This window comes from Saezia sanguinis (assembly GCF_003991585.1).
Classification (GTDB): Bacteria; Pseudomonadota; Gammaproteobacteria; order Burkholderiales; family Burkholderiaceae_C; genus Saezia; species Saezia sanguinis.
Map to the genome: position 1 here is coordinate 1 of NZ_PQSP01000008.1, position 55855 is coordinate 55855.

58 protein-coding genes, 1 tRNA gene and 1 pseudogene are annotated in these 55855 nt (G+C 52.5%); 32 read left to right on the plus strand and 28 right to left on the minus strand.

Going from position 1 to position 55855, the window contains the following annotated elements; all coding sequences use genetic code 11:
- Window positions 1–511 precede the first annotated feature (511 nt).
- Window positions 512–1999: a PAS domain-containing sensor histidine kinase gene (locus tag CUZ56_RS11890; protein WP_126980624.1), complete on the plus strand. Its 1488-nt coding sequence runs from the start codon at window positions 512–514 to the stop codon at window positions 1997–1999.
- Between the two features lie 11 nt (window positions 2000–2010).
- On the opposite strand, the gene CUZ56_RS11895 is transcribed toward CUZ56_RS11890, so the two are convergent.
- From CUZ56_RS11895 to CUZ56_RS11910, 5 genes are all read right to left on the minus strand, one after another.
- Complete coding sequence (locus CUZ56_RS11895) at window positions 2011–3699, minus strand: GspE/PulE family protein (protein WP_126980625.1); 1689 nt, start codon at window positions 3697–3699, stop codon at window positions 2011–2013.
- Window positions 3696–3869 (minus strand): hypothetical protein, encoded by a 174-nt coding sequence (locus tag CUZ56_RS15815; protein WP_162615339.1) that lies wholly within the window; start codon window positions 3867–3869, stop codon window positions 3696–3698. The genes CUZ56_RS11895 and CUZ56_RS15815 overlap by 4 nt, the downstream gene beginning before the upstream one ends.
- 24 nt (window positions 3870–3893) lie before the next feature.
- Entirely contained in the window at window positions 3894–4286 is a 393-nt protein-coding gene (locus tag CUZ56_RS11900) for a response regulator transcription factor (protein WP_126980626.1), read from the minus strand.
- A gap of 709 nt (window positions 4287–4995) precedes the next feature.
- A tRNA-Arg gene (locus tag CUZ56_RS11905) sits at window positions 4996–5067 on the minus strand.
- A 257-nt stretch (window positions 5068–5324) separates the two neighbouring features.
- The gene (locus CUZ56_RS11910; protein ID WP_126980627.1) at window positions 5325–5585 is read right to left on the minus strand and encodes a hypothetical protein; all 261 of its coding nucleotides are present in this window, start codon (window positions 5583–5585) and stop codon (window positions 5325–5327) included.
- A gap of 30 nt (window positions 5586–5615) precedes the next feature.
- Between CUZ56_RS11910 and CUZ56_RS11915 the strand changes: the two genes are divergently transcribed.
- A complete protein-coding gene (locus tag CUZ56_RS11915) occupies window positions 5616–5924 on the plus strand; it encodes a hypothetical protein (RefSeq protein WP_126980628.1) in 309 nt (102 codons plus the stop codon).
- Here CUZ56_RS11915 and CUZ56_RS11920 read toward each other — a convergent pair.
- A complete protein-coding gene (locus tag CUZ56_RS11920) occupies window positions 5910–6560 on the minus strand; it encodes an FMN-binding negative transcriptional regulator (RefSeq protein WP_126980629.1) in 651 nt (216 codons plus the stop codon). The genes CUZ56_RS11915 and CUZ56_RS11920 overlap by 15 nt on opposite strands.
- Before the next feature lie 384 nt (window positions 6561–6944).
- Here CUZ56_RS11920 and CUZ56_RS11925 point away from each other — a divergent pair, with 384 nt between their 5' ends.
- The 6 genes and pseudogenes from CUZ56_RS11925 to adk all read left to right on the plus strand — a co-directional run bounded on the left by CUZ56_RS11925 (window position 6945) and on the right by adk (window position 11287).
- A complete protein-coding gene (locus tag CUZ56_RS11925; protein ID WP_126980630.1) occupies window positions 6945–7574 on the plus strand; it encodes a MotA/TolQ/ExbB proton channel family protein in 630 nt (209 codons plus the stop codon).
- Window positions 7571–7987, plus strand: coding sequence for an ExbD/TolR family protein (locus CUZ56_RS11930; RefSeq protein WP_126980631.1), 417 nt, complete (start codon window positions 7571–7573; stop codon window positions 7985–7987). The genes CUZ56_RS11925 and CUZ56_RS11930 overlap by 4 nt, the downstream gene beginning before the upstream one ends.
- A gap of 83 nt (window positions 7988–8070) precedes the next feature.
- Entirely contained in the window at window positions 8071–9141 is a 1071-nt protein-coding gene (gene lpxK / locus CUZ56_RS11935) for a tetraacyldisaccharide 4'-kinase (RefSeq protein WP_126980632.1), read from the plus strand.
- Window positions 9142–9185: 44 nt separating this feature from the next.
- Window positions 9186–9350: pseudogene (locus CUZ56_RS16205) on the plus strand (Trm112 family protein); the annotation flags it as partial.
- A 129-nt stretch (window positions 9351–9479) separates the two neighbouring features.
- On the plus strand, window positions 9480–10265 hold the full coding sequence (gene kdsB, locus CUZ56_RS11945; protein ID WP_126980634.1) for a 3-deoxy-manno-octulosonate cytidylyltransferase: 786 nt from the start codon (window positions 9480–9482) through the stop codon (window positions 10263–10265).
- A gap of 365 nt (window positions 10266–10630) precedes the next feature.
- On the plus strand, window positions 10631–11287 hold the full coding sequence (gene adk / locus CUZ56_RS11950) for an adenylate kinase (RefSeq protein ID WP_126980635.1): 657 nt from the start codon (window positions 10631–10633) through the stop codon (window positions 11285–11287).
- A gap of 152 nt (window positions 11288–11439) precedes the next feature.
- Here the strand turns inward: adk and CUZ56_RS11955 are convergent, their stop codons facing one another.
- A complete protein-coding gene (locus tag CUZ56_RS11955; RefSeq protein WP_126980636.1) occupies window positions 11440–12513 on the minus strand; it encodes a hypothetical protein in 1074 nt (357 codons plus the stop codon).
- A gap of 110 nt (window positions 12514–12623) precedes the next feature.
- Window positions 12624–13088: an SsrA-binding protein SmpB gene (gene smpB, locus CUZ56_RS11960; RefSeq protein ID WP_126980637.1), complete on the minus strand. Its 465-nt coding sequence runs from the start codon at window positions 13086–13088 to the stop codon at window positions 12624–12626.
- A 49-nt stretch (window positions 13089–13137) separates the two neighbouring features.
- Here smpB and CUZ56_RS11965 point away from each other — a divergent pair, with 49 nt between their 5' ends.
- From CUZ56_RS11965 to CUZ56_RS11980, 4 genes are all read left to right on the plus strand, one after another.
- The gene (locus CUZ56_RS11965) at window positions 13138–13596 is read left to right on the plus strand and encodes a type II toxin-antitoxin system RatA family toxin (protein ID WP_126980638.1); all 459 of its coding nucleotides are present in this window, start codon (window positions 13138–13140) and stop codon (window positions 13594–13596) included.
- Window positions 13586–13954, plus strand: coding sequence for an RnfH family protein (locus tag CUZ56_RS11970; RefSeq protein ID WP_126980639.1), 369 nt, complete (start codon window positions 13586–13588; stop codon window positions 13952–13954). The genes CUZ56_RS11965 and CUZ56_RS11970 overlap by 11 nt, the downstream gene beginning before the upstream one ends.
- A 156-nt stretch (window positions 13955–14110) precedes the next feature.
- Window positions 14111–16495 (plus strand): 3-hydroxyacyl-CoA dehydrogenase/enoyl-CoA hydratase family protein, encoded by a 2385-nt coding sequence (locus CUZ56_RS11975; RefSeq protein WP_126980640.1) that lies wholly within the window; start codon window positions 14111–14113, stop codon window positions 16493–16495.
- A 32-nt stretch (window positions 16496–16527) separates the two neighbouring features.
- Window positions 16528–16959 (plus strand): thioredoxin domain-containing protein, encoded by a 432-nt coding sequence (locus CUZ56_RS11980; RefSeq protein WP_126980641.1) that lies wholly within the window; start codon window positions 16528–16530, stop codon window positions 16957–16959.
- 470 nt (window positions 16960–17429) lie between these two features.
- Here the strand turns inward: CUZ56_RS11980 and mdoH are convergent, their stop codons facing one another.
- From mdoH to CUZ56_RS12000, 4 genes are all read right to left on the minus strand, one after another.
- Window positions 17430–19373: a glucans biosynthesis glucosyltransferase MdoH gene (gene mdoH / locus CUZ56_RS11985; protein ID WP_126980642.1), complete on the minus strand. Its 1944-nt coding sequence runs from the start codon at window positions 19371–19373 to the stop codon at window positions 17430–17432.
- A gap of 595 nt (window positions 19374–19968) precedes the next feature.
- Entirely contained in the window at window positions 19969–21366 is a 1398-nt protein-coding gene (locus CUZ56_RS11990; protein WP_126980643.1) for a sigma 54-interacting transcriptional regulator, read from the minus strand.
- A gap of 188 nt (window positions 21367–21554) precedes the next feature.
- Window positions 21555–22160, minus strand: a complete 606-nt coding sequence (locus CUZ56_RS11995) for a hypothetical protein (RefSeq protein ID WP_126980644.1) — start codon at window positions 22158–22160, stop codon at window positions 21555–21557.
- Between the two features lies 1 nt (window position 22161).
- On the minus strand, window positions 22162–23604 hold the full coding sequence (locus tag CUZ56_RS12000) for a sensor histidine kinase (RefSeq protein ID WP_126980645.1): 1443 nt from the start codon (window positions 23602–23604) through the stop codon (window positions 22162–22164).
- 135 nt (window positions 23605–23739) lie between these two features.
- Here CUZ56_RS12000 and CUZ56_RS12005 point away from each other — a divergent pair, with 135 nt between their 5' ends.
- Window positions 23740–23946: a hypothetical protein gene (locus CUZ56_RS12005; protein ID WP_126980646.1), complete on the plus strand. Its 207-nt coding sequence runs from the start codon at window positions 23740–23742 to the stop codon at window positions 23944–23946.
- Here CUZ56_RS12005 and tolA read toward each other — a convergent pair.
- The 6 genes from tolA to ribH all read right to left on the minus strand — a co-directional run bounded on the left by tolA (window position 23930) and on the right by ribH (window position 27627).
- Entirely contained in the window at window positions 23930–24946 is a 1017-nt protein-coding gene (tolA, locus tag CUZ56_RS12010) for a cell envelope integrity protein TolA (RefSeq protein ID WP_126980647.1), read from the minus strand. The genes CUZ56_RS12005 and tolA overlap by 17 nt on opposite strands.
- 46 nt (window positions 24947–24992) lie before the next feature.
- Window positions 24993–25412, minus strand: a complete 420-nt coding sequence (gene tolR / locus CUZ56_RS12015) for a protein TolR (protein ID WP_126980648.1) — start codon at window positions 25410–25412, stop codon at window positions 24993–24995.
- Window positions 25413–25453: 41 nt separating this feature from the next.
- Complete coding sequence (gene tolQ, locus CUZ56_RS12020) at window positions 25454–26143, minus strand: protein TolQ (protein WP_126980649.1); 690 nt, start codon at window positions 26141–26143, stop codon at window positions 25454–25456.
- Complete coding sequence (gene ybgC / locus CUZ56_RS12025; protein ID WP_126980650.1) at window positions 26140–26550, minus strand: tol-pal system-associated acyl-CoA thioesterase; 411 nt, start codon at window positions 26548–26550, stop codon at window positions 26140–26142. Before ybgC ends, tolQ begins: the two co-directional genes overlap by 4 nt.
- A 115-nt stretch (window positions 26551–26665) precedes the next feature.
- A complete protein-coding gene (gene nusB / locus CUZ56_RS12030; protein ID WP_126980651.1) occupies window positions 26666–27151 on the minus strand; it encodes a transcription antitermination factor NusB in 486 nt (161 codons plus the stop codon).
- Window positions 27148–27627, minus strand: a complete 480-nt coding sequence (ribH, locus tag CUZ56_RS12035) for a 6,7-dimethyl-8-ribityllumazine synthase (RefSeq protein ID WP_126980652.1) — start codon at window positions 27625–27627, stop codon at window positions 27148–27150. Before ribH ends, nusB begins: the two co-directional genes overlap by 4 nt.
- 248 nt (window positions 27628–27875) lie before the next feature.
- Here ribH and CUZ56_RS12040 point away from each other — a divergent pair, with 248 nt between their 5' ends.
- The 9 genes from CUZ56_RS12040 to CUZ56_RS12080 all read left to right on the plus strand — a co-directional run bounded on the left by CUZ56_RS12040 (window position 27876) and on the right by CUZ56_RS12080 (window position 35963).
- Entirely contained in the window at window positions 27876–28310 is a 435-nt protein-coding gene (locus tag CUZ56_RS12040; protein WP_126980653.1) for a universal stress protein, read from the plus strand.
- A 247-nt stretch (window positions 28311–28557) separates the two neighbouring features.
- Complete coding sequence (locus CUZ56_RS12045; protein ID WP_162615340.1) at window positions 28558–28962, plus strand: universal stress protein; 405 nt, start codon at window positions 28558–28560, stop codon at window positions 28960–28962.
- A 203-nt stretch (window positions 28963–29165) separates the two neighbouring features.
- A complete protein-coding gene (locus CUZ56_RS12050; protein ID WP_126980655.1) occupies window positions 29166–30458 on the plus strand; it encodes a pyridoxal phosphate-dependent aminotransferase in 1293 nt (430 codons plus the stop codon).
- A 66-nt stretch (window positions 30459–30524) separates the two neighbouring features.
- On the plus strand, window positions 30525–31859 hold the full coding sequence (locus CUZ56_RS12055; RefSeq protein ID WP_126980656.1) for a homoserine dehydrogenase: 1335 nt from the start codon (window positions 30525–30527) through the stop codon (window positions 31857–31859).
- A gap of 95 nt (window positions 31860–31954) precedes the next feature.
- Window positions 31955–33364, plus strand: coding sequence for a threonine synthase (gene thrC / locus CUZ56_RS12060; RefSeq protein ID WP_126980657.1), 1410 nt, complete (start codon window positions 31955–31957; stop codon window positions 33362–33364).
- Window positions 33365–33373: 9 nt separating this feature from the next.
- A complete protein-coding gene (gene mobB, locus CUZ56_RS12065) occupies window positions 33374–33901 on the plus strand; it encodes a molybdopterin-guanine dinucleotide biosynthesis protein B (RefSeq protein WP_239442456.1) in 528 nt (175 codons plus the stop codon).
- A 77-nt stretch (window positions 33902–33978) separates the two neighbouring features.
- Window positions 33979–35220, plus strand: coding sequence for a molybdopterin molybdotransferase MoeA (locus CUZ56_RS12070; protein WP_126980658.1), 1242 nt, complete (start codon window positions 33979–33981; stop codon window positions 35218–35220).
- A gap of 2 nt (window positions 35221–35222) precedes the next feature.
- Window positions 35223–35480, plus strand: coding sequence for a molybdopterin converting factor subunit 1 (moaD, locus tag CUZ56_RS12075; RefSeq protein ID WP_239442457.1), 258 nt, complete (start codon window positions 35223–35225; stop codon window positions 35478–35480).
- 3 nt (window positions 35481–35483) lie between these two features.
- Window positions 35484–35963: a molybdenum cofactor biosynthesis protein MoaE gene (locus CUZ56_RS12080; RefSeq protein WP_126980660.1), complete on the plus strand. Its 480-nt coding sequence runs from the start codon at window positions 35484–35486 to the stop codon at window positions 35961–35963.
- 117 nt (window positions 35964–36080) lie between these two features.
- Here the strand turns inward: CUZ56_RS12080 and CUZ56_RS12085 are convergent, their stop codons facing one another.
- Entirely contained in the window at window positions 36081–36911 is an 831-nt protein-coding gene (locus CUZ56_RS12085; protein WP_126980661.1) for an alpha/beta fold hydrolase, read from the minus strand.
- Window positions 36912–37264: 353 nt separating this feature from the next.
- Here CUZ56_RS12085 and CUZ56_RS12090 point away from each other — a divergent pair, with 353 nt between their 5' ends.
- The 4 genes from CUZ56_RS12090 to CUZ56_RS12105 all read left to right on the plus strand — a co-directional run bounded on the left by CUZ56_RS12090 (window position 37265) and on the right by CUZ56_RS12105 (window position 42027).
- Window positions 37265–38470 carry an ABC transporter substrate-binding protein gene (locus CUZ56_RS12090; RefSeq protein ID WP_126980736.1) on the plus strand — a complete coding sequence of 402 codons (1206 nt, stop codon included), beginning with the start codon at window positions 37265–37267 and terminating at the stop codon, window positions 38468–38470.
- A 90-nt stretch (window positions 38471–38560) separates the two neighbouring features.
- Window positions 38561–40483, plus strand: coding sequence for an ABC transporter permease (locus CUZ56_RS12095; protein ID WP_126980662.1), 1923 nt, complete (start codon window positions 38561–38563; stop codon window positions 40481–40483).
- Between the two features lie 3 nt (window positions 40484–40486).
- A complete protein-coding gene (locus CUZ56_RS12100; protein WP_126980663.1) occupies window positions 40487–41287 on the plus strand; it encodes an ABC transporter ATP-binding protein in 801 nt (266 codons plus the stop codon).
- On the plus strand, window positions 41284–42027 hold the full coding sequence (locus CUZ56_RS12105; protein ID WP_126980664.1) for an ABC transporter ATP-binding protein: 744 nt from the start codon (window positions 41284–41286) through the stop codon (window positions 42025–42027). Before CUZ56_RS12100 ends, CUZ56_RS12105 begins: the two co-directional genes overlap by 4 nt.
- A 136-nt stretch (window positions 42028–42163) precedes the next feature.
- Here CUZ56_RS12105 and CUZ56_RS12110 read toward each other — a convergent pair whose 3' ends face one another.
- The gene (locus CUZ56_RS12110; RefSeq protein WP_126980665.1) at window positions 42164–43828 is read right to left on the minus strand and encodes a Na+/H+ antiporter; all 1665 of its coding nucleotides are present in this window, start codon (window positions 43826–43828) and stop codon (window positions 42164–42166) included.
- A gap of 275 nt (window positions 43829–44103) precedes the next feature.
- Window positions 44104–44385 (minus strand): oxidative damage protection protein, encoded by a 282-nt coding sequence (locus CUZ56_RS12115; RefSeq protein ID WP_126980666.1) that lies wholly within the window; start codon window positions 44383–44385, stop codon window positions 44104–44106.
- A gap of 376 nt (window positions 44386–44761) precedes the next feature.
- Between CUZ56_RS12115 and CUZ56_RS12120 the strand changes: the two genes are divergently transcribed.
- From CUZ56_RS12120 to CUZ56_RS12140, 5 genes are all read left to right on the plus strand, one after another.
- Window positions 44762–45832, plus strand: a complete 1071-nt coding sequence (locus CUZ56_RS12120; protein ID WP_126980667.1) for a methionine ABC transporter ATP-binding protein — start codon at window positions 44762–44764, stop codon at window positions 45830–45832.
- Window positions 45822–46517 carry a methionine ABC transporter permease gene (locus CUZ56_RS12125; protein ID WP_126980668.1) on the plus strand — a complete coding sequence of 232 codons (696 nt, stop codon included), beginning with the start codon at window positions 45822–45824 and terminating at the stop codon, window positions 46515–46517. The genes CUZ56_RS12120 and CUZ56_RS12125 overlap by 11 nt, the downstream gene beginning before the upstream one ends.
- Window positions 46518–46548: 31 nt before the next feature.
- Window positions 46549–47346, plus strand: a complete 798-nt coding sequence (locus CUZ56_RS12130; protein ID WP_126980669.1) for a MetQ/NlpA family ABC transporter substrate-binding protein — start codon at window positions 46549–46551, stop codon at window positions 47344–47346.
- 55 nt (window positions 47347–47401) lie between these two features.
- Window positions 47402–48205 (plus strand): MetQ/NlpA family ABC transporter substrate-binding protein, encoded by an 804-nt coding sequence (locus tag CUZ56_RS12135; RefSeq protein ID WP_126980670.1) that lies wholly within the window; start codon window positions 47402–47404, stop codon window positions 48203–48205.
- Between the two features lie 73 nt (window positions 48206–48278).
- Entirely contained in the window at window positions 48279–48680 is a 402-nt protein-coding gene (locus CUZ56_RS12140) for a LysR substrate-binding domain-containing protein (RefSeq protein ID WP_126980671.1), read from the plus strand.
- A 15-nt stretch (window positions 48681–48695) separates the two neighbouring features.
- Here CUZ56_RS12140 and CUZ56_RS12145 read toward each other — a convergent pair whose 3' ends face one another.
- The 4 genes from CUZ56_RS12145 to CUZ56_RS12160 form a co-directional block, all read right to left on the minus strand.
- Window positions 48696–49259: a DUF4189 domain-containing protein gene (locus CUZ56_RS12145; protein WP_126980672.1), complete on the minus strand. Its 564-nt coding sequence runs from the start codon at window positions 49257–49259 to the stop codon at window positions 48696–48698.
- Between the two features lie 116 nt (window positions 49260–49375).
- Window positions 49376–49843, minus strand: a complete 468-nt coding sequence (locus tag CUZ56_RS12150) for a hypothetical protein (RefSeq protein ID WP_126980673.1) — start codon at window positions 49841–49843, stop codon at window positions 49376–49378.
- 120 nt (window positions 49844–49963) lie between these two features.
- On the minus strand, window positions 49964–50731 hold the full coding sequence (locus CUZ56_RS12155) for a hypothetical protein (RefSeq protein ID WP_126980674.1): 768 nt from the start codon (window positions 50729–50731) through the stop codon (window positions 49964–49966).
- A gap of 151 nt (window positions 50732–50882) precedes the next feature.
- Window positions 50883–51692 (minus strand): class I SAM-dependent methyltransferase, encoded by an 810-nt coding sequence (locus tag CUZ56_RS12160; protein ID WP_162615341.1) that lies wholly within the window; start codon window positions 51690–51692, stop codon window positions 50883–50885.
- 263 nt (window positions 51693–51955) lie between these two features.
- Between CUZ56_RS12160 and CUZ56_RS12165 the strand changes: the two genes are divergently transcribed.
- On the plus strand, window positions 51956–52303 hold the full coding sequence (locus CUZ56_RS12165) for a hypothetical protein (RefSeq protein ID WP_126980676.1): 348 nt from the start codon (window positions 51956–51958) through the stop codon (window positions 52301–52303).
- A gap of 121 nt (window positions 52304–52424) precedes the next feature.
- Here the strand turns inward: CUZ56_RS12165 and yiaY are convergent, their stop codons facing one another.
- From yiaY to CUZ56_RS12180, 3 genes are all read right to left on the minus strand, one after another.
- A complete protein-coding gene (gene yiaY / locus CUZ56_RS12170; RefSeq protein ID WP_126980677.1) occupies window positions 52425–53573 on the minus strand; it encodes an L-threonine dehydrogenase in 1149 nt (382 codons plus the stop codon).
- Between the two features lie 487 nt (window positions 53574–54060).
- A complete protein-coding gene (locus CUZ56_RS12175; RefSeq protein WP_126980678.1) occupies window positions 54061–54477 on the minus strand; it encodes a hypothetical protein in 417 nt (138 codons plus the stop codon).
- Between the two features lie 258 nt (window positions 54478–54735).
- Window positions 54736–55689, minus strand: a complete 954-nt coding sequence (locus CUZ56_RS12180) for a hypothetical protein (RefSeq protein ID WP_126980679.1) — start codon at window positions 55687–55689, stop codon at window positions 54736–54738.
- Window positions 55690–55855: the final 166 nt, after the last annotated feature.

The window sequence follows — 55855 nt, forward strand, 5'->3', positions numbered from 1 at the left end:
GGCGGCACCTATCAGATCAGGCCCGATATGAGGCTGAGTGCCGGCTACGAAGGACAGTTTGGCAACCAGAGCCGGGAGCATGCGCTGAAAGTGCAGTTCCGCTACAGCTTCTGATGAGGGGAAGAGGTTTTTAGAGGCTAAAAAGAGGGAGGCCCAGTCCAAACGGCTTTGTTACCAATGGGTGACAAAGCCGTTTTTTTGCCGGGTTTAATGTTGTAAACCTGAATGATACTGAAAGGCTGGGTGGCAAAGGCACGCCGAAGTTTTCAGCAGACAGGGATGAAAAGCCGTTTCAATACAGCGTATAGATTGCCTCCGACAGGCGCTAAATTAAAAATCTGCTTTGATGAGCCATTTTTGCAAGCAATCATTAAAAGAGTGGCGGTGCTATGAATAAGCTCCAAGAAGTCATGTATGCCCTGCTGCTATGAGGGATTTTGCTTTCGGCTATCTTGGAGTATTGCGTTTAAATCATAGTTGAACCTGTTAAAACCCGCGAAAGACATTGACGATGGAGCTGAATCAAAAAAAGTTAACTGAAATCACATTTCACCTGATTGTGGATTCAGCGCCGAATGCTGTTTTATTAGTCAACCAAGAGGGCAAGATTGCCTATGTGAATAAACAGTGTGAGAGTCTTTTCGGATATAACTCTTCCGAGATGATTGGTATGGCAGTGGAGATGCTGATTCCTGAACAGTTCCGTAAAGGGCATGTTCCCTTGCGCCGCAAATACATGCATGCATCAGTCATGAGGCGTATGGGAGAAGGCCGGGAGCTTTATGGACTGCGTAAAGATGGCACGATATGCCCGCTTGAGATCGGGTTGAACCCCTTGGTGCTGGTGGATGGAACATGGGTGCTTGCTACGATCATTGATATTTCTGAACGTAAACGGGCAGAAGACCGGTTTCGCAAAATAGTCAACTCTGCTCCTAACGCCATGATTTTGGTCAATCAGGCCGGCTTTATCACGCTGGTGAATCAACAGGCACTGATCATGTTCGGGTACAGTGAGGCTGACATGGTTGGCAAAAAAATGGAGATGTTGCTGCCGGAACGGTACCGGGGGCATCATGGTGCCCTTCGGGATGGTTTTTTTGCAAATCCACAAACCCGTAATATGGGGGTTGGCCGTGATCTTTTTGCCCGCAGGAAAGATGGCTCGGAAATCCCCGTGGAGATTGGACTGAACCCGGTTCAGACCGAAGAAGGGATAGTGGCCGTGGCATCCATCATTGATATCACAGCACGCCGTGAACAAGAGGAACTGAGGGTAAAGAAAGATGCTGCCGAGGCTGCCTATAAAGCAAAAGGAGAGCTTTTGGCGATTGCCAGTCATGACCTGAAAAATCCTCTGCTTGCAATTAATGGCATTGCGCAGTTGATGCTGGACATCAAAAAAAGCTCTCCCAATATACCAGCACAGGATATTGAATTTCTCCAGAACATTTGCGACGCATCCTTGCACATGTCGAATATTGTCAAGGGCATTTTGGAGAGCGAAGGCCTGGAGCAGCAAGGCGCTATGCTTGATTTCAAGGAAGTGGATCTCAGCGCTTTGTGTACCTCACTGATTCGCATTAATGAGGCTGCTGCGATGAAAAAAGCAATCCTCATTACCTATGAGATTGAACCTGGCGTTGTTGTTCAAGGCGATAAAACGCGTCTGCAAGAGGCATTTGATAACTATGTCAGCAACGCGATTAAATACTCTCCGGGGGGCAAGAAGGTCACGGTCAGCCTTAAGAAAGTTCAGGACCTGGGACAGATTGAGTTTGGTGTGAAAGACGAAGGACCTGGATTGACCGAAGAGGATAGGTCCAAACTTTTTGGAAAATTCAAGCGGCTCAGTGCCAAGCCGACTGGAGGAGAGTCATCGACAGGGCTTGGCCTGTCGATCGTGAAAACTATTATTGAGCTTCATAAAGGGAAGGTTGGCTGTGATAGCCAACCAGGGCAGGGAGCCTACTTCTGGGCACGCCTGCCAATGCAATGATTTTGCGGCTTTTATCCGGCTGTTACCCGTTCAACTTCTTCAAGTGAAGTAATCCCAAGCATGGCCTTCATAATGCCGTCGTAACGCATAGACCGGAACCCCAGGCGCAAGGCTTCTTTGTACAGCTCGACGGATGATGCGCGGTTCATAACGAGGTCGCGCAGCCGGTTTGTCATGATAAAGATTTCGTGTATTGCGACCCGGCCTGAGTACCCGCTGTGATTGCATGCGTCGCAACCCAATCCTCGGTAAAAGTATCCCTGATATTCAGGAGGGTGGTTATAAAAAAGTTGATCGATGACTTCTTTGGGCGCTTCGTACTTTTCTTTGCAATGCTCGCATATCCGCCGTACCAGCCGTTGTGCCATAGAACCCACCAATGAAGGAGCAACCATAAATGGATCTACTCCGATTTCAATCAACCTGTTTATGGCCTGCAATGCATTGTTCGTATGCATGGTGGCCATGACCAAATGGCCGGTCTGGGCGGCTTGCATAGCGATTCGGGCGGTTTCCAGATCGCGGATTTCACCAATGAGTATGACCTGTGGGTCCTGCCGAAGGACAGCCCGAAGCACTTCTGCAAAATCCAGATCGATTGCAGCATTGGTTTGGATCTGCGTAATGCCATCTATCCGAAGTTCAACAGGATCCTCTACGGTAATCACGTTAATTTCGGGACGGTTGATTTTGGACAGTACTGAATAGAGTGTGGTCGTTTTGCCGGAACCCGTTGGTCCGGTGACAAAAAACACGCCGTTGGGCTTTTTGATGAGGTGAGTCAGCAGGCCTTGGTTTCGAGTGCTGAGGCTGAGTTGATCAATTGGTTTGCCCACTTGATCGGCTGATCCAATCACACGAATGACAGCCTTTTCTCCAAAAACGGTTGGGACCGTAGACAACCGAAAGTCGTAGGTACTGTTTTTCAGTTCGAGAGACAGCCTCCCATCCTGTGGGTGACGCTGTTCGGTGATATCCAGGCTCGCCATGATTTTTAAGCGAGACATGACTGTGGGGGTTACATTCTTATTGAGCTGCAAAACGGTTCGCAACTGTCCGTCAATGCGAAACCGGGCATTCAGTGTTTTTGCTGTGGGCTGAATATGGATGTCGCTCGCATTGTTCTGTAAGCAATACAGCAACATGCCTCTGACCAGTTCGACCACTCCGGTAGAGGATGCCAACTCCTTCAGTTGGGCTGTATCCATCTTTTCTGGGGCACGCGAGCCTGCAGCAAGCTGGTCCGAAAGCTTTTCTAGTTCATCCGTTGTTTCATATTGAATGTCGATGCTGTTTTCAATTTCCTGAGGGAAGGCAAATACTGTGCTGACAGGGCAGCCAACCAGTTTTTCCAGGCTGGCGATCGCAGCTGTATCTTCAGGATGAGCCATTGCGACTGTTAAAGTATCTCCCATCTTGTAAACAGGAATACAAAGCAGTTTCTTTGCTATCTCTGCTGGCAGTAAGGCCAGTGCTTCCCGCTGGAAGAGTGTTTTTCCCAATGGCACATGGGCTTTGCCGATACTGTCGCTGTACAGCTTGGCGAGCAAATTCCGGTCCTTGGTCAGCTCGAGAGTTTCAAACAACTGCTTGGCTATGGTGAGGTTGTCACCGCCGGATGATCTCAGAAGCGTTCGAATTTCCGTTTCATCGGCCAGACCATTCTGTATCACACTGGGAAGGAATGCAGAGGTATTCATGATTGAGGCCTTTTGTCTTTATTTTCTTTTTTCTTGAACAATTCGGTGATGTCGGCCTGCTTAACACTGCTCTGTCCGTACATGCCTGTTTCCGACTCAACCTCTTTCAACATTTGCTGCAGGTCAAATCTGGGGACATCGAAATCATCACGTTTTTCTACCATGTCCATATATCAGCTTTCTATTTTGCAGGTTTATTCTGTGGCATCGTTAAGATGCTCTTTCCATGCCTCAACAATAATTTGCTTCAGTTCCGCGACAGGCGTATCTTTTCGGATGTATTGCAGGGCGCCAAGCTCGGCAGCAGAGTGAACTGTTGCCATGTCAGAAAGTGATGTCAGCATGATTACTGCGGCATTGGGATTGGTTTTCTTGATGTCGCGAAGTGCAGCAAGCCCATCTTTTCCGGGCATATTCACGTCCATCAAGACGACATCAGGAGATGTTTCCTGATACAGCGACACGGCTTCTGATCCATTCTCGGCTTCTCCAACGACTTCGCAGCCGAGGCCCACTAGAACCGCTTTTATGTATGTACGAACGTGTTTTTCGTCGTCTGCAAGCAGTACCCGCACTTTTCTTGGCATGATTTCATTATCCTCAAACGTAGAGTGTAAATTAGAGAAATGACTTAATCTTTAACAGATATTTCATTCTCTTAAAGTCCCTTCTGAACTCTAAAAATTCAGAAACCCCCATATATTGGCAGTTCCAAATTCTCAACGCTGTATAAAAGCCAATATATGAAGAACAGTACTACAAAAATATGAAAAATAAACGCGATTGTTTGATTCTATGCGGATGTGTTATCACACTATTGCCATATAGCCTATTAATATCAGAATGGTTAAACTTTAAAGCACCTTAAAGCGAAAAATACAGACTTTATTTGGCAGAAAGAAGATTTAAACCTGATTATATAGAGCAAACAATGTGGTTTGCTTCGCAGCCATTGAAGTTACCCACTTTGGGTATAAGGGGATGCGATCAGGTTAATTTTATTTATTCTGATGACACCTTTGATTATTTCTTTTTTAAGTTGGGTCTTGCCCGTTTATGCCTGATGGCTGCTTGGACAAAACGTGTGATTTTGAAGCCTTTGGAAAAGACCAGTTGCTTGCAGACAAGGCACAGATGAGGGCAGCTTTAAACAGGATTGCGATCCGTCAGACGCAGTATCCATGAGCCGCAAAATGCGACAGCAATGGCTATGCCAATGGGCAGATGATTGATGTGCGGGAGATAGCGGGGGAATAAAAAGCGGCCTTGAAAGCCGCTTCAATACAACGTATAGAGTGCCTCCGACAGGAATCGAACCTGTATCTAGCGCTTAGGAGGCGCTCGTTCTATCCATTGAACTACGGCGGCAGGCCTGCCATTTTATGCTACATTCGCGGCGCTGTCACTTGGTGGGACTAAACTGAATGGTTGTACAAACTATCCTGGCAGGGCGGCAGATATTGAGCAGGAAAGGGCTTCACCTTCTTTTGGAAGAGGTGATTTTTTACTGATCTGGAAGGTGTTTACTTATAAGGCGCAGACGAGGTGGGGGGGATACCACTCTCGTACTTAGAAAAAAGCAGACAGCTTGACCGGCTGTCTGCCACAGTGGCATACCAAAAGCCTTATTTGCATTGATAAGGACTCTCGTCTTCGAGTTCTTCCCCTGTGTGTGCGTTTTTGATGACCACAATTGCATTCGGATATGCGGAACAGATTGCATCGCGCACGGTATAAATACCTTTTCCTTGTGCCCGTGATGAAATGCTGCTGCTTACCGGGTTACCGTTTTGATCATGTGCTGTGATGATGTATTCGCCCGACAGGGTTGTACATCCGACCAGTGCTGCGCCCAAAAAAAGACATGCGAATATAGATTTTTTCATAGTTACCTTTCTTGACAGGGCACTATCGAAATGTTCAATGCAAAAATGCCCTCAACGAATTATATCCATGGCATTAGTATGGATAAGGCCTTTTCTGGTGCTACAGCGCGTTTGTTGCACAAAATTAACGACGGCGTGATATGTTTATCTGCAAAGTGTGCAAAAGTACCTGTTTTCGGGGGTATTGAGAAAGGCGGCCCTGTGGCAGCAGTTATCCGGGCGCATCATTCAGGTGTCATATGGGGCTGGATGACGCGATGCAGCCGCTTAGCTTCTCATGGTATTGCGGATGCATCGCGGAAGATCTGGCGGATGGCATTGGTGTTACTTGGCGCGTAATTGCTGTTCCATCAAATCTGCAATTTCTTGTGCTGGCGTGTTGGGGAGCGCATGCGCGCGCAGGTTTTCTATGACGCCCTGCTGGTTCTCCATGGGCTGGTTCTGCGAAAGTTTGTTCTTGCCCTGAAGCTGTGTGATTTCAATGCGTATACCAACAATGGCGTTAAGCATGGCATTGATATAGGGTTCCGGTGCATCGTGTAAATGCCATGGGCTGGGCATGGCCTGTTCGTGCTGGTCACTGAGCTGTGTCAAATCGGCTCTGAGTTCTGCCCGGTCTGTGGTGGTGTGCATGTGACCATATGCATGCACAGCCGTGTAATTCCATGTAGGTACGGCTTTGCCATTTTGTTTTTTGGTCGGATACCAGCCGGGTGAAATGTAGCTGTGCGGGCCGTGGAAAATGGCCAGTACAGGTTGTGAAGAATCATGCTGCTGCCACAGAGGATTTTTGTGTGCCAGGTGTCCTACTAGGGTGCCGTATGGCCCTTGTTGCCGGTGTAATGAAAGCGGCAGATGGCTGGCCTGCAACCCGTGCTCCGCTGAGAAGGTGACCAGTGTGGCAAAGGGGTGCTGTTCTATATGGTGGTGCAGGGCTGCCAGATCTGAGAGCTTGAATGCGGCAGGAATGTACATGTGGAGGTTCCTTCTGGTAAGAATCGGGTTTTGTTTTTTCTGGTAGGGCTTGGAGTCTTATTGTAAAAGAGTGTACCGGATCAGAAACCGACCGGGGTCATATGCAATGCAGTGATAAACTGTTGCCGTAGCAAAATGCCATTTAAACTACCTTGAAATGCTGAAAGATCATCGTAGTATATTGATTTTATTTATGTTTTTTTTAGATTAAAAACTAGGCAATTTGTTCAAACCCGCATGAAGACAAGCATCTGGATATGTGTATACGCGTTTACGCACATACTTATCCACAGGAACAGGGGGTAACTTGGGCGGCTTCCCAAACGGGGGCGTCTCGGGTGATAATTACGGGTGTCAATTTATTTTGAGCTGAGGAGGCGTTCTTTGTTTTCCATCATTCAGGCTGCTGGCTGGCCCATCTGGTTTTTGATTCTGTGTTCGTTTGCTGCAATTGTATTCATTGTGGAGCGGTTTCTGAGTTTGCGGCGTGACAAGATCATTCCGGCAAAGACGCTGGAAGAAGCGATCAGTGCCAGCGCAAAGAAAATTCCTTCTCCTGAGACCATTAAAAAACTGGCGGCAAGCTCAGTGCTTGGCGGTGTTTTGGCTACAGGTTTGCAGACCGTGCAGCAAAACCCGGAGGTGAAAGAGGAGGAGTTGCGCAGTACGATGGAAGGCGCCGGCCGGCTGGCTATTCATGTGATGGAGCGTTTTCTCCCTGCACTGGCAACCATTGCCTATGTAGCGCCTTTGCTGGGGCTGTTTGGTACTGTGATCGGCATGATCGAGATTTTTGGTGCCCAGCAGGCTGCCGGACAAGGGGACCCGGCGCAGGTTGCACACGGTATTTCTGTCGCGCTTTATAACACGGCGTTTGGCCTGATGATTGCGATTGTGGCGTATCTGTTCTACCGTTATTTCCGTTCCCGGGTTGAAGTCTATATTCTGCTGCTCGAGCAAAGTTCTGAGCGCTTTACGCGGCATCTGTTGAGTCTGCTGGAGCGTGCCAAGTGAAATTCCGCCATCGTCCCCTGGATGAACTGGAGATCAATCTGATCCCGTTCATCGATATATTGCTGGTGATCATTATCTTTTTAATGCTGACGACCACTTATAACCGCATTGCCGCATTGCAAATCCGTTTGCCTGATGCCAATGCAGAGCAGCAGAACATGACGGTGCAAAAAGTTGATGTGGTGGTTACAGCAGATGGTACATTTGCCATCAATGGCGCGATTGTGAGTGACCCGAGTGTGTCGCATTTGGCACAGTTACTGAGAGCGGCAGCCGGGGAGCATGAACTGTCCATGGTGGTGATCAATGCCGATGGTAATTCTTCGCATCAGTCGGTTGTCAATGTGATGGATGCTGCCAGACAGGCAGGGCTTTCACGCCTGACATTTGCCACCCGCAGCGAGCAGCCCTGACCTCAATTGAAATGGCCCGATCGGGCCAAACCGTTTTGTTGTTGTATCATTCAACATTCATCTCACACGATGTGGCTGCCTATATGACAAGCTCGCCCGAACAACCCCAACCTGCTGCAAAAGAAAAGTATTGGCAGCGGCGCGGTGGTGTTGCGTGTGTTTTGTGGCCGGCAAGCCTGTTGTTCAGGGGTATCAGTGCAGTGCGCCGCTGGTGGCTGCAGCGGGTCCGGCAACCATGGAAAGCGTCTGTACCCGTGATTGTGGTCGGCAATCTGACCGCAGGTGGCGCCGGCAAAACGCCGACAGTGATTGCGCTGGTTGAGCACCTGAAGCAGGCAGGGTGGCAGCCAGGGGTGATTTCCCGCGGGTATGGCAGAAAAGACAATACCCCGTGTGTTGAAGTGCACAACAACAGTACCCCGGCGCAGACTGGTGATGAACCCTTGCTGATCAAGCGCAGCACTGGCGTGCCTGTGTTTGTAGGCGCTAAGCGTGTGCAGGTTGCACAGGTGCTGCTGGAGCGCTACCCTGCAACCACGGTGCTGCTCAGTGATGACGGGTTGCAGCATTATGCACTGGGGCGTGACATTGAAATTGCGGTGTTTGACGACCGTGGGGCCGGCAACGGCTGGCTGCTGCCCGCCGGACCTTTGCGTGAGCCGCTTTCGAGAGCCCGCTCAGTTGATCTGGTTTTGTATAACGCCGATGCGCCTTCTGTCGATCTGCCGGGGTACATGGTGACACGCGGGCTGAAAGGCTATTTGCCGCTGAGCGCCTGGGCTGGCACATGCCCTGCACAGCGGTCATGGCAGCCTGTGGCTGCGCTGGTTGCTAAGTGCCAGCTTCAAGAGGTGAGTGTTGCGGCAGCCGCTGGCATTGGGCATCCGCAGCGGTTTTTTAATATGCTGGCGCAGGCCGGGGTGAAGCTGGAACAGACGCTGCCGCTGCCGGACCATTATGACTTTGCGCAATCGCCGTTTGAGGCAATTCGCTCAGACATCATCCTGATTACCGAAAAAGATGCGGCTAAATGCCTACAATTACCTCATCAGGAAAAACTGCATGTGGTTGCGCTGGACTATGAGCCTGAAAGGGCGTTTATGCAGCGCCTGGATCAATTGCTGGCAGATGTGCCAAACACGGGGCAGCCATAGAGAGTGGCTGCTTGTGGCCGATGAACACTGGAGTGACATGAATTATGGACCGTAAATTGCTTGAACTGCTGATATGCCCGGTAACACAGGGGCCGCTTGAATATGATAAAGAGCACCAGGTGCTGATCTCGCAAGGGGCCAAGCTGGTGTTTCCGATACATGATGGTATTCCCATCATGCTTGAAACTGAAGCGGTGGTTTTGGATGAGTGGGTAGCCCAGGGCAAGCCACATGCCAACCAAATGAAAGCGCCTGTGGCAGCGTCCGCCCCGGATACACAGGAACATGCGCCGGAAAATGAAGTTGCAGAACAAGACAAATCTGAATGATCGGGTTGTATGGATTTTCATGTCATTATTCCTGCACGCCTGAAGTCGACCCGGCTGCCTGATAAGCCACTGGCCGATATCAATGGTTTGCCGATGGTGGTGTGTGTTGCCCGGTGTGCGGCACAGAGCCAGGCGAAAAGTGTCACAGTGGCTGCGGATGATGAGCGCATTGTGCAGGCGTGTGTACAGCATGGCGTGTCTGCGGTGCTGACAAGAGCAGACCATCCCAGTGGCAGTGACCGTCTGGCCGAGGCTAGCAGCCTGCTCGGACTGTCTGGCAGCGACATTGTGGTGAATGTGCAGGGCGATGAGCCTTTGATGCCGCCGCAATTGATTAATGCCTGTGCACGTGTATTAAACAACAATCCGGACTGTGCCATCAGTACCGCAGCACATGCGATAGATGATGAGGCAGAGTATGCCAACCCCAATGTGGTCAAAGTCGTTTGCGATGCGGCCGGGCGGGCGCTCTATTTTAGCCGGGCGCCGATTCCGTGGTGGCGTGATGGCAATCTGGCGCATTCGGCAGGGCAGGTCCCGCATCTGCCAGAACCGGGGGCAGATATGCCTTTGCCACTGCGGCACATTGGCATTTATGCCTATCGGGTGGTTTTTTTGCAGCGCTTCCCGACATTGCCGGCAGCACCGTTGGAGCGCCTGGAGTCACTGGAGCAATTGCGTGCCTTGTGGCACGGGGAACGCATCGCGGTACATGTGACGTCTGAGCGCCCAGGCCCTGGAGTGGATACTCCGGCCGATCTGGAGCGGGTGCGTGCAGCATTGGCTGCAAGGTGAATAACAGTCTGAAATGACAGATGTGGTATTGCCGGAGCTGCTGTCTTTGCTGGGAGCGCAGTGCTTTGTTGCAGTCTTAAGGATGTGGCATGCAAGAAAAACCGTTTTGATGCGGATAGGGGTTGTGTGTTACGCGGTGCCGTTGTGATGTAATGGATACGCGCACAGGAATGATCAACTTGCACATGCGAAGAACCGCGGGACGTTGATTTATCCTTAAAATGTATGGAATACCATAATTACATTTGGCTACCCGGACGCCATACAATCAACTGTAGACATTTCATTTATGAACACATGACGTTGATGGCTGAAGTTGGGCAGTTATTTTGACAGCTTTCAATGAATAAAAGGAGAGTATTTCAATGCGACTGATTTTATTGGGTGCACCAGGCGCCGGTAAAGGAACCCAGGCTCAATTTATTTGCGAAAAATACGGTATTCCACAAATTTCCACTGGCGATATGCTGCGTGCAGCCGTGAAAGCCGGAACGCCACTGGGGGTTGAAGCGAAAAAAGTCATGGACAGTGGTGGTTTGGTGTCTGACGACATCATCATTGGTCTGGTCAAAGAGCGTATCACACAGCCCGATTGTGCCAACGGTTTTTTGTTTGACGGTTTTCCGCGTACCATCCCGCAGGCCGATGCCTTGAAAAAGGCTGGTGTCAAGCTCGACTTTGTACTGGAAATCGATGTGCCCGATGCGCAGATTGTTGACCGCATGAGCGGCCGCCGTGTGCACCCTGCTTCAGGGCGTACCTATCATATCAAACACAATCCCCCCAAGGTACAGGGGAAGGACGACATCACCGGTGAAGACCTGATTCAGCGTGATGATGACAAAGAGGAAACCGTGCGCAAGCGTCTGGACGTATACCAGAGCCAGACACGGCCCTTGGTCGATTACTATGGGCAGTGGGCTACCAGCGGTGCAGCAGACGCGCCGAAATACCGCAAGGTGAGCGGTGTAGGCTCTGTGCAGGAAATTACACAACGTGTGACGGACGCATTAAAAGCCTGATTTTTTCTGGCAACAGCCACAACAACCCGGTACTGTGCGTTTGATGCAGTGCCGGGTTTTTTATATGTGAAACTGTCCTGCCCCTAGTAAGGGATGGGGCGCTGATTGCGAGCGCTGGCCGGAATGGCTATGGCTGCGAGACTGAGAGACCGTTAGTCGTTCTGCTGTTCCAACTGTTCGATCCTTTTCTTCAGCATGCGGATCTCAAGCATGGCTTCGCCATAAGCCGCCTGCAGCTCTTCTGGCTGGGGTGCTTGGGAATGGGCTGCTTTATGAGGCGCATGCGTCTCAGGCTCAACCGTGTTGTCCATTTGCCGTAAAGCTTCTTCTACCCAGCATTCTACAGTGGGGACAGGCAGGCTAAAAATCTGGCTGGCCTGTTGTATGGTGGTTTTGCCATGCAGGATATTATGTGCCAGTGCGGCTTGACGCTCAAGGCTCCATCTATTGCTTGCTGAATCAGGCTGTGTGGCCAGATCTGGCGCAAATGGAGTGGTATTTTCTTGTTGCTGCGTTGTGGTGTTGTGAGAAAGGGAAACGGCAGGCTCAGGAACAGGTATCGTTTGAGGTGTTGTTTGCAGCGGGGCTGCCTTTTCTGCCGTATAGGGTGTTTTTTGAAGCGGTGATGATTCTTGGGAAAATGTATTTTGCTGTGGTGTTGGAACTGGCGGATGTTCAATGTGTGAGGGAGTTTCCAGTTGTGCACGCAGGTGCATCACTTTGTCGGAAACCTGTGTGGCCTGTTTTTGCATTTCTTCGTTTAAAGGCTGGGCAAGTTCACCAATCATTTGTAATGCTTTTGTGTAGCCTTCCAAGGCAGTCTCGGGATTGTTTGTAGTTTGACTGTCTGCCATGTGGATGTAGGTATTGATGTTTTGCTGTAGCTGCTGTTGTTTCTGGTTTTCTTTTTCCTGAATACGATCCTGCGTTGACTTTTCACGCTTTTCAGGAGACGCTAAAAGGTATTTGATGCCCGCAATCACGTAAGCAACCAGACAGAAACCGGTGAACGCGGTTATAAACCACAACACGCCATTGATTCTACCTCCCAGTGGATTTTGCATGGACAGGATCAAGCACGTCATGACCAGTGCGGCCAGCAATGAAAAGCCCAATCGCGTGAGGTGCGATTTACATAAAACCCCAATAGCCAATGCAACAATGGCGTGAATAGGGTCGACAAGCGTGGCCAATACGCCAACAAAAAATAGAATGAAAGTTGTCATGGGTTTGTTGGTTGTTGATGAACGTGCCTTTTGATCATGCTGTGGCGTATGGCTTGAACTCAGGGCGCAAGAATTTTTGCTGCCTGGGCGACTATAGAACAGAGATTTGCTTATGCATCCGGGTTGCGTGTGGTTTTATGCCGCATCAGGCGCGCTTTTTCTCTGTCCCAGTCACGGTCTTTTTCGGTTTGCCGTTTGTCGTGTGTTTTTTTGCCTTTGCCTAAAGCGATATCAACTTTGACACGGCCTTTGCTGTAGTGCAGATTCAACGGGACCAGTGTGTAGCCGCGCTGCTCGACTTTGCCGATCAGGCGACTGATTTCTTCCTTGTGCAGCAGCAGTTTTTTGGTGCGGGCGGCTTCGGGCTTGACATGGGTAGATGCACTTTTAAGCGGGCTGATCTGGCAGCCGATCAGGTACAGCTCTGCATCACGAATAACCACGTAGCCATCAGTGAGTTGGGCGCGCCCTTCGCGGATGGCCTTAACCTCCCAGCCCTCGAGCACCAGGCCTGCTTCGTATTTGTCTTCCAGAATGTAATTGAATCTGGCTTTTCTGTTTTCTGCAATAGACATGGGTTGACAAGTCAGTTATTTAAGTTCTTTTACAATAGAGTGCAATTGTATGAAAAATGTTAAAAAGTCCGTTTTAATCTGGTACTCCCCCAGAGAAATGTATGATCTGGTTATTGATGTTAAGGCCTATCCTACATTTTTGCCCTGGTGCAGCAGTGCCGAAGTGGTGGAAACCTTGCCTGAGGGCATGGTGGCCCGGTTGGGCATCGGCTATGGCAGCATCAATCAGAAGTTTACCACCCGCAACCATCATGAACCGGGAAAGTCGGTGACCATGGATCTGGTGGACGGTCCTTTTTCGTCACTGAAAGGCGTCTGGACTTTTACCGAACTGCCTGCAACGCCCCCGCAAACCGAGCCTCCGCGGGCCTGCCGCATCAATTTTGAGATCAGTTACGAATTTTCCAGCAAAGCGCTGGAGTTTGTGCTGGGCCCGGTATTTGACCGCATTGTCAACTCACAGGTTGAGGCATTTATCAAGCGGGCCAATACCGTTTATGGTAAGTGATGCACTGCCAGAACCTTTGCTGGCAGATGATGTTGAGGTGATTTATTCGCCTGCAGCGCGGCAGACGGTTGCTGTCAAAGTATCCTTATCAAAAATTCAAGATGCGCATGGCGTTGCCACCGTACAAGCCGCGATCATTGCCAGCGGGCTGTGTGCCCGGTTTCCTGAAATTGATTTGCAAACGGCCCATATTGGTATCTGGGGCCGTCAGACCAGGCTGGATGCCCCGTTACGCCTGAATGACCGCATTGAAATTTACCGCCCGTTGACGGTTGACCCGAAAGAGGCACGCCGCTTGCGCTATAAGAAGCAAGGGCCGGTACGGTCGCGCCACCGTCCGGGTTATAAGGGCCCATAACCTGATTTATGTGCATCTTTTGCCGTGTTTTCTGCGCTGGTGGTTGCGCACGATCGCAGGGATGCGGGGTGGCTCCCATTTTGCAGCCAGATGCGCTATCATCAAACATTGCGTGACAATAATTCTAAGTAACAGGAAGACAAAAAGGAACTCTGCATGACCGAATTCAAGTTCAGAAAAGTGGCCGTATTGGGGGCCGGTGTGATGGGAGCGCAGATTGCGGCCCATTTGATCAATGTGCGTGTGCCGGTGGTGCTGTTTGATCTGGCGGCCAAGGAAGGCAATAAAAACGGCATTGTGTCCCAGGCGGTGGAGCGGCTGAAAAAATTGCGTCCGGCTCCGCTGGCCGTGGTTGATGAAGCGGCCCTGATTCAGCAGGCCAATTATGATGAACATCTGCCGCTGTTGTCAGAGTGTGACCTGATCATTGAGGCCATTGCCGAGCGAATGGACTGGAAAATTGACCTCTATGAGCGTATTGCGCCCCATATTGCGCCTCATGCCATTGTGGCATCCAATACTTCCGGCCTTTCGATGAACCAGTTGGCTGATGTATTGCCGCAGGCGATTCGCCCGCGTTTTTGCGGGGTTCATTTTTTTAATCCGCCACGTGCCATGCATTATCTGGAATTGATTCCCACCCGTGAGACGCGTGCCGATGTGATGGATACTGTGGAAACCTTTGCCACAACGGTGCTGGGCAAGGGTGTGGTCAGGGCGTTTGATACGCCTAATTTCATTGGCAACCGTATTGGGTTTGCGGCTTTGCTGATTGGCATGGTGGAAGCTGACAAGTTTGGTTTCTCGCCTGATCTGGTCGATGACCTGACTGGCAAGAAGCTGGCGCGCTCAGGTTCTGCAACCTACCGCACCATGGATGTAGTGGGACTGGATACGGCGATGCATGTCATTAAGACGATGGATGACCAGTTGCCTAAGGATCCGTTTCACGCAATTTACCAGTTGCCATCCAGCATGGCAGATCTGATTGCCAAGGGGCAGTTGGGACAGAAGAGCGGTGCCGGTTATTTTAAGAAAGTCGGGCGCGATATTCTGCGGTACGATGCAGCTAAAGGTGATTATGTGCCGGGCGGGCTGAAAGCCAGCGATGTGGTGTCGCAGATACTGAAAATGCCTGCATCACAGCGTTTGGATGCGTTGAGAACGTCGACAGATACCCAGGCAAAGTACCTGTGGGCAATTTTGCGCGATATTTTTCATTATTCAGCAGTTCACCTGGCAGAAGTGGCCCCGTGTGCGCGGGATATTGACTTTGCCATGCGCTGGGGTTTTGGCTGGAAGCAGGGCCCGTTTGAATTGTGGCAGGAGGCCGGCTGGCAAAAAGTGGCCAACTGGATCAAGGAAGATATTGATGCCAAGCTGACTTTGTGCGATGAGCCGCTGCCGGCATGGGTGTTTGATGGGCGCAATGGTGTTCATCTGCCTGAAGGCTCATGGTCTGCGCAGTCGGGCAGTTATCTGCCTCAGAGTGCCTTGCCGGTATACCAGCGCCAGTATTTCCGTGAGAATGTGCTGGGCGGTGCTGCGCTTGATCCGAAAAAGACCGGACAGACGATTTATGAGGATGAGGCTATCCGCCTGTGGACGCTGGATGAGCCTGTGCTCATTGCATCGCTGAAAACCAAGGTGCATGCGCTGAGCCGGGTGGCGGTGCATGGCCTGCACAAAGCCATTGATGAGGCCGAGAACGGTGGCTATCAAGGGCTGGTGATCTGGGCGCCTGATGCTCTGTTTTCAGCCGGGTTTGATCTGAAAACGGTGATGGAGTTATGTGCTTCGCAGGGGGCGGCAGCGGTCGAAAAAGATCTGGCTGATTTGCAACGCCTTTCATTGCGTTTGCGTTATGCATTGGTGCCAACCGTGGCAGCTGTGCACGGCAAGGCATTGGGCGGAGGATGCGAGATTGCATTGTATTGCGCCCGTCGGGTGATGGCACTGGAAAGTGCCATGGGTCTGGTGGAGTTCAATGTGGGCGTGATTCCGGCTGGTGGCGGGCTGACTTATCTGGCGCGGCGTGCGGCAGAAAAGGCCGGTTCGGGGCATGGCCTGGGTACAGAGCCATTTATCCTGCCGGTGTTTGACCAGGTCATGGCCGCGCAGACCAGTGGCAGCGCTTTGGATGCTGTCAAACTGGGATATGCATTGCACAGTGACATTGTGGTGCCGCATAAGGATGAGCTGCTGTATGTGGCGATTCAACAGGCCAGAGCGATGTCTGCCAGCGGCTATCGGCCTCCGTTGCAGCAGCCATTCCCTGTGGGGGGTACTGGGTTGCAGAAAGTATTGCAGCAGCGGCTGCAGGCATGGCGGCAGGCGGAAAAGTGCACTGAGTATGATGAGGTCATTGGGCAAAGCCTGGCGCGTGTGCTGTCCGGCGGCGATGTTGCCGCTGGAACGGTTGTGACCGAGGCTGATCTGATTGCGCTGGAGCGGCAGGAGTTTATTCGCCTGTTGGGCAATGAAAAAACATTGCAGCGTATTGAAGGCATGCTCAATACCGGCAAAGCGGTGCGTAATTAACCGGATCATCAAAAGAAAACAGCATCAGGAAAATGAATCAGGTTCTGCAGTTGGTTGCCGGGGATTTTCCTCAACTGAAGGAGCGTTTGCCCCAGGTATTGGCCGGTGGCAATCTGGTGCTGTTGTTATGCGCGCAATGGTGCGGCACCTGCCGCACTTTTCGTGACATGGCAGACGAGCTTGCAGGCAAATTTCCTGAAACGCTTTTTGTCTGGCTGGATGTGGAAGATGACAGTGATGTGGCGGGAGACGTTGATGTGACGAACTTTCCGTCCATTGCGGTTTTCAGGCAGGGCGTGGCGGTTCACTTTGGCGTTTCACTGCCGCAGGCGGGCGTTGTTCAGCGGTTGCTGAATGCCTTATTCCATAATGCTGTGCATGAAGCCGATGTAGCGGATGAGGTGGCCGAACTGCCTCAGTTGCTGCAGCAATGGCTGCTGGATAAAACTGAGGCTGGCTGCTGAACAGAAAGAAGCAAGAGCCTTCGCGACCATGCTGTTGTGGCGATATCGGCAGGAATGCATCAAGCCTGTACTTTGCAGCGTTGCTTTGACAAAAACAGGCTGCAGGCGGTGCGGCTACTTTCCATATTTTTTATGTCAAAGCCCTGCGTAGATGCGGCGGCAGCCTTTTATTATTTTTCGTGGTGTCTGTTGCTACTGACAAGAGTAGCCTGGTTGCTCGTGTTCAAAGAAGGCTTAAAAGGTCTGCCACACAACATAACATAACGCCTGCCAAATATAAACTATAAACGCGATGCCGGGCTTGACCCATGGCATGGCGGAAAGCATGACAAGACAGGTTATAAATTTGAAGTGTGCGGGTGAATGTCGCGCCGACATACGGCAGATAAAAAACGCCCCCCTAAGACGGGCAATCTTAGAGGGGGTGCCTAGGTTTCATTTAGGCCAAGCTTGGAATTTATTTTAAACGCTTATACCGCGAGCTGCATTTTTCCGGTCATTTCCACTTGCAATGCACGACGTATATGTTTCCATGCATTGCGTAAAACCATGGGAGAAAGCGCCTCTTCGGGGATCAGCAGCAGACGATGTTGACGAATCAACTCACCCAGAGATATCTGACTGGTTAGCACGGTAATAGGCGCGACCAGCAACAGGGGCAGCAGCACTGGAGAGAGCCAGACGACAGCTTCAGCGTCCCAGTAGCAGATGAATGTGAACAGCGCGGTCACAATCAGAATCAGCGATGCAAAATGTGAGAATGCTGTATTCCATGAAACAGAAACAGCTTCTCTGGGAGGCGATTTCCATTCCAGTTTGATACCGGTCAGCGCAGTCAGTACAAACAGGGTATGGGCAACCATACGGATAGGTGCTTGCAGCAAGGCAATTGCGGCTTCAAGTAAAGAGCTGCTGATCAGGCTCCAGGTGCCACCGTAAAAGCGTTGTTCACCTTTGATGATGACTGCCAGCACACCCAGTAAACGGGGCATGAACAAAATGGCAAGCGTCATGATCCACAGGCCGACCATTTCATGGCTGAAAACGGTTGCATGCGCTGTGGCAGGCATTGTCAGCCACAAAGCGGTGCCGAATGCCAGAAACATCATCCACAGCGGGGCAGAGAAGTACGACATGAAGCCGGTTGCCAGCATGGCACGGTGCACACTGTGCAGGCCGGGTTCTGTGATCAGGCGGCTGTTTTGAATGTTGCCCTGGCACCAGCGGCGGTCCCGCTGCAATTCAGACAGCAGGTCCGGCGGCTGTTGTTCGTAGCTGCCTTTAAGGTCTGCAACCATCCAGACATAGTAACCGGCACGACGCATGAGGGCGGCTTCAACAAAGTCATGGGACATGATGTCGCCCGACAGGCCGCCTTTGCCCTTGATCGGGGCCAGCGCACAGTGTTTCATGAACGGTTCAACACGGATAATGGCATTGTGACCAAAGTAATGTGATTCACCCAATTGCCAGAATTGCATGCCCAGCGTAAAGACGCGGCCCACGACGCGGGCGGCAAACTGTTGCACACGGGCGTGCAGGGTTACCTGGCCGACGGCCTGAGTGGCTGTTTGAATAATACCGGCCTGAGGGTTAGCTTCCATCAGTTTGGCCAATGTGACCAGGCAGTCTCCACTCATCACGCTGTCGGCATCAAGCACAATCATATAGCGGTAGTTTTTACCCCAGCGGCGGCAGAAGTCTGCAACGTTACCCGCTTTGCGGTGAACGCGGCGGGTACGCAGGCGATAATAAACCTCAACAGGTGTTTTGTGCTGATTTGCCAGCGTCCAGCGCAGTTCTTCCCATGCTTTACGTTCTGCGGCAATGATTTCAGGATCGCGGCTGTCAGACAGCACATACACGTCGAATGCTTTGGCGTTTTCAGTTGCAGCCAGTGATTCTGCAATGGCTCTGAGCCCGGCAAACACGGTTGCGGTGTCTTCATTGCAAATCGGCATGATGACGGCAGTCCGCACATCGGATGCCAGTTTATCGTGCGCAACGGATTGCGCAGTCATGGCGTAGCGGTCACCACGCAGCAATACCCAGAACCCCATGAGCGCGGTGCTAAAGCCAACGATGATCCAAGCGGACAGCACGGCAAACAATGCAACATGGCCATATTGAAGCCAGGCATTGTGATAGTCGCCCTGAACCTGTGTAAACAGCCAGGTTGCAAATGCGGTAATGGACAGTGTCAGTAAAGCCAAAGTGCTGCGGCGGAATTTGACCGCGCGCTGCCAAGGCTCCTGTTTTGTCTGTGCAGCCCGTTTAAATAAATGAATTTCGGTGAACAGTACTTTGCGGATACCTTGCCCCAGGCCTTTCCAGAAGCCTTGCCAGGGTTGCGGTACCATAGATCCCCGGTTGATCTGAGGAGCTGTGCGTTTGTTCGAATGTTGCCTGTACATAAAATTAAGTCAGTAAAAGTAGTTGTTATCTGTAATAGTTCTCTTCATTTCTATAAAGCAAATGTTGTGCCATTGCTAAAAATTTGTTTGAAAACATATAGTTATTATTTTTTCACCAGAGAAAAACTGAATTAAAGGGGAAATGGCCGGATATTTGTCGCTGCTCGACGACAGCCTGATCAGGGCTGAGCCTCTATTCTTTTAAAAACAATGGATTATGTATGTCGCTGCACAGCGACAGCATGGAAAACCGAGAACCGGCGGGAGAGCAAACGGTTCACCGCAGGCGTTGATGGGGGCGGTTTTCAGGCGACTGGATTAGAAATGTGAATCTGATACATCGGCTGATACATTGGTCGGTTTATCTCCGGCGTGGGTGAGGTATTGGGGGATGTTGGTGGGGTATCGAGGCGTGCGTGTCCGGCAGACAAAATCACGCTGATTGCAACACCAGGATGGCATTGGTGGCATTGGCGAATGCCATATCTTGCATGTTCATGCGCCATCCGTCACCACATCTGAAGGCAGGGTTGGGGGCTGCTTTGATCGTTTGTATTGCCGTAACTGCATACCGCGGCGGTCGTTTTAACACGACCTAGCCCAGGTCAGGCGGCTCCAGCAGTGTTTCTTCATTTTTATTGTGAAAGTGCCCTGGGGTCAGGCCATGTTTTTGCAGCAGACGGTAGAACTCGGTACGGTTACGGTCAGCCAGGCGTGCTGCGTCGGCAACCACACCATCGGTCATTTTCATCAGGCCAACCAAGTATTCCCTTTCAAACTTCTGTTTGGCTTGGTTGTAGGTGAGTACCTGCACGCTGGGGGTACGCAGGGCGCGCTGAACCAGAGACAACGGGATCAGCGGTGTGGTGCACAGGGCGCATACCTGTTCTACCACGTTGAGCAACTGGCGCACATTGCCCGGCCAGGGGGCCGTTGCCAGCGCCCGCAGCGCTTCTGGTGAAAAACCGGATATTTTTTTCCCGTATTTCTGGGTCAGGGCATTGAGAAAATGGCTGGCCAGCAGTGGAATGTCTTCCCGCCGTTGCGACAGCGGGGGCAGGTTCAGTGTGACGACGTTCAGCCGGTAATACAGGTCTTCGCGAAATTCGCCATTGGCCATGGCATCTTCCAGGTTCCTGTGGGTGGCTGAAATAATGCGTACATCTACCGGGATGGATTGGGTCGACCCGACAGGGCGCACCACATGCTCCTGCAGCACGCGCAGCAGCTTGACTTGCAAGGATGGCGGCATATCACCGATTTCATCCAGCATCAGCGTGCCGCCATCGGCTTCCTGAAACAGGCCTTTGTGGTTATTGACGGCATCTGTAAAAGCGCCTTTCACGTGGCCAAACAGTTCAGATTCGAGCAATGTTTCGGGAATGGCGCTGCAATTGATGGCGATGAATGGTTTTTTCGCCCGCGGGCTGGCATGGTGGATCGCGCGTGCCAGCATTTCTTTGCCGGTGCCGCTTTCTCCTAACAGCAAAATGCTGGCGTCAGATGCCGCCACCAGTTTGGCTTCGGCGAGCAGTTCTTCCATGCAACTGGCATGACTGATGATGTTGGCATGCCAGGCGCCTTTGTCTGCCGGTTCCAAAACTTTAGCCGCAGGGGCACTCAAGGACAGCGCCTGCGAAATTTTATCGAGCAGTTCTTTGCCGTCAAAAGGTTTGGTCAGGTAGGAAAATACGCCGTGTGAGGTGGCTTTCACCGCATCGGGAATGGTACCGTGCGCGGTCAGCAAAATGACCGGCAGCGAGGGATGGTTGCGCTGGATTTCGTCAAACAGTTCCAGGCCGTCTTTTCCGGGCAGGCGCACATCGCTGAGTACCAGTTGCGGGCGTTCAATGGCCAATTGGCTCAGCGCACTTTCTGCACTGTCTGCGGTGCTGACCCGGTAGCCTGCTGCAGTCAGGCGCATGGATATCAGGCGCAACATATCGGTGTCATCGTCTACAACAAGGATGCGGGCTTGAGCTGAATTAGGCATAAGGTGTTATTTATCAGAGTTGTACGGGTTCTATCGCCTGCATGGCATTGTGCATCAGACAGGAAGGCAGCAAGACAGGTCAATGACCATACGGGTTATTATATGTCTTCGCTGTATGGATGCCGGATACGGTAACCCGTTTCCCGTATATATCTGCTGCCGGATTACCGAATTACCGGCTTATCGGCTTATTGGCCCCGGCCTGCAGGAGCGGTGCGGGTGCTCAGGCTTTCTTCAATGGCCCGCAGGGCATTGAGTTTTTGTGTCAGATCCTCAATCTGGCGGGCATTGTCACGCAGAGAGCGGTTTTGCTGTGCAAGCTGGCTGTTGAGTTTGTGCTGTTCCTCAATCAATGGGTAGAGCAACTGGGCCCACAGATACCAGGCGTTGTTGCTGTCGCTTGCCTGGTTAAAAATATCTTTCAAAATATCGAGCGCACGCTGGCTGTCTGCTACCTGGTGTGTTCTGGAGAGAACCAGTGCCAGTTTGATGCGTGAGGGTTCGTCCGTGTGGCCGGATAATTGGGCGATTTCGTCAGTCAGAGCGCTGTTCTGCAGGGCGTAAATGCGGTTAATGTCTGCCAGCAGCAATTTGTTTAAATAGGGTTCCGTTGCCGATGTGGGCGGCGGGGGTGGGCATACCAGCGCCGGTGCCTGTGCAACACGGCATGTTAACGCGTCATCTGATGACGAGGTGTCACTGGCACAGCCCGCAGCAAATATGCTGAATGCAACGCTTGCCACCAAGGGGGCTAAGCGGCAGCTCTGAATCAAGCCGGAAAAATGATTTGTCATGTCAGATAACATTGGCATAAGGCAGTTCAATACGGAAGTGAGTACCATGTTCATGAGGGATCAGCTCGATACGTCCACCGTGTGCATGGATATACTCCTGCACAATGGATAAACCGATGCCGGTACCTCGTGAAACATTTTGAGGTTGTACTTTGCCCCTGTAAAAAGGTTCAAAAATGTGTTGCTGGTCTTGTGGGGTAATGCCCGGACCTTCATCAATGATATCAATGTATGCTTTTTCACCCTGAGAGCTGACCTGAATATTGATGTGTCCTTCCGGTGGCGAAAAGCGGATGGCATTGGAAAGCAGGTTACTGAGCACAGTGGCAATTTTTTCCGGGTCGACTTCGGCAACCACAGGCTCGCCATCCACCCGGAGATGCAGGTCATTGGCCTGCCATTGTAATTGCTGGGCATCAACCTGGTCTTCTGCCAGCTCCAGCAAATTGGTCGGTTTGCGCGCCAGTTTACGGGCCTCGAACGCTGCGGCGTTAAAACGCAGCAGGTCTTCAATCTGCTTTTGCAGAATGACGGCATTTTGCTGCAGGATATGCACCACGTCTTTCTGGTTGCTGCTGAGGGTGCCGGCAAGGCCTTCCTGCAACAGCGAAATGCCTTCGCGCAGGGCAGCCAAAGGTGTTTTTAGCTCGTGTGATGTATGCCTGAGAAAGCGGGCTTTATCAGCGTCTATTTCTGCTAAGCGCATGCGCAGCCAGTCCAACTGACGACCGAGTTTGCGCACGTCTGCCGGGCCATGGATATCAATAACGGTATCAAACTGGTTTTCTCCCAGCCGGACGATGGCTTTTTCAATGCGTCTGAACGGCCTGGCGAGCCAGACCCCAAAGGCCAGGGCCATCAGCAATGCCACTGCCACCAGCCCGATCATCAACTGGGTCATCCAGTGCTGGCGCCGTGCAATATCATCCTGGAGCTGTTGATTGCGTTGGTCACTGATCATTTGAACGGCTGTATTGATCAGTGTCTGCGTGGCTTCCAGATTTTGAAACTGGTCTATCAACTGATGTTGCAGTTCCGCAATGTTTTCGGGCTGGTTTTTAATGGATGTCAGTATCTCGGAGAGCTGCTGTGTCTGATCGCGCCATTGTTCAACCAGCTCGTCAGTGACTACGTTTTGTTTGCGCAGCTCTGCAATGATCTGATTGGTCCGGCTGCGGGACTCTTCATAGCTTTGCAGCAAGGGGGCATCCATCAGCACCATATACTGGCGGGCTGAGCGCTCCATCACCATGCCCACACTGCTGAGGTCTTGTGCCAGTTCATTGAGTTTGACGGCACTGGTGGCGGTTTCCTGGCTGCGTTTGCCCAGATAATCCAGTGTTTTGATGCCGATGAATGAGCTGGCAGCAAACAGCGAGGCCATCAAAAAGAAGGCAATCAGAAGGTATTGTTTAAAGGAAAGGCGGGCGCCATGTGCAGACATATCAAATTGGGATCATGGTGTTAATGGTTGTGCCTGAAGCGAAAGTTAAACGTGATACCTGAACGTTTGCCATCTGTATTGGCCGCAAGTGCCATTGTTTTCAAAAGTGCTTAATACCGCTGCAGTATTTCCTGCATGGTCGCCGCTAAATTAGATGATTCTAACCGTTTTGATATAACCGATGCCATCTGTTCGGACATAAACCGTTGTTTCCGCATTGATGCTGATCTGCCTGCAACAGATGCGGCTGTATTCACGGTGTTGCCACAGCTCTGCATAGGCGAGATGGACCGCTGTGCGGTTATGTCATTTCTGATGCAGCCGGTTAATCATTCGGTCTGAAGCGGAAGTTAAATGTGGTGGTTGGTCGTTTACCATCGATATCGGCCGGGAGTTGCGCTGTTTTCCACAGGGCTCTTTCCACGGCGGCATCCCAGGCCTGATTGCCGCTGGACTGCGTGATTCTGACGGTTTTGATATTGCCGTTGTTGTCTGTTTCGACATAAACAATGGTCATTGAATTGTCGTTTCTGTCTCCCGCATAGACAATGTTGCGCTTGACAATGCCTGCAAGACGGTTGCCATAGGCGTCAGACGCGTGACCGGTACCACCGGTCGGGCCGGAAGCCCCCGAAGTGCTGTTGCCGCTGCCGCCAGCCATACTTTGTATCCGTGCCAGTTGCTCCTGACGCAGGCGTTCGCGTTCAGCAGCTTCGCGCCGGGCTTGATCCCGGCGGGCCTGCTCCTGACGCGCCTGCTCTTCTTGGCGGCGTTGCTCCTGTCGGGCTTGTTCCTGGCGCTGTTGTTCTTCACGCTGGGCCTGTTCCTGCCGAGCCTGCTCCTGGCGTTGTTGTTCTTCGCGCTGTGCCTGCTCCCGGCGTGCTTGCTCCTGACGTTGCTGCTCTTCTCGCTGGGCTTGTTCCCTGCGGGTTTGCTCCTGGCGCTGTTGTTCTTCTCGTTGGGCCTGCTCTCTGCGTGCCTGTTCCTGGCGTTGCTGTTCCGCTGCCTGCCGTTCACGCTCGGCCGCTTGGCGGCGTGCCTGCTCCAGCGCAATCTCAGCATCGCTGGGCTGTGGCGGGGTTACGCGTGGAGGGGGCTGCACTGGCTGCTGGGGGGTAGGGGCAGGGGCCGGCGTACGCTGAACGGGCTGAGTCTGAACCGGTTCGGGCAATGCGGTCCACAACTCGGCCTGAGCCGGTGGGGGTGTTTCGCTGCGCCAGTAAAAATTCATGCTCAATGCAATGATCAGCAGCACGTGTACCGCGACAGCCAGCAAAATGTAGCGTCCTTTGAGCGTGGTGCTGGGAGGCTTTAGCGTGGAGTGGTCTAGTGGCGAAGGCATGGTGGTTTATCTGAACTGCTGATCATGTACATACTGGAGGTCATAGTTACTGCTGGGCTACCAGCAATCCGACCCTTTTGATTCCGCTTTCATTGAGTGTGTTGAGTATTTTGACGACCTGTTCATAAGGAATCTGCTTGTCCGCGGCGATGATGACCGCCGTATTTTCGTTGCCAGCCTGCATGGCGCGGACTTCCTCCACCAGTTGCGGCAGTGTCACCGGTGTAGTGGCACCGGTGTTATCGGTGACTTTGATTTCGTTGCCGGCTGAAACGGAAACCCGGACAAACTGCTCAGGCGCACGCGAAGCGGCCCCCGCACTGGGCACCTCGATTTCTCCCATGGTGAGCATGGGTGCGGTGACCATAAAGATGATCAGCAGCACCAGCATGACGTCAATGTAAGGCACCACATTCATTTGCGACATGGGCTTCACACGTTTTCTTTTCGGTAAGTCAACAGCCATGGTATCAGTTCATTCGTTGCATGAGGGCAGATATTGCCGGTTTAGGTACGGGTTGCGCCTTCGGCAGGAATTTGCCGTTGCAAAATGTTGGTAAATTCATCCATGAATGCTTCCAGCCGGGTGGCTATTTTGTCGGAATTGGCACTGAAACGGTTATAGGCCAGTACGGCTGGAATTGCTGCAAACAGGCCGATCGCGGTAGCAACCAGTGCTTCGGCAATACCCGGGGCGACGGTGGCCAGCGTTACCTGCTGCATATTGGACAGCCCGGTAAAAGCGTGCATGATGCCCCATACTGTGCCAAACAAACCGATGTAGGGTGAAACCGACCCGACAGAGGCCAGGAAAGGCAACTGGGTTTCAACCGAGTCCATTTCCCGCTGATAGCTTGCACGCATGGCACGCCGTGCGCCATCGATAGTGGTATTGGTGTCTGCGTGGCGCTCGCGCAGCTTTAAAAACTCGCGCATGCCGGCGGCGAAAATACGGCTGGTACTGCCCGATTTTTCATTTTGAAGTGCATATTGCTGCAGTTCATTGAGCGAAGCGTCTCCGGACCAGAACATGCGCTCGAAACGGCTGTTTTGCGCATGCAGGCGCCGGAAAGCGCCCCATTTGGCAAAAATGACGGCCCAACTGATGACTGAGATCAGCAGCAGCAGTACCATGATCAGTTGAACAACCAGGCTGGCGTTGAGAATGAGGTGGGCAATAGACAGATCTTGATTCATGCCGAGGGTAATACAGAGGCTAAAGTTGATGGGAAACGACAGGGTGCCAGGGTTGTGGCATCTACACACCCGATTCGAATCTCGCCATGGCACAAAAGTTCACCATGGGTTGACTGTAGGAAGGCCTGTTGTTCAACGGTAATGGATGCACGTCCGATATTTTTGACGGCTGTGGTGATGCTTAACATATCATCCAGTCTGGCCGGACGCAGGTAACGTACGTGGGTTTCGCTAACGACCAGTTGGACGCCTTCGCTTTCTTTGAGGCGCTGCTGGTTGATACCCAGCGTACGCAGCCATTCGGTGCGGGCACGTTCAAAGAATTTCAGGTAATTGGCATAAAACACAATGCCTCCGGCATCGGTGTCCTCCCAATAGATTCGCAGTGAAAACTCAAAGTTGTGCATGTGGGGTATTGTAGAGAAATGCGCGGTTTTTTGTCCGGAGCATACCGTACCTGCCATTTACTGATGGAACCATGAGCTTCAAAACGATGCCTGCTGGACTGCGCCTGACGGCAAGTCAGCCCTGAACTTCAGCGGGGCGCAGGTGGGCGGCTACTTTGTCCAGCACGCCGTTGACGTATTTGAAACCATCGGTGCCGCCATAGGTTTTAGCCAGCTCCACGGCTTCGTTAATGACCACGCGGTAAGGAATGTCTAGGCAATGCTGCAACTCATAGACGCCCAGCATCAAAATGGCATGCTCAATGGGTGACAGATCGGTGGTCTTGCGGTCAACATGCGGGGCCAATACCGCATCAATGGCCGAGGCATCTGCAATGATGCCGTGCAGCAGGGCGTCATAATGGGCTGCGTCTGATTTTTTAAACCCGTCCATTCCTCGAATCTGCGCATCAATGGCTCCGGGGTCATTGTCCGAAACCAGCCACTGATAAATGCCCTGCAATGTGAATTCGCGGGCGCGCCGCCGGGCAGATTTCTGCGGTTTTTTGGTTTTATGGCTGTCGGGCGATGTGGGCTGTGCGGTTGAATCAGTGCTGTTCATTGGCCTGCTTTCACAGAATATTGTTTCAGAAGTTGTGCCATTTCTATGGCGACCTGGGCGGCGTCAAGCCCTTTTTCCTGCATGCGTGCCCGTGCCTGGGCTTCATTTTCGGTCGTAAGAATGGCATTGGCAACCGGAATGCCATGATCCAGAGTCACGCGGGTGACGCCGGCAGCGCTTTCATTAGCCACCAGTTCAAAGTGGTAGGTTTCGCCCCGGATGACACAGCCTAATGCGATCAGCGCGTCAAAAGAGCCCTGTTTGGCCAGGGCCTGCAACATGACCGGGATTTCAAGCGCCCCGGCAACCTGAATTAACAGAATGTCTTGCGGCGATACGCCCAGGCGTACCAGCTCTGCCTGCGCGGCTTTGGCAAGCGTGCCGGTAATTTCGGTATTAAAGCGGGACTGAACGATTCCGATGCGAAGTCCCTGACCCTGAAGGTGCAGGTTGTTGCCTTTATCTGCGTTTTGCATGTCAAATGATTAAAATTCTATTTTGAAGGGTTGTAATCTTACAAGGCTTTCATGGAAATAGCTGCTTGGCTGATGCTAAGCCCAATCTGCCGGTGGGGGACCTTTTCGGGTTGTGCATGTGATGCTTAAAAAGAAGTCACCCTTAAAAAAATACTTTACTGGCGATTAGGGAGTTGGCTTACAGCAAAGGCTTATTGAGCTATATTGTAAGTGATACAACCTCAAATAAATCAGCTCAGGAGTCACATATGTTTAAAAAAGTACTGGTACCAATCGACGGTTCTGCGCCCTCCACCAAAGCGCGCCAGGCAGCAGTGGAAGTCGCCAAAATGTTTGATATTCCCATTGTAGCGTTGTATGTGATCGAACCCCTGCCTTATGTCGGGCTGGCAGAAGTGGGTGTGCCTGATCTGGCTGAGTATTCCAGTGCAGTGCGTGCCGAGGCCAGCAAAGTGCTGGAAGCGGTCGAAGCAGAGTGCAAGGACCAGGGGGTTAAATGTGAAACGGTTCTGGTGGAAGCTGCCAACGTGGACCAGGGTATTTTGGAGCAGGCCGAGTCTCGCGACTGCAACCTGATTGTCATGGGCACCCATGGCCGCCGCGGTATCAACCGCTTGCTGATGGGCAGCGTAGCCCGCAGCGTGCTGGGACAGTCCAAAGTGCCGGTGCTGGTGGTTCCCTGAATATCTGGTAAGCCACTACCGTGATGGATAATGAAGCGCCACATCTTCATGATGTGGCGTTTTTTCGTTTGAAATAGGTCGTCGGTCAAGAGGAGGTAAATAGGGGTTATCTCTCAAAAGACCACAAATTCTAAAGGAAGGTACACTTTTCATATATTTTTTGAATGAAGCTGGATTTTTAGGCTATATTGTGTTGGCTTGCTATCAAGCTGATGTGATTTGAGATAAAGGAGACACAAACATGTTCATGAAAGTATTGGTTCCGACAGACGGATCAGAAGCTTCTGCCAAAGCGCGCCAGGCAGCGTATGAGGTTGCCAAGAAATTCAATATTCCTGTGGTGGCACTGTATGTCATGGAGCCTTCGCCTTACGTGAATGTGGCCGAATATGCTAACGCGGCCCGGGCTGAGGCCGATCAGGTCATTGCAACCGTGAAGGAAGAGTGCAAAGAGCAGGGCATCAAAGGGGAGTGCGTGCTGCTGGAGTTTTCTCATGTGGACCAGGGTATTTTGGAGCAGGCCAAGGAGCATCATTGCGATCTGATCGTGATGGGTACACATGGCCGGCGCGGGCTGAACCGCCTGCTGATGGGCAGCGTGGCCAGCAATGTGCTGAGCCAGTCTAAAATTCCGGTTCTGGTCATTCCCTGAGCCGCCTAACGCTTATCTGAGATACAAGGGCAGCAGACAACTGAAACGGTTGTCTGCTGTTTTTTTTATGTAGCCAGGCATTTGCACAAGGCGTAAATGGCGCCAACTGTATGCTGGTTGCAGCATTTGCAGCAATTCTTTGTGTCAAAAAGCTTACAGTGTGGGACAATTACCACTTTAGCGTTTTGAAAAGCGGTGTCATCGTGAAGTCAGTGCAAAAGTCGAACAAATTGTCACAGGTTTTCTATGAAATCAGAGGACCGGTGCTTGATCGTTGCCGTCAGATGGAAGAAGACGGTATCAAAATCATCAAGCTCAATATCGGCAATCTGGCGGCATTCGGTTTTGAGCCACCTGATGAAGTGGTGCAGGACATGATCCATAACCTGCCCGATGCGGCAGGCTATACTGATTCCAAAGGATTGTTTGCGCCGCGCAAGGCCGTGGTGCACTACAGCCAGCAAAAACGCATTCCCCATGTGGAAGTGGAAGATATTTTTCTGGGCAATGGCGTGTCTGAGCTGATTGCGATGAGCTTAAATGCGCTGCTCAATGATGGCGACGAAGTGCTGATTCCATCACCTGACTACCCGCTGTGGACCGCCGCCACTTCACTGTCTGGCGGCAGGCCGGTGCATTATGTGTGCGACGAGCAGTCTGACTGGCTGCCGGATACCGCTGATATCCGCGCAAAGATCACACCCCGCACACGCGCCATTGTGGTGATCAACCCGAATAACCCGACGGGTGCGCTGTATCCTGACAGCGTGCTGGAAGAAATCGTGCAGATTGCACGCGAGCACGGACTGATTGTTTTTGCCGACGAGATTTACGACAAAATTCTGTATGACGGCAATGTGCATACATCAATTGCTTCACTGGCTGATGATGTGCTGTTTATCACGTTCAATGGGCTGTCAAAAGCCTACCGTGGCTGCGGCTATCGGGCTGGTTGGATGATTGTTTCCGGCGCCAAGCGGCAGGCGGCTGACTATATTGAAGGGCTCAATACGTTGGCTTCCATGCGATTGTGCGCCAACACGCCGGGGCAACTGGCCATTCAGACGGCACTGGGCGGCTACCAGAGTATTCAGGAACTGGTGGCACCGGATGGACGGCTGACACGCCAGAGAGACCTGACGCATGCCTTGTTGACCCAGATTCCGGGCGTCAGTTGTGTCAAACCGAAAGCGTCGCTGTACATGTTCCCCCGGCTGGATCCCAAAGTGTACGCGATTGAAAACGACCAGGACTTTGCGCTGGATCTGCTGGAGACGCAGCGTGTGCTGGTGGTGCAGGGCTCCGGTTTTAACTATGCCACGCCGGACCATTTCCGGGTGGTTTTCCTGCCGTATATGGATGTGCTGGCCGAGGCGTTCGGGCGCATGGCGAAGTATCTGGACGGGTACCGCAAGCGGCATCCGGTGTACATGGCGTCATCTGTCAAGCCTGTGGCGGAAAAAGCGCAGACTAAAACAGGAAAGGCAACAAGCTGAGTTGAGAAGCTGCGCTATTGCGAACTGTTCATTGTGATATTTGTTGATTAAATATGGTTGCATGAGATGAGTGATAAAGAACATCGGGTTTTGAGATTGGGTCTTTTGGGTTCAGGTGTTGTGGGCAGCGGCGTGGTGAACGTGCTGAGCCGCAACCAGGATGAAATTCGCCGCCGGACCGGGCGCACATTAAAAATTGTGCGCATTGGTACACGCGAAGTGGAAAAAGCACGCCAGGATTTTGGTGATGCCTATCAGTACACCACTGAACTTGATGAGATTACAACCGCGCCTGATGTGGATGTGGTCATTGAACTCATCGGCGGTACCACACGCGCCAGGGAAGTCATTCTGTCAGCCATTGCGGCAGGCAAACATGTGGTTACGGCCAACAAGGCGTTGCTGGCTGAGCATGGAACCGAAATTTTTGCCGCCGCTCGTGCCAAAGGTGTGATCGTGGCGTTTGAAGCGGCGATTGCCGGTGGCATTCCCATTGTCAAGGCGCTGCGTGAGGGCTTATCGGCCAACCGCATCCAGTGGGTGGCCGGTATCATCAACGGCACCACCAATTACATTCTTTCTGAGATGCGCGAAAAAGGCGTGGACTTTCAGAGCGCGCTCAAAGACGCACAGGCGCTTGGGTATGCCGAGGCCGACCCGACTTTTGACATCGAAGGGGTGGATGCTGCGCACAAGATCACATTGATCTGTTCGCTGGCGTTCGGGGTGCCGGTGCAGTTTCACAAAGCCTACATCGAAGGCATCAGCCAGCTTGAAACCGCCGATATTGCCTATGCCGAAAAACTGGGTTACCGTGTGAAACTGCTGGGCATTGCCAAAGCTGCTGAGAAAGGCATTGAACTGCGCGTGCATCCGACTCTGGTACCGATCAGTCGCCTGATTGCCAATGTACACGGCGCGATGAATGCCGTGGTGGTGCAGGGCGACGCGGTGGGCGCAACGCTGTATTATGGCAAGGGTGCGGGCAGTGAGCCGACGGCTTCAGCCGTGATTGCCGACCTGGTGGATATTGCACGCATGGAAACCGCCGATCCGGCGCACCAGGTACCCTACCTGGCGTTTATGAGCGATGCATTGAGCAACACGCCGATACTGCCGATGGAAGAGGTGGTGACCAGCTACTATCTGCGGCTGCGTGTGGCAGATGAAGCCGGTGTGCTGGCGCAGGTGACACGCATTCTGGCCGATCAGGCGATCAGCATTGATGCGGTGATTCAGCGTGAATCAGATGAAGTCAGCGATGCCAATGAAAACCAGACCGACCTGATGATTCTGACACATGAAACGACAGAACGCGCAATGAATCAGGCGATTGCACTGATTGAATCGCTGCCGTCGGTATTTGGTGTGCGCCGGATACGCAAGGAAGAGTTGCAATAACGGTACTTGTGCCCTGGAAATAGGGCACACTGCCTGCGAGCAGTGGTTTTTCGATATATGGTGCCGTTAACCCAATCAACAGGATGTGAGTGCTCATGAACTACCTCAGCACCCGCGGGGATGATACCCGCAAAAGCTTTTGCCAGATTCTGCTTGAAGGGCTGGCGCCGGATGGCGGGCTGTATATGCCCGATGAATACCCGCAGGTTGATGAAACCGTGCGGGCCAAATGGCGTACCCTGAGCTACCCTGAGCTGGCGTTTGAGATCTGCTCGCTGTTTATCAGCGATATTCCCAGCAGTGACCTGCGGCAGCTGATCAACAAAACGTATACCGCCCAGGCTTTTGGCTCCGACAAGGTTGTACCGGTGACCAGGCTGGAGGAAGGGCTGTATCTGGCGCATCTGTCTAATGGCCCGACATTTGCCTTTAAAGACATGGCAATGCAGTTGCTGGGCAACCTGTTTGAATATGAACTGGCCCGCCGTGGGCAAACGCTCAATATCCTGGGCGCAACCAGCGGCGATACCGGCAGTGCGGCTGAATACGCGATGCGTGGTAAAAAAGGCATCAATGTGTTCATGCTGAGCCCACATGGCCGTATGAGCCCGTTCCAGCAGGCGCAGATGTATACGCTGCAGGATGCCAATATCCACAATCTGGCGGTGCAGGGTGTGTTTGACGACTGCCAGGATATTGTCAAGGCGGTTTCGAATGATCTGGAGTTCAAACGTCGCTACAACATTGGCACGGTCAATTCCATCAACTGGGCACGCCTGCTGGCGCAGGTGGTGTATTACTTCTACAGTTATTTCCAGGTGGTCAGTTCAGACGACGCGCGCGTTTCGCTGGCGGTGCCTTCCGGTAATTTTGGCAATATCTGTGCCGCGCATGTGGCCCATATGATGGGATTGCCGATTTACCGCCTGGTACTGGCAACCAACGAAAATAACGTATTGCAGGAGTTTTTCTCTACCGGTACTTACCGTGTGCGCAAACCCAGTGAAACGTTTGAAACATCCAGCCCGTCGATGGATATTTCCAAGGCCAGCAATTTTGAACGTTTTATTTATGACCTGACCGGGCGCGATGCGCCGCGTACGCGGCAGTTGTTTGGTGTGGAAGTGCCAGAGCATGGCGGGTTCTCTGTCAATGAAGCCGAGTTTGACATGCTGGAGAGCTATTATGGCTTTGTTGCAGGCACCAGCACCCATGCGGATAGGCTGCACACCATTGCCGATGTCTATAAGCTGCACAAGGTATTGATCGACCCGCATACCGCCGATGGTGTGAAGGTGGCGCGTGAGCACATGAACGGCATTGTGCCCACGATTGTGATGGAAACGGCGCAGCCGATCAAATTTGCGGCGACTATCAAAGAGGCTTTAGATATTGAGCCGCCGATGCCGCAGCAGGCCAAGGGTCTGATGGGTATGCCTAAGCGTTTTGAAGTTGTGCCTGCAGATGTGAAGACGGTCAAGGACTATATCGTTAAACACGTGTAACAGGCTGCCATGATGCATGTACTGGGTATTTGCGGTGGGTCAGGTTCAGGCAAAACACGCCTGGCACAGCAGTTGATTGCTGCGTTAACCGCGCAAGGGCAGACGGTTTCCGTCATAAAACATGCGCATCACGATGTGGATGTGGATACCCCGGGCAAAGACTCATGGGTGCTGCGCAAGGCCGGGGCCAGCGAAACAGTGCTGATTACCGCTCAGCGCTGGATGCTGATCAGGGAGCTGGAGCATGAGCAGCCCGAGCCCGATATTCATGAAGTGCTGGCGCATATTCAGCCCTGCGACTGGGTGATTGTGGAAGGCTTCAAACACGCTGATTTGAACAAGATTGAGGTATGGCGCCACAGTGTGGGTAAGCCTGCCTTGTATCCGAACGATGCACATGTGAAAGCATTGATCACCGATGACGTAGACCGACTGCCTGTTGCGAGCCGGCTGCCGGTTTTTTCGCCTGACGATATCGGTGCCCTGGTGGGCTGGCTGGATGCGCATGCGGATCTGTTTGTCTATGAGCGTAGCTGAAAAACGGTAAGCTGATTTCATCTACAATTTGATTGCAGGTGCTTGCAAAGCCAGGCACAGCATAGGAATTTGGGGATATGGGTTCTGAAAAAAAACTGATTGAACTTGACGATGCGCTGAGCCGCATGCTGGCAAGTATTGCGCCCTTAACGCAAACGGAGCTGATCCCGATTCAGCAGGCTCACGGGCGTGTGCTGGCGCGAGAGGTTCGTTCAGCGCTGAACGTGCCTTCTTTTGACAACAGCGCGATGGATGGTTATGCATTGCGTTGCATGGATGTCAGCGAAGCCGATATCCAGAACAAAAAAGCATTTGCTGTTTCCCAACGCATTGCCGCAGGCGATACCGGGGAAGCGGTGCAGGCAGGTACGCTGGTACGGATTTTTACCGGTGCGCCGGTTCCGCCAGGTGCTGATGCCGTGATTCAACAGGAACATGTCACCCTGCAGGAAGGTGGTCTGGCGGTTTTGGACCGGCTGCCTCGCTTTGGCGACAACATCCGCAGGGCAGGGGAAGATATTGAAGCCGGCGCGGTTGTGATTGAAGCCGGTAAACGGTTGAGCACAGTTGATATCGGTGTGGCGGCATCCGTCGGGCAGGCAGAGCTGGAGGTGTTCCGGCGGCCGAAGGTGGCGCTGTTTGTCACAGGCGATGAACTGACCGAGCCGGGGCACCCTTTGAAACCCGGCAGTATTTATAACTCGAACCGTTATGTGCTCAACGACCTGCTGCACCAGATGGGGTGCGACGTATCGGACCTGGGTATCTTGCAGGATTCTTTGCCTGTGGTGCAGGATGCCTTGCAACAGGTGGCGCAGGAACATGACCTGATTCTGACCTCCGGCGGTGTTTCTGTGGGAGAGGAAGACCATGTGAAACAGGCCGTGACCAACCTGGGCAGGATCGAGTTGTGGAAACTGGCAGTCAAGCCCGGAAAACCGCTGGCATTCGGGCAAGTCAACTGGCCCGATGAAAAAGGCCATGCCTGGTTCATTGGCCTGCCCGGTAACCCGGTCGCGTCGTTTGTCACGTTCCTGCTGGCGGTACGGCCGTTTTTGCAAAAGCTTTCGGGGCGGCCGGTCAGCCCGCGCCATGCGGTGCAACTGCAAGCTAGTTTCAGTGTTAAAACCAAAGAGCGGCGCGAGTTTTTACGTGCGCGCATGAATGATGACGGGCTGGTGGAACTGTATCCAAACCAAAGCTCTGGCGTGCTGACCTCAATGGCCTGGGCGCAGGGGCTGGTGGATATTCCTGCGCGTACCGAAGTACACCCCGGGGACCAGGTCAGTTATATCCGGCTGAGTGAATTGAGTACATGAGCATGACAAAACATATTCAACTGCTGTATTTTGCCAGTGTGCGCGAACTGCTTGGACGTGACCGCGAGCCTTTTGAATCGGCTGCGGGTAGTGTGGCTGATCTGCGCCGTGAGCTGGCAGCGCGTGGTGGTTCTTATCAGGAAGCGTTTGAAGCCGGGCGGGTTTTGCGCTGTGCGGTGAATCAGGACATGGCGGATGAACAAACGGTTTTGAACGATGGTGATGAGGTGGCATTTTTCCCGCCCGTCACAGGTGGTTAGCTTATGAAAGTACGCGTACAGTCCGACGATTTTGACCTGAATGCAGAATGCCGGGCATTGAGTCAGCGCAATGCTGAAACAGGCGCTTTGGCAAGCTTTGTCGGGCTGGTGCGGGCGCAAGGCCAGGCAGTGCATGAATATGCGCTGGAGCTGGAACACTACCCGGGCATGACTGAAAAAGCCATTGAGAAAATTGTGCAGGAAGCCATGGAACGCTTTAAGCTGCTGGATGCCACCGTGATACACCGTGTAGGCCGCCTGGCTGCTGGCGCACAGATTGTGCTGGTGGTGACAGCTTCGCAACACCGGGCAGCGGCTTTTCAGGGCTGCGAGTTCATTATGGACTACCTTAAAACACAGGCGCCGTTCTGGAAGAAGGAAAGCGGTACGGCAGGGGCTGGCTGGGTGGACGCCAAAACCAGCGATGACCAGGCGCTTGAGCGCTGGGGCGTGGCTTCGCGCAATGCCGATCGCGGTTGTTAAACACCAGAACCGGGTAGGGCTGACGGGTTGAGGGTGGGATTATTCACAGGCCTGATTAACAGGCATAAAAACTCCCGGCCTGGTTGTAACGTCAGGCCAGAAGTTCACTTCAACTGATCAGCTTTTGATGAAAGCCAGCAGGTCTTCATTGACTTGGTCTTTGTGCGTGCTACACAGGCCATGAGAAGCGCCGGGGTATACCTTTACTTTCGCATTGGGCAGCAGTTTGGCTGCGGCTTCGCTGGATGATTTTGGTGGCACAATCTGGTCGTCATCACCATACAAGACTAATGTCGGTATGGTCATTTTCTTCAGGTCTTCTCTCTGGTCTGTTTCAGAAAACGCTTTAACGCAGTCGTACAGGGCTTTGATTGAGCCTGCCATGCCTTGTAGCCAGAAGCTCTGGCGCAAGCCGTCTGAAGGTTTGGCGTTGGGCCGGTTGAAGCCGTAAAAGGTTTCTGAAAGGTCTTTGAAGAACTGGGAACGGTCTTTGCGCACACCTTCGCGAATGCCGTTAAAGACATCAATAGGCAGACCGTTGGGGTTGAAATCTGTTTTGAGCATGATTGGCGGTACTGCGCCAATCAACGCGGCTTTGGCAACCCGTTTGGTGCCGTGGCGACCAATGTAGCGCGCTACTTCGCCCCCGCCGGTGGAGTGGCCCACGTGTACGGCATCGTGTAGATCCAGGGCGTTTGTCAGTTCTGCCAGGTCATCGGCGTATTGATCCATATTGTGGCCGCCCCATGGCTGGGATGAGCGCCCGTGCCCGCGTCGGTCATGGGCAATCACACGAAACCCTTTTGATGCGAGGAAAAGCATCTGGTCTTCAAACGCATCACTGGACAAGGGCCAGCCATGGCTGAATACGATGGGTTGTCCTGAGCCCCAGTCTTTATAGTAAAGAATAGTGCCGTCTTTAAGTTTGATGGTGTTTGCTGTTTGCATTTTGTGCCTTTCAAATGAGGATGCAAATAAGAGGCCGTTTAACTGCTAAGTGGCCGGGGATGTCTGGTTAACGGGGTTCAATGTATTCCACTCTGTGAAACCATTTAGGTGACGATGTGAATCGTTATGAAATGCTGCCAGCATGGGTATTCAGGCACATTTGCGGGTGGTTATCAGGAAAGGGTGGCTGGGATTTTTTGCGCAGCAAAATAAAAAGGACGGATTTATTTTTCTGGCCTGCGTGGCTTGCAAACCTGTATCACAATAAAGGGCCTTAGCATGGCGCTGCTCATGTCCATCAGCAGATTGGCAGTGCCTGTCAGTAGAAAAGAGATAGTGAGGAGATAAGCATGATGCAAAGACGCCGTTTTGTAGGCTGCGCTGCGGCATTGGCCGCGGCTGGTTTGTCCAGAAGTGTCTATGCCGCCACCGATGTGATTCGCATTGGTGAAATCAACAGTTACAAAGCGTTGCCCGCGTTTTTAGAACCTTATCGCAAGGGGATGGATCTGGCGGTGGAGCAGATCAATGCCGCAGGCGGTGTGCTGGGCAAAACGCTTGAAGTGGTGACGCGCGATGATAACGCCAACCCGGGCGATACCGTGCGCATGGCGCAGCAATTGCTGAGCCGTGAAAAAGTGGATGTGCTGGCTGGCAACTTTCTTTCCAATACCGGCATGGCGCTGAGTGACTTTGCCAAACAGCGGCGGGTGTTTTTTCTGGCAGGTGAACCACTGACAGACAAGCTGACCTGGGAGGGCGGTAACGAATACACATTCCGTCTGCGCCCCGGAACCTATATGCAGACTGCAATGCTGGTGCCGCAGGCTGCGGCGCTGAATAAAAAGCGCTGGGCGCTGGTGTACCCCAATTATGAATATGGACAGGCGGCAGCAACCGCGTTCAAGCGTTTGTTGCGTGAACGGCAGCCGGATGTGGAGTTTGTGGCTGAGCTGGCAACGCCTTTTGGCAAGGTGGACGCAGGCAGCACGGTGCAGGCTTTGTCAGATGCGAAGCCAGATGCGATTTTCAACGCGTTGTTTGCGGTGGATTTGATCAAGTTTGTGCGCGAAGGCAATACACGCGGATTGTTTAAAGGGCGTGAAGTAGTCAGCCTGCTCAGCGGCGAACCCGAGTATCTGGATACGCTGAAAGAGGAAACGCCCGATGGCTGGTATGTGACCGGTTATCCGTGGTATAGCATTGATACACCGGAACACCAGGCATTTCTGGATGCTTATCAGAAACGCTTTAATGATTACCCGCGCCAGGGTTCGATTGTAGGCTATGCGATGATCAAGTCTTTGGGGGCAGGTATTCAGAAGGCCGGTTCCACCAAAGCCGATGATCTGATCGGGGCGTTTAAAGGTTTGTCTTTGATGACGCCTTTTGGTGAGATCACCTACCGTCCGCAGGACCACCAGTCCACGCTGGGGGCCTATGTGGGCCGTACCAAACAGGTGGATGGCAAGGGCGTGATGGTGGATTTCACTTATTGTGACGGGGCCGATTTTCAGCCCAGCGATGCTGAGGTGGCACAGTTCCGTTCACGTGGTTGAGTGAGGCGCTGAAGTGAAGATACCTGAGGTTTCTCTCTGTGCGGTACCGGGTGTGGCCGGTACTCCCACATGTATGGGGCCTGTTGAGCCATGAGCGGCGCAGGGCTGCTGGTTCAGTTGCTTAATGGGTTGGCTTCGGCATCTTCCCTGTTTTTGACGGCAGTAGGCCTGTCGCTGATTTTTGGTGTGACCCGTGTCGTGAATTTTGCACACGGGTCGCTTTACATGCTGGGGCTGTATATTGCCTATTCGGCAGTGGGCTGGCTCATGCAGGCCAGTGGCGGCGCTGCCTGGGGCTTCTGGTTCGGGCTGCTGCTGGCTGCACTGGCCGTGGGGGCCGTGGGGGCACTGGTTGAAGTGGTGCTGCTGCGGCGCATTTATAAAGCGCCGGAACTGTTTCAACTGCTTGCAACTTTTGCACTGGTGCTGATCATTAAAGATGTTGCGCTGTCCATCTGGGGACCAGAAGATCTGCTGGGGCCGCGTGCGCCGGGGTTTTCCGGTGCAGTGCAGATTCTGGGGCACCAGTTTCCCAGTTATGATCTGTTGCTGATTGTTATCGGCCCGGCGGTGTTACTGGGGTTATGGCTGTTGCTGGCCAAAACGCGCTGGGGCACACTGGTGCGTGCAGCCACGCAAGACCGTGAAATGGTCAGCGCGTTGGGGGTGAACCAGTCCTGGCTGTTTACCAGCGTGTTTGCGCTGGGTGCTATGCTGGCCGGTCTGGGCGGCGCGCTTCAGCTCCCCAGAGAGCCTGCCAGCCTGGCGCTGGATATGACAACGATTGGCGAGGCGTTTGTCGTGGTGGTGGTGGGCGGCATGGGGTCGATTCCAGGGGCTTATGTGGCCGCATTGATCATTGCGGAAATTAAAGCCTTGTGCATGGCGCTGGGCGATATAACGCTTTTGGGGCTGACCATTTCTTTTCCCAAACTGACGCTGGTGGTGGAGTTTGCCGTGATGGCTGTGGTTCTGGTGTTGCGGCCATGGGGGCTGCTGGGTAAGCCCATGGCGGCTGCCCGTACTTTTGCGGCACAGCAGGTGCCACTGCGCCGCAGCGGTTGGGGGGGTAAGGCAGCCATGGCGTTGCTGGTGCTTGTACTGGCTGCATGGCCCTGGCTGGCTGGGCATGATGCCTACTCCGTGATTTTGTGGATGGATATTCTGGTGGCGGTGCTGTTTGCATTCAGCCTGTATTTCATCATGGGCCCTGCGGGCATGAACTCATTTGGGCATGCAGCTTATTTTGGTCTGGGGGCTTATGGCGCAGCCATTTTATTGAATACGCTTTCCATGCCGATGGCAGCGGCTTTGGCTTTTGCGCCTTTGGTGGCGGGTATCGGGGCGGTATTGTTTGGCTGGTTTTGCGTGCGCCTTTCCGGCGTGTATCTGGCGATGCTGACGCTGGCTTTTTCGCAGATTGTATGGTCTGTGGTGTACCAGTGGGACAGCTTTACCGGCGGTAGCAATGGCATGTGGGGCATCTGGCCGGCAGAGTGGTTATCGGGCATTGGCTTTTATTACGTGGTGCTCATCTGTTGCGTGGCCGGTATCTGGCTGATGCGGCGCATGTTGTTTTCGCCACTGGGTTATGCGATGCGTGCCACACGTGATTCACCATGGCGGGCTGACGCGGTGGGGATTGATGTTAAACGGGTACAGTGGGCGGCATTCATTGTGGCCGGCCTTTTTGCCGGCATGGCCGGTGCATTATTCGCTTTTTCCAAAGGCAGTATTGACCCGGATGTGATGTCGGTGAACCGCTCGGTAGAAGGGTTGGTGATGGTGCTGCTGGGCGGGGTGCAGTACCTGGCTGGGCCGCTGGTGGGGGCTTCCGGCTTTACCTGGCTGAAAGATACGGCAGCTATTTACACCGAGTACTGGCGCTTCTGGCTTGGGCTGGTGATTCTGATTCTGGTTTTGCTGCTGCCGCAAGGTCTGGCGGGGACGGCCTATTACATGCGTCACGCTTTACGCTGGCGGCTGACTGGCTCAAAGGCTGCAAAGGGGTAGCGTATGGAAGCAGCGGTTTTACTCAGCGTTGACAATCTGTGCAAGTCTTTCGGTGGCGTGCAGGCGGTGCAGGGTGTGAGCTTTGATGTGCATGCCGGGGAACTGCTGGCGCTGATCGGCCCGAATGGCGCAGGCAAGTCGACCACCTTTAACATGGTGGGTGGGCAGCTTGCCGCTGATCATGGTTCTGTCAGATTGAAGGGGCAGGAGATTCTGGGCTTAAACCCCAGGCAGGTCTGGCGCCTGGGTGTCGGACGGACATTTCAGATTGCGGAAACCTTTGCTTCACTGACGGTACTGGAAAACGTGCAGATGGCTTTGCTGTCTCATGCGCGCCGGACATTTCACTGGTGGCGGCGGGTAGGCAGATTCGGGTATGAAAAAGCCATGAGTTTGTTGGCACAGGTTGGCATGCAGGAGCAGGCCGGCAGATTGTGCAGTGAGCTGGCGTATGGCGATATCAAGCGGGTTGAACTGGCTTTGGCTTTGGCCAACGACCCTTGTGTGCTGCTGATGGATGAGCCCACAGCAGGCATGGCACCGCAGGAGCGGCATGCGCTGATGGCGCTGACCAAATCGCTGGTCACCGAAAAAAACATAGCGGTTTTGTTTACCGAGCACAGCATGGATGTGGTGTTTGCTTATGCTGACCGGATTGCCGTGCTGGCGCGCGGGCAATTGATTGCACAGGGCAATGCTCAGCAGGTGCGCGAGAATGTGCAGGTGCAGGAGGTTTACTTCGGCCATGGCAGCACGCTGGAGATGCAAAGCAGTCGCAAGCCAACTGAAATGGACATGTCATGAAGCAGGTGACCGAGTTGCCGTTGTTGCAAACGCAGGGCCTGTGTGCCTGGTACGGTGCTGCGCAGGTGTTGTTTGATGTTGATCTGAACGTGCAGCAGGGGGAAGTGGTTGCCCTGATGGGACGCAACGGTGCCGGAAAATCAACGACGCTTAAAACCATCATGGGCTTGCTGGACAAGCGGCAGGGCCGTGTACAGCTTGCCGGGCAGGAAATCAGCCGCATGCCGGCCTACCGCATTGCGCGCATGGGGTTGGGGTTTGTACCGGAAGACCGGCGTATTTTTACCGAGCTGACTGTCATGCAAAATCTGGAAGTGGGCAGGCAAGCTGCCAGGCACCGGCCAGGAGAAGAGACGCCCATGCCGGAGTGGACGCCGGAAAAGTTGTTTGCACTGTTTCCCAACCTGAAAGAAATGCCGGACCGGCTGGCTGCCCGTATGAGTGGCGGCGAGCAGCAGATGCTGACGGTGGCGCGCACGCTGATGGGCAACCCCTATCTGATTTTGCTGGATGAGCCCTCTGAGGGCATTGCGCCGGTGATTGTGGAGCAGATGGCGCAGATGATTCTGACGCTCAAAGCGCAAGGCGTGAGTGTGTTGCTGTCAGAGCAGAACCTGCCTTTTGCACGGCTGGTGGCTGATCGCGCCTATCTGCTTGAAAAAGGACAGGTACGCTACCAGGGCCGCATGAGTGAACTGCTGGAAAATGAAGCTGTTCAGCGCGAATATCTGACAATTTAAGTGGCAGGTACAGCCGATTATTGGCAGTGGCTCAGTGTGCTGAAACCATGGTATATATAAAAAGCGCCGTGTTTTTAAAACACAGCGCTGTAATGCTCATGGTCAGCAGACCGCTTGGTTTCAAGAGATGTTGCTGTTAGCTGGCAATGCGGGCTTCTTCCAAGTCAACTTCGCGCATCAGCTTGTCCATCAGATCGTGGTCAATCAGGTGTTCCTGAGACTGTCTGTAAATGTCATCACGTTCTGCTGCCAGGGCTGCCAGGCGAATCTGGCGTTGTATTTCTTCGCTTTTGCGAACCGTTGCCGCACTGGTTCCGGCATCAGCCGCCGCTGTATGGCTGCGTACATCAATCAGATTGCGGTAGGTGTTCATGACGCGGTTGGCGGCTTCTATATACAGGTCAGGTTCACTGCTGCCGGCAGACATTTCGTGCTGCGCATGTTCAATGGCTTTGATCGCTGCTTCTGCTGCGGCAATACGGGCGCGGTTTTCCTGGTCGTTTTCTTCGTTGTCCAATGCTTTGGGCAAGGCCAGGCCGTTGAGAATGCGCGGCAATGCCACGCTGGCCACAATCAGCGAGATCAGTATCACGCCAGAGGCCAGGAAGATGGCAAGGTCACGTGCCGGGAAGGGGGTGAAGTTATCATTCATCAGCAGTGGCAGCGACAAAACACCGGCCAGTGTGATGGAGCCACGGACCCCGGAGAGCGACATGGCCGCAATCAGGCGTTTATCGACAGGGGCCAGTGAAGAGCCGCGCATGCTGAAGTAAATCATCATGACTTTCAGGGACGCCCACACCCACAGCCAGCGCAGTACGGCCAACGCCACAAAAATGATGGCAACATAAAGGAACAGCCATGTAATGTTGGTATGTCCGGCCTGCTGGACGGTGATGTGCATTTTGCCGACGATTTTTGGCAACTGTTCTCCCAGCAGTACAAACATGGCGCCATTGGCAATCATCTGCAATGAGTCCCACACCGCATTACGGCGAATGCGGGTCACGGCCATCACTTTGCCATGGAGTTCGGAGTAGCTCATTGTGATACCTGCGGCCACGGCACCGAGTACGCCGGAGAAATGCCAGTGCTCGGCAATGATGTAGGCCAGAAACGGAATCAACAGACTGATCAGAATCTGGGTACCGGAATCTTCCCCCCAGTGGCGTGAGATCCATTGTTTCAGCCGTGTAATCCCCAGGGCAACCACAAGCCCGACCACCAGGCCGCCTACCACCATTTTGACGAATTCAAAGCTGGCATCTGTCAGGGAAAATGCGCCTGTCAGGGTCGCTGCGACAGCAAATTTCAGGCAGACCAGGCCGGACGCGTCGTTAAACAGCGATTCCCCTTCCAGAATGTGCATCATGCGGGATGGGAAGGGCACTTTTTGTGCAATGGCAGATACGGCAACCGGATCCGTGGGAGAAATAACGGCAGCCAGCGCAAAGGCGACCGGCAGGGGTATTTCCGGGATCATCCAGTAAATCAACAGGCCGATCCCTAGAACGGTGAAAAAGACCAGTCCAAATGCCAATTGGGTAATCGTGCCAAGGTCTTTTTTGAGCGCATCTTTGGGTAGGCGCCAGCCATCCAGGAACAGCAACGGTGGCAAAAACAGAAACATGAATACATGGGGATTCAGCTCGGCACTCAAGCCCCCCAGAAACTGTGCAATGAGGTAGCCCAGAACAATCTGCACAATAGGCAGGGGGATTGGAAAAGGCAGCATACGCACGATCCAACTGCTGATAATAACAGCAGCGATCATTGCAAGAATAATGGCAATGGTTTGCATGATTTATTGTTATGTGAAACGTTAGAGTTAGCGGGAGATACCCGGGACCCGGGTCGCAGGGCTAACTTTATCAGCAGGTTGGCCTGTAACGGCGGACAGGGGCAACAAACCAGTAATCGGGGTTGGTTTTTGGGTTTTTGAGGAAGGAAAGCTGAGAAGCATTTTCAACACATTGCGTGTGACGGTGCTTTTTGCCGGCTGCTGTCAGTAGTTTTTATATAAGGTGGTTCCTGCTATGCAGGACTGGACCACCTTGAATCAGTATGACAAAGCCATCAGGCCGATGGTGGGGTATATCCAGCAGGTTGATCGACCGGGGCGCTTTCTTCCGCAAAGAAGAAGCGTTCCATCTGGCGTGCCAGATACTGACGTGCGCGCAGGTCGGCAAGATTGAGCCGGTTTTCATTGACCAGCATGGTCTGGTGCTTTAGCCACTGGCCCCAGGCTTCTTTGCTGACGTTATCGAAAATGCGTTTTCCCAGTTCTCCCGGGTAAGGGGGGAAGTCCAGCCCTTCTGCTTCCTTGTGTAACTTGATGCAGTTCACCATGCGTGCCATGAACAATTCCTTTATATATAAAAGTAATAAATAAAAATCTTTTTATTGGTTTGAATTTTTGAGAAGACGCTGCACAATAGCTGCTTGGTAGAAATTATGCCGCACTCAAGCTGGTCTAGCCAGATTAATGCATAACTGTAACAAGCTTTTGCCGCCATGAGAGGATGGTAGCTTAACACCATGGTTTCGGGTAACGGTATTCGCATGGGCGGCAACCGTATGGGCATGGGCAGAAAAAGTGATGTGGGGCCTCTGATTTATCAGTTATTAGGTAGTCACCACAAGATGGTTGGGATTTGAGCGACAATTAAGGGTTTTACTGATATGCATGCGCTTCAAATCAATTTAACCATTCTGTTGTGAGTTACGGGTCATAATGTCCAATTTTACGCAGGCACTACAAAGCAATACAGCACCGGGCGGGGCGGCCGTGGTGTTACGTCATCTACGCAAGATATACCAGAGCGAACGCGGGCATCTGCATGCTTTGAACGATGTCAATCTGGAAATTAACGCGGGTGAGATTTTTGGCATTATCGGCCGCAGCGGTGCCGGTAAAAGCACGCTGGTCCGTTGCATCAATTTGCTAGAGCAGCCGACCTCGGGCGAGGTCTGGGTTGGCAAGCAGAACATGACGCAGCTTAACGCCCAGCAACTGCGTGTTGCCCGCAGGCGCATTGGCATGATTTTTCAGCATTTTAATTTGCTCAGTTCCCGCACCGTATTTGAAAATGTGGCGTTGCCGCTGGAGCTGGTAAAAATGCCGCGGGCCGAGATCAGCAAGCGTGTGGTGTCACTGCTTGAACTGGTGGGGTTAACAGAAAACGCCAATAAGTATGTGGCGCAGATCAGCGGCGGGCAAAAACAGCGCGTCGGTATCGCCCGCGCACTGGCCAATCAGCCCCAGGTGTTATTGTCTGATGAAGCCACTTCTGCGCTGGACCCGGAAACAACGCGCTCCACGCTGGCTTTGCTGAAACAGGTGAACCGTGAGCTTGGTGTGACGATCATCATGATTACACACCAGATGGAGGTGGTGCAGCGCGTGTGTGACAGGGTTGCAGTGATTGACCACGGTGTTGTGGTTGAAGAGGGCATGGTACGCGATGTGTTTGGCTACCCCAAAACAGATACCACCAAATCACTGGTGGGGGAGGCTACCGGCCAGGAACTGCCCAAAGAAACGGTGAACCAGATTTTGTCGAAAGCAGGGCCTGACACACGCATCTGGCAGATTACAGGGCATCAGCCCGATGTGCTGACCCAATTGGTAAAACAGTTCGGACTGGATGTGGCTTTTGTGCAGGCACTGGTGGAGGATTATCAGGGTATACCTCTGGGGTCTTTGCTGATGCAGGTGACGGGCCCGCAGGATGCGCGCGATGCGGCCCGGAACTGGGCGGCTTCTGCAGGCATTGAGGTTGAGGAGATCCGCCATGTCCAATAATTCTTTGACTGATCTGGCTTTAAGCGTCTGGAATACGCTTTTTGGCGGCCCGCTGGTTTGGGATGCCTTGTGGGAAACACTCATTATGGTGGGTGTTTCGGGCTTTGCCGCCATTGTTTTGGGCATTCCATTGGGCATTTTGCTGAATGTCTCGGATAAGGGCGGTCTGCTGGAAGGGCTGGCAGCCAACCGGGTGCTGGGGTTTTTCATCAACGTGTTCCGCTCAATCCCGTTCATTATTTTGTGCGTAGCCATGTTCCCCCTGACGGCGATGATCATGGGGACTTCGATTGGCGTGAAGGGTGCAATTCTGCCCTTGACTGTAGCCGCAGTGCCTTTCATGGCACGCCTGGCAGAAACATCGTTCAAAGAGGTTCCTTCTGGCCTGATTGAAGCTGCACAGGGCATGGGGGCCACACCTTCACAGATTGTGTTCAAGGTGCTGCTGCCCGAAGCAATGCCTGGCATCATCAGCGGGGTGACGATCATGCTGGTCAGTCTGATTGGCTACTCGGCCATGGCGGGCATGGTTGGGGCCGGAGGGCTTGGGACATTGGCGATCAACTATGGCTATTACCGCTACCGTACGGATGTGATGATTGCCGTGATGATCGTGATTGTGGTTGTGGTGCAATTGGTTCAATGGTTTGGTGACTGGCTTGCCGCCAGAGTGAATCACCGTTAATAATTTTTTCCTTACTGGAGTTTTGCAACAAATGAAGCGTCAGTTATTTTTGCGCAGCGTACTGGCTGCGGTATTCAGTGTTTCTGTATCTGGACTGGCTTTGGCAGACGGCAAACCGTTTCGTGTGGGGGTCACGCCTGGCCCACATGCGCAGATTGTTGAAGCGGCCAAAGCTGTGGCGGCCAAGGACGGGCTTGATGTTGAAGTGATCGAGTTTACCAACTATATGCTGCCCAATCAGGCTTTGGCCTCAGGCGAGCTGAATGCCAACAGTTTCCAGCACAAACCCTATCTGGATAATCAGGTGCGCTCACAGGGGCTGAAACTGATTGCAATTTCGCAGTCGATTGCATTTCCGATGGGTATTTATTCCCGCACGCTGACCGATCTGAAAGCAGTACCTGAGGGCGCCAAAGTGGGTGTGCCGAACGACCCCAGCAACAATGCACGTGCATTGATCCTGCTGCAAGATGCCAAGCTGATTGAACTGAAGCCTGATTTTGGTATAAACGGCACTGTGCAGGATATTGCCAGCAATCCGCATAAACTGCAGTTTATTGAAATGGATGCGGCGCAACTGCCACGCTCTTTAGGCGATGTGGGGCTGGCGGTTATTCCGACCAACTATGCGCTGGATGCCGGGCTGAACCCCAAGCAGGATGCGTTGATTCTGGAGCCGGCAGACTCTCCCTATACAGGCATTATTGCAGTGCGGGAAAGCGATAAAGACAATGAGGACGTGGCCAAGTTCATCCGTGCGTACCGCTCTCCTGAAGTCAAGGCTTTTATTGAAACCACCTTCAAAGGCGCGATTCTGCCGACATGGTAATACGGGTTTTTACAGTCAACTGTTTGATTGAATACTGAATAAAGGTTAAAAAATAATGAAACGTAAATCATTTATTCTGGGTGCTTTGCTGGCTGCGGTGGTGACCGTGAGCGGTGCATGGACAAGTGCTTTGGCGCAGGGCACTCCTTATAAAGTCGGGGTGACACCAGGGCCGCACGCGCAGATCATGGATGTGGTCAAGCGGGTTGCAGCAAGAGATGGGTTGAACATTGAGGTCATTGAGTTCAGCAATTATGTACTGCCCAATGAAGCGCTGGTATCGGGTGAGCTGAATGCCAACAGTTTTCAGCATAAGCCGTATCTGGACAACCAGATACAGAACCGCGGCTATCAGATCGTATCTGTTGCTGAAACGGTGCTCTTTCCAATGGGGCTGTATTCCAAAAGTGTTGGCAGCGTAGCGGAAATCAAAGCGGGCTCGCGTATCGGGATTCCGAACGATCCCACCAACGGCGGGCGCGCATTGTTGCTGCTGCAGCAACTGGGGCTGATCAAGCTGGCACCCAATGTGGGCATGACGGCTACGCCTTTGGATATCAAAGAAAACCCGCTGAATCTGAAAATCATTGAGCTGGACGCGGCCCAAATGCCGCGTGCGCTGGCGGAGCTGGATGCCGGTGCGGTGAATACCAACTATGCTTTGCCTGCCGGGCTGGACCCGAAAAAAGATGCCATTGCGCTGGAAAGCACAGATTCGCCGTATATGAATATCATTGCGGTGCGTGCTGCTGATAAGGATTCGCCCGAACTGGCGAAACTGTTGCGTGCCTATTTCTCACCGGAAGTCAAACAGTTCATTGAAGATGAGTTCAAGGGCAGCATCCTTGCTGCGTGGTAAAAGGACGTGCCTGTCAGATATTTGAAAGCGCTCCGCCGGAGCGCTTTTTGGCTTTAATTGCCATCAGCATCCGCTGGCGGGGAAAGTACTGACGCCTGAGCAATTCAAAAATGCAGAGCATTTGGTCATTGCCGAGCAGACGGCGCCTTATCCCAACGTTTCCCTGTATTTAAAGCAGGCAGGCGTTGATGTTTTGCAGCAGCATATTTTGCCTAACCTTTTATCGGCCTGTTTTGCCGTGGCGTCGGGCGACTGGCTGGCGACAGTCGCTGAAAGGTTGGCGCAGCAGGTGGTTGGGCCGCTGAATCTGGTGATGATGAAATCCCCTTTAGATCTACCGGCACTTGCGACCCATATTTTCTGGCACCGCTGCTTGCATCAGGACGAAGGCGTCAAATGGCTGCGGGCACTGATTGTCAGCCTGTTTGTCGGGAAGGACGCAGTTGTGTTGCCCAAGAGCATGAAGACAGCATAAGGCGCTTCTGCCGCGCTATTTTGACGGGAAACTGTTATAAAACAACTGGCAGGCACCGGTTCGGCTGTATTGTTCGCAAATGGTTGTGGCCCGGGCTGTGGCTCTGTTGGGTGTCGCGGCGATAGCCCAGCCATAGGCCAGATTCAGCGGGCTGAAATAGAATGCCATCGACTGGTTTTGGAAGACATAGCGCACGGCACAGCCTTCCAGCCCGTCTGCCTGGCACATCTGCAGCGCGGCATCTTCAGCCGCCTGGCGGGTTTCATGGTGGTTGGCCATGCCAAAACCAAGATAGACGACATGGCGGCCTCTGATCGTGGCTTTGACCTGCTCGGGTTCGACCATGGCAAATGCGCCCCATGATTCATCAGCGCTTTTGTCGTTTGCAGGGGTGGCTGAATCAACATCATGAAGGCCATAGGGCAGCCTGCGCTGGGCATAAAGGGCAGCAATGCCGCCACCGCTTCGAGGCTCTGAGATGTATTGTGCAGATGGGGCGGGCGTTTGTGCACATCCGGTGGTGACGAATGCTGTAACGGCGAAGATCAGCGACGCAGAAAAAGAGAGGGCTCTTATCATTGTGATCAATGCTTATGAAAAATATTAAAAATCATAGCATACCCTGATGAATCAGGATGTATGAAAACATGCTATTTCAGGCGGATAAATGCGCAGCCGGGCAATGGCGTTTAGGTCTATGTCGCGGAGGGTGGCGGCGTAACAGGCCGGTGCCTTGTGACGGCAAGCACGATATGCGCCACAATGAGCGCACAGAAAGCGGCTGTTAATGCCGCAAACAAAGCATTGCCAAAATTGTTACGCAGCAGGTCGCTCAGGCTTGTTGCCGCATCAGGGGTGGAACCTGAGTTGATGTAAAAGCCGGCGACCAGATACAACATGATGCTTATGAACGTGATGATCAGGCAGGCAGAAGAGGTTCTGGAAGCGATGCGGCCACGTGAAGCCTGTGGTTGGCACTGCATGGCAAAAACTGCACCTGTGATGAATGCCGGGATGGCGCACAGACCCAAAACGGGAAGAAACAGGAAAGGAGTTTGGGCCGCCTGAGCGCTCAAGGAGGTTCCAAGCAGCAGCAGTAACGTCTCGACCAGTGCCGCGGTCAAGCCAAAGAACAGTGCCAATGTGAATCGCTTGTATTTCATGCAAAGGGTTCTCAACCAGAAGGAAACAAGGCCATTCTAGTGGATATATCAATTAAGGGCGATAACGCTGAGCCGGGCAGCGCCAAAGCAGCCCAGAGTGCCAGATCCATAGCTTAGAAATCAGCAGACAGCGACGTATTTACCCGGCATATCCTGAAAATACAGCAGCAGACGCTCATCCAGTTCTGACAAGGACTTAAGTTCGTTGAGCACGGGCAATTGAAATGGCGGGTTCTGTGCGCCGGTCTGTATGGTCAGTGTATGCGGATTTTTGCTGGCGAGCCTGTCTGGTGCTGCTGTGAAGACCACAGGGTAATCCAGCTTGACCAGCGTAATGGCGTTTTTGGGAAAAACCCGGTCATTGATGGTGATCTGGTTTTCTGTAAATACAAAGTTGTCTCTTTTGAACTCATCGAGTTCAGGGCTGGGGGTCCATTGATCCGGGAGTGCCAGGTGCTGGCCTCGTGCAATGGACTGGGCGCAGCGGATATACGTCAGCAGTACCAGATGCTGCATGAAATTGTTCAGGCGGATACTGTGCACCTGCTTGCCTGAGGCGATATCGAATATCTCGACATTTCGGGTTGCCCAGCGCGTGTAATCGCGTAACATGGGTTCAAAGCGGAATTCACGAAATGGAAAGAATAGAGGCTTTTTGATCAGGCTTCTGATTCTGACGCCTTCTGATGTAACGGTAAGCCATTCAATGGTGTTAATGAACAGCAGGGCGAAAAAAAGGCCAAAAACAATGAACAGTATGAAACGCAGTTCAAAGTAAAGGTAAAAAATGATGATGCTCGCAATGAGAAAACCCCACATCGCAAATGTCGGATTGAAGTTCTTCTGAATCGCTTGGGAGGATGGAGGAAGTGTAGCGTTGGAGTTCATGGAATAGCACAGCAAAAATAAACAGGCCCATGGCATTCTAAGTGAAAAAGAATAACACAGAGACAGCCGGTTGCATTGAATGCAACAGATGCTGCCCGGGCGTCAGAACCATTGTCTTGTTAACAGCAGGAGCATATTTTTAAAAACGTGTTTATTGAACCTGATAATGCACAATCCGGGTGGCATTGCCAAATTTGGGAACGTGGTGCCAGTAACTGTACCAGCCCCAGCGTTCGGGGTGGCGGTTAAAGTAGTACACGACTTCTTTCAGGCACAGTCTGGGGTGCCAGTGCTCAAGCTCTTTGAGGTTTGCCACGCCCCATACAAAAGGCACCGGAGCCTGCCACATTTGTTCATAGAGGCTTGTGTTTTTCACGGTGAGCGGTGAGCAGATGTCAAAGACGATGTGCGCATCCTCAAAACGATGGGCCAGCTCTGCAAGCAGGTTGCGGACCTGTTCTTCTTCAAAATACATCAGTACACCTTCGAGCATAAACATCAGATCTGCATCGGGATATTCCTTGAGCAAGCGGTCCATCCATTCTGTTTCCAGCAGGCTTCCCTCCCAGTATGTGTTGCGGCTGCTGGTTGCCGGCATCAGTTCATTGCGAACGGCAATCACGTCGGGCAGGTCCAGGTCAATCTGGGAGCCCTTGCCGCGATCTGTACGCTGAAAACGGGCGTCGAGCCCGCAGCCCAGATTCACCAGCAAGGCATTGGGGGAGGCGCGCATGTGCTGCTTGGCAATGGCGTCAAAATATTCAGTACGCAGTGCAATACAGGTTTGGGTAATGTATTCGTCGTGATAAATGCTGAAGTCAAACGGAAGCTGTTCCACCAGGCGGGTTGCACAGTGGTCTTTGAACAGCCCATTGGGGCGATGGCTTTCATACGCCCGCATCCATAGGGAAATCAGCGAGGTGTTGGATATGGGGTTGCTGAAGCTCAGTGTCTTTTTCATAATGGGCCCCTGCGAAGTGAAAGTGTTCACTTTCATTATTCAGGCATAAAAAAGGTAAGTCAATTGGGGTTTGGCTCTAATTGCCTGTGTTCGGACTTGCCGTGAGCGGATATGGGGCGCAGAGAAAAGCGGTTTTCCCTTTGAACCCGTCCGGCTGGCAGAAAAGTATGATCACCATATTCCTGACAATTAAGGTATGATTCACTTTTGTTAACAGGGGTATTCAGGCCGGCAGGCCTGAAAAAGCCGAGAAGTTTAAAAACATGCGATTTTTTAACAAGACAATCTGTTTTTCTGCGTCATTGCTGTTGAGTGTCTGGTCAATACCGTCTCTGGCGCAGCAGGCTGCCCAGCCTGCCGGGCAGCAGGCGCAGACGGGGGCAACAACCTCTTATCCTTCCGGCACTGGCTGGCGTGTGGTGCGTGAGGAGGAGGGGCGGCTGTATGTGCTGATTGAAGAAAAGCATGTTGAAGAGCAAGCCATATTCCAGCAGATTATCGATACCTTGTGTGCAGACAAGGATGAGTGTTCGATTGTTTTTGGCGTAGAGCCAAGTGCCGATATGGCTGGCAGTAATGCGCCGCCCGATGCAGCCGCAGGGCAGCAATAGTCTTCTTTTTTGCTGGTTAGGGAACTGGCAGCCTGCGAAAGGCAGGAGTCATTCACTCTGGAAATGAAAAAAGACAAAGCATATGCTTTGTCTTTTTTGTGTGCGATATATCTGTTCAGGATTACATGGCGGCTTTAAAGATGCCTTCAACGTCTGCCTGTGTCCCTTTACGCGGGTTGGTCAGAGCGCAGGCATCCTTCAGCGCATTGGCGGCCAATGTGGGAATGTCTTCCGCCTTGGCTTTCAGTTCTGTCAGATTGGCCGGAATACCAACGTCTTTGGACAATGAACGGATGGCTGCAATACATGCCTTGGCACCCTGCTGATCATCCATGCTTCTGACGTCCACACCCATGGCCTGTGCAATGTCTTTCAGGCGTGCCGCAGAACTTTGCATGTTGAATTCTTCCACATGGGGCAGCAGCACAGCGTTGCAAACGCCGTGTGGCAGGTCATACATACCACCCAGCTGGTGGGCCATGGCGTGTACATAACCTAAAGAGGCATTGTTGAAGGCCATACCGGCCAGGAACTGTGCATAAGCCATATCTTCTCTGGCCTTGGCGTTTTTACCATCCTTGACGGCCGTACGCAGGCTTTGAGAGATGATTTCGACGGCTTTCAGGGCGCATGCATCGGTAATCGGGGTGGCACCGGTGGATACGTAGGCTTCGACCGCATGGGTCAGAGCATCCATACCTGTTGCGGCGGTCAGCCCTGCAGGCATGCCCATCATCAATGCGGGGTCGTTGACCGAGAGTACCGGGGTGGTGTTGCGGTCCACAATGGCCATTTTGATGTGGCGTTTTTCATCGGTGATGATGCAAAAACGTGTCATTTCGCTGGCGGTTCCGGCGGTGGTGTTGATGGCAACCAGCGGCAATTGCGGTTTGGCAGAACGGTCAACACCTTCATATTCGCTGATGTCGCCGCCGTTGGTGGCGCATAACGCAATGCCTTTGGCGCAATCGTGCGGTGAGCCACCACCCAGAGAAATCACGAAGTCACATTGGTTGGCTTTGAGCAGTTCCAATCCGTCTTTGACGTTTTTCGTGGTGGGGTTGGGTTTGGTGCCGTCGTAAACTGTGGATTTGATGCCTTGTTTATCCAGTAAATCGGTAACTGTTTTGACGACGCCGTTTTTATTTAAAAAAGCGTCGGTGACGATCAGCCCGTGCTTGAAGCCATAGCCTTTTAGCAAGCCGACGGAATCACCTAATGCGCCTTCTCCCATTACATTGACTGCAGGAATGAAAAATGATGTACTCATGGGAATTACCTTTCTAGTTGGTTTGAATGATCTGAATGTGCAGCAACATCATGGCGTCGCAAAGTGAGGCCGGAAGACAGCGCGGGGAAGGTGAAGATTGACAGCTTTCGAGCGTTGACGTATCTGATACGCATTGACAATGCATCGTGATTTGCTTATAGATTCAGGAATAATGTATCTATGTCAGATAAGGATATGTCATTCTAGTTCAAGTGTATTCAGCAAAAATTGACTGTGCTCAAACTTGAAATTCAAATAATTTAAAAAGCTATTTTTTATAAAATATAAGACCCATGATACGGGAATCATAAAGCATATTCCCCTATTAGGGGTATTGAGATTGCGCGTGATAAGGCGCAGGCAAAGGCCATGCCAGAAAGCAGCTACGCTCTGGTGTACGTTGAGATGTGTGGAGGCAATGCGCGTTTATTCCGCAGTATCTATCCTGCGGGGGGATGCGTGTGAAAAGCGTGTGGAAAGCGAGAGATCAGAATGCGTGCTGGAGAAATTCAAGCTCCATAAAAAACTCAGGCACATCACCTACGTTGTCGGAAACAGTTTCTTCCGGATTGACGGATATAAAACCGGCAGGACTAAAGAAAAGATCCGAACCATGGCGCCAGCTGTTTTTTTTGCTTTTTTGCAAAGTGGCAAAATGCAGTTGTTTGGACTGAATCAGATGGACCAGCAGGTCTCTCAAAATCAGGAATTCTTCATCTCCCAGTTGGGCCTGCTGGCTCGGTCTGACCCGCACCGCTTTGATGGCCTGCTGGCCTGAAGCATCGTCAATGCATGCGGAGGTGACGTAGTAATCAACCCCGGTATTGCCATCGATGACGGCATTGTCAGAAGGTGTTTCTTGAGATTCTTGTAGGTAATTTTTTAAGCGGTCTGTAAGGTTCATAACAAACTCTGAAACTCTGGGTCATTGTTATTGCCGATGTACAGGTGCAAATCCAGATTTTGCACAAGGGGAATACTTCCCATTATATAAGAAAGCCTGCGGTCACTATGGAGATGTGGGTTTCACCGCTAAATAGAACCCAGCATGGGTGAGGCTCCTCCAGGATTTTGCTGGGCAGGCAGTTTTCAGCAAAAATGCCGTGTCATAAAAGAAAAAGGCTGTTTCCCGACAGCCTTTGATCAATGAAATATGTCTGGCTTACGCTTGATCGTGCAGGCGCTGGTGCAGATAGTCAATGTGTTCCAGGTCCGGTACGTCGTTATAGATGAAGTATTCTTCGGCCAGGGTCAGAATGCGATAACGGTCCAGCAGAATCACACGTCCGATCTGGTTGTTCAATGCCCAGCCTTTTTCTGCGGTGTACAGGTCAATCGGGCTGAAGTGGTAGTTGGCCCACGGATGGCGTGTATAAAGCTGCGTGTTGAGGTTAAGCAGGGTTTGCTGGTTGCTGTACCAGTGCTCGCTGGCGCAGTCGCAGCGGCCAATGGCAACGGGAATGCCGTCGCGCTCATCACCCATCGGGTGCCAGGCCATCATATCGACAATGCCTGCTTTGCTGGCGGAAGCCGGTGTGCCTGAGGACAGCGGGATTTCGTGCGTGCTGAAATCCTGCGGGTTGCATAAGGCCTTGCCGCGTGTCATGCGTGCCATGTACTGTATTTGCTCATGGGGTGGGAACTGGTCGGGCGAAGGCATCAGAAACTGGATTTTGGTGCCTACAGGCATCAGGTTGATGAAAAGCTGATGACAGGTTTCGGCAAAATCCTGTGTAATGCGGTCACGCCACTCAGGGGAAAGATGGCGCATATTGGCTGCCAGAACGGTTCCCAGGTACAGGCGCTGCTTCGGATGGGTCAGAACAAAATTGAGTTTAATGCTGCTGCGGTCCTGTTCGACAATGAACGGGTAGTGCCCTGCATATAAGCTCATCCGCTGGTAGCAGTGTTCAATCAGTTGCTGCCAGAGTGTGTTGGCATCTTCCTGGGTGATAGGCGGGTGAGCGCATGCACATTCCTGGTTTTGCAGCAACAGTGATGTAAAGTCGTTATGAGTGAATACCTTGTTCTCACAGGCCAGCGTCTGGAGTTCAACATAGTCGGCCCAGATGAACGGGTAGTTTGAGTAAGGTAACGTGTTCAGGTACTTGTTCATAATGATCTATCCGAACGCCTCTGATACGGGCAACAATGGTCAGCGGAAATTGTACTATTGTAGGGGAAAGGGTTGAATCTGATTAAAAGCGGATAGGGTATACGGTTTTTAGCATGAGATTTCACGCAGGCAGACTGTGAAACGGCGCACTATATCCGTGTTGTTG

Bases quoted from the DNA above. Each gene is read 5' to 3' on its own strand.
- CUZ56_RS12090 (WP_126980736.1), top strand. From the start codon at position 37,265: ATGCAAAGACGCCGTTTTGTAGGCTGCGCTGCGGCATTGGCCGCGGCT.
- CUZ56_RS12085 (WP_126980661.1), bottom strand. From the start codon at position 36,911: ATGCAAACAGCAAACACCATCAAACTTAAAGACGGCACTATTCTTTAC.
- CUZ56_RS12095 (WP_126980662.1), top strand. From the start codon at position 38,561: ATGAGCGGCGCAGGGCTGCTGGTTCAGTTGCTTAATGGGTTGGCTTCG.
- CUZ56_RS12070 (WP_126980658.1), top strand. From the start codon at position 33,979: ATGGGTTCTGAAAAAAAACTGATTGAACTTGACGATGCGCTGAGCCGC.
- CUZ56_RS12125 (WP_126980668.1), top strand. From the start codon at position 45,822: ATGTCCAATAATTCTTTGACTGATCTGGCTTTAAGCGTCTGGAATACG.
- thrC (WP_126980657.1), top strand. From the start codon at position 31,955: ATGAACTACCTCAGCACCCGCGGGGATGATACCCGCAAAAGCTTTTGC.
- yiaY (WP_126980677.1), bottom strand. From the start codon at position 53,573: ATGAGTACATCATTTTTCATTCCTGCAGTCAATGTAATGGGAGAAGGC.
- CUZ56_RS12120 (WP_126980667.1), top strand. From the start codon at position 44,762: ATGTCCAATTTTACGCAGGCACTACAAAGCAATACAGCACCGGGCGGG.
- CUZ56_RS12180 (WP_126980679.1), bottom strand. From the start codon at position 55,689: ATGAACAAGTACCTGAACACGTTACCTTACTCAAACTACCCGTTCATC.
- CUZ56_RS12135 (WP_126980670.1), top strand. From the start codon at position 47,402: ATGAAACGTAAATCATTTATTCTGGGTGCTTTGCTGGCTGCGGTGGTG.
- CUZ56_RS12005 (WP_126980646.1), top strand. From the start codon at position 23,740: ATGGTCGCCGCTAAATTAGATGATTCTAACCGTTTTGATATAACCGAT.
- CUZ56_RS11970 (WP_126980639.1), top strand. From the start codon at position 13,586: ATGGTAAGTGATGCACTGCCAGAACCTTTGCTGGCAGATGATGTTGAG.
- ybgC (WP_126980650.1), bottom strand. From the start codon at position 26,550: ATGCACAACTTTGAGTTTTCACTGCGAATCTATTGGGAGGACACCGAT.
- tolR (WP_126980648.1), bottom strand. From the start codon at position 25,412: ATGGCTGTTGACTTACCGAAAAGAAAACGTGTGAAGCCCATGTCGCAA.
- CUZ56_RS11915 (WP_126980628.1), top strand. From the start codon at position 5,616: ATGTTCAATGCAAAAATGCCCTCAACGAATTATATCCATGGCATTAGT.
- CUZ56_RS11955 (WP_126980636.1), bottom strand. From the start codon at position 12,513: ATGACAACTTTCATTCTATTTTTTGTTGGCGTATTGGCCACGCTTGTC.
- CUZ56_RS12115 (WP_126980666.1), bottom strand. From the start codon at position 44,385: ATGGCACGCATGGTGAACTGCATCAAGTTACACAAGGAAGCAGAAGGG.
- CUZ56_RS12150 (WP_126980673.1), bottom strand. From the start codon at position 49,843: ATGAAATACAAGCGATTCACATTGGCACTGTTCTTTGGCTTGACCGCG.
- CUZ56_RS12040 (WP_126980653.1), top strand. From the start codon at position 27,876: ATGTTTAAAAAAGTACTGGTACCAATCGACGGTTCTGCGCCCTCCACC.
- tolA (WP_126980647.1), bottom strand. From the start codon at position 24,946: ATGCCTTCGCCACTAGACCACTCCACGCTAAAGCCTCCCAGCACCACG.
- CUZ56_RS15815 (WP_162615339.1), bottom strand. From the start codon at position 3,869: ATGGACATGGTAGAAAAACGTGATGATTTCGATGTCCCCAGATTTGAC.
- CUZ56_RS12055 (WP_126980656.1), top strand. From the start codon at position 30,525: ATGAGTGATAAAGAACATCGGGTTTTGAGATTGGGTCTTTTGGGTTCA.
- CUZ56_RS11995 (WP_126980644.1), bottom strand. From the start codon at position 22,160: ATGACAAATCATTTTTCCGGCTTGATTCAGAGCTGCCGCTTAGCCCCC.
- CUZ56_RS11990 (WP_126980643.1), bottom strand. From the start codon at position 21,366: ATGCCTAATTCAGCTCAAGCCCGCATCCTTGTTGTAGACGATGACACC.
- mobB (WP_239442456.1), top strand. From the start codon at position 33,374: ATGATGCATGTACTGGGTATTTGCGGTGGGTCAGGTTCAGGCAAAACA.
- CUZ56_RS11910 (WP_126980627.1), bottom strand. From the start codon at position 5,585: ATGAAAAAATCTATATTCGCATGTCTTTTTTTGGGCGCAGCACTGGTC.
- moaD (WP_239442457.1), top strand. From the start codon at position 35,223: ATGACAAAACATATTCAACTGCTGTATTTTGCCAGTGTGCGCGAACTG.
- CUZ56_RS11965 (WP_126980638.1), top strand. From the start codon at position 13,138: ATGAAAAATGTTAAAAAGTCCGTTTTAATCTGGTACTCCCCCAGAGAA.
- CUZ56_RS11980 (WP_126980641.1), top strand. From the start codon at position 16,528: ATGAATCAGGTTCTGCAGTTGGTTGCCGGGGATTTTCCTCAACTGAAG.
- CUZ56_RS12175 (WP_126980678.1), bottom strand. From the start codon at position 54,477: ATGAACCTTACAGACCGCTTAAAAAATTACCTACAAGAATCTCAAGAA.
- CUZ56_RS11975 (WP_126980640.1), top strand. From the start codon at position 14,111: ATGACCGAATTCAAGTTCAGAAAAGTGGCCGTATTGGGGGCCGGTGTG.
- kdsB (WP_126980634.1), top strand. From the start codon at position 9,480: ATGGATTTTCATGTCATTATTCCTGCACGCCTGAAGTCGACCCGGCTG.
- CUZ56_RS12100 (WP_126980663.1), top strand. From the start codon at position 40,487: ATGGAAGCAGCGGTTTTACTCAGCGTTGACAATCTGTGCAAGTCTTTC.
- CUZ56_RS11920 (WP_126980629.1), bottom strand. From the start codon at position 6,560: ATGTACATTCCTGCCGCATTCAAGCTCTCAGATCTGGCAGCCCTGCAC.
- CUZ56_RS12160 (WP_162615341.1), bottom strand. From the start codon at position 51,692: ATGAAAAAGACACTGAGCTTCAGCAACCCCATATCCAACACCTCGCTG.
- CUZ56_RS11895 (WP_126980625.1), bottom strand. From the start codon at position 3,699: ATGAATACCTCTGCATTCCTTCCCAGTGTGATACAGAATGGTCTGGCC.
- CUZ56_RS12155 (WP_126980674.1), bottom strand. From the start codon at position 50,731: ATGAACTCCAACGCTACACTTCCTCCATCCTCCCAAGCGATTCAGAAG.
- ribH (WP_126980652.1), bottom strand. From the start codon at position 27,627: ATGCAAAACGCAGATAAAGGCAACAACCTGCACCTTCAGGGTCAGGGA.
- CUZ56_RS11890 (WP_126980624.1), top strand. From the start codon at position 512: ATGGAGCTGAATCAAAAAAAGTTAACTGAAATCACATTTCACCTGATT.
- CUZ56_RS12000 (WP_126980645.1), bottom strand. From the start codon at position 23,604: ATGTCTGCACATGGCGCCCGCCTTTCCTTTAAACAATACCTTCTGATT.
- CUZ56_RS12130 (WP_126980669.1), top strand. From the start codon at position 46,549: ATGAAGCGTCAGTTATTTTTGCGCAGCGTACTGGCTGCGGTATTCAGT.
- mdoH (WP_126980642.1), bottom strand. From the start codon at position 19,373: ATGTACAGGCAACATTCGAACAAACGCACAGCTCCTCAGATCAACCGG.
- adk (WP_126980635.1), top strand. From the start codon at position 10,631: ATGCGACTGATTTTATTGGGTGCACCAGGCGCCGGTAAAGGAACCCAG.
- CUZ56_RS12105 (WP_126980664.1), top strand. From the start codon at position 41,284: ATGAAGCAGGTGACCGAGTTGCCGTTGTTGCAAACGCAGGGCCTGTGT.
- smpB (WP_126980637.1), bottom strand. From the start codon at position 13,088: ATGTCTATTGCAGAAAACAGAAAAGCCAGATTCAATTACATTCTGGAA.
- lpxK (WP_126980632.1), top strand. From the start codon at position 8,071: ATGACAAGCTCGCCCGAACAACCCCAACCTGCTGCAAAAGAAAAGTAT.
- CUZ56_RS12080 (WP_126980660.1), top strand. From the start codon at position 35,484: ATGAAAGTACGCGTACAGTCCGACGATTTTGACCTGAATGCAGAATGC.
- CUZ56_RS12145 (WP_126980672.1), bottom strand. From the start codon at position 49,259: ATGATAAGAGCCCTCTCTTTTTCTGCGTCGCTGATCTTCGCCGTTACA.
- CUZ56_RS11900 (WP_126980626.1), bottom strand. From the start codon at position 4,286: ATGCCAAGAAAAGTGCGGGTACTGCTTGCAGACGACGAAAAACACGTT.
- CUZ56_RS12110 (WP_126980665.1), bottom strand. From the start codon at position 43,828: ATGCAAACCATTGCCATTATTCTTGCAATGATCGCTGCTGTTATTATC.
- CUZ56_RS12165 (WP_126980676.1), top strand. From the start codon at position 51,956: ATGCGATTTTTTAACAAGACAATCTGTTTTTCTGCGTCATTGCTGTTG.
- nusB (WP_126980651.1), bottom strand. From the start codon at position 27,151: ATGAACAGCACTGATTCAACCGCACAGCCCACATCGCCCGACAGCCAT.
- tolQ (WP_126980649.1), bottom strand. From the start codon at position 26,143: ATGAATCAAGATCTGTCTATTGCCCACCTCATTCTCAACGCCAGCCTG.
- CUZ56_RS12045 (WP_162615340.1), top strand. From the start codon at position 28,558: ATGAAAGTATTGGTTCCGACAGACGGATCAGAAGCTTCTGCCAAAGCG.